Genomic DNA, 56,387 nt, shown 5'->3' with positions numbered 1-56,387 from the left:
ATAGGTGGTTTAAGGAGAGACTGTTTAATCTTTTGGTTATTCCAAAATGGCAATGAGTTTCCCCTGCTTCATTGCTCAAAACAAAACTAAGATCACCAAGACGGAGAAAAAAGAGCTAGTACTGAAAAAGTACCAGAAAAAAAATGCAAACAGCTAACATAAAGATTATTACAAATTAAATACAGCATTAAAAAGTACCTACAGGAGCGTACAATCGTCTTTAAAACAGCCAATTTTCGGGTATTACCCTACATTTTAGGCCCGGTCGATCACCGCAATCTGACACACAGCAGCTTCAAAAGCATCGCGGTTTCCCGCAGCCTTATTACGCACTTTTGTTCTATAATTATAAACTGTCCGAAGAGAATATCGAAGGAAACTTGCAATCTTCACAGAATCATCGATCCCTAATCGAATCAATGCGAAAATCCGAAGTTCAGTATTTAACAATTCAGTTTTTTTGGGATAGATTTTCTCGTCCTCCTGAAGTAAGGCATTGAATTCATCAACAAAGGTTGGATATAGATTTAAAAAGATACGGTCAAAATTAACATAGAGTTGCTGCACCTCTCTTTCTTCCATTTGCGTTGACTTTAACTGTTCGCGTAAGGCATCCCACTGCTGATTCGTCGCTTTTTTCAACAGTGCTTTTCTGATATCTTCCATTTTATCGATATAACTCGAACACATATCAAAGAATTGCGCAATATATTCTTCTTTAATATGATTGGATTCAGATAATTTAAGGTTAGTCTGGTTTATTTCATCATTCAATGATCGAAGTTGTTGGTTTGTAGCCGATAATTCCGATCGTATCCTTCTCAAATGTTGCACTTGTCTATAAATAATGACAAGTCCAATGATTACACCAATCAATAAAATACTGACGATAATGACCAAGCCTACCAGTTGCCGATTTTGGCTACTGATTTTCTGCTGATAGGCGGCATTGATTATAGGATAAGAAGAGGTACCTTCAATAATGCGATACCGCACTTTACATAACATCGCATCGTCTATGGCTTTTTCAATAAACTGAAAAGCGCGATCGAAATCCTGTTGGTCGTAATACGTTAGCGCCAGATCATGAAAAGATGCGTTGTCGCGATTAGCCATTTCAATATCTGCACTGGCTGATATGGAAAGATAGTAAATTTGACTTTTTGTATCCTTTTCATATTTGTAAATGAGCCCCATAAAATAGGCTATCAGCGCGCGCTGCTCAATATCCTTTTTGTTCTCATTCCAGAGGACCAACAATTGCTTTTTAGCATCCTCACGATTACCATTAAAAAGTGTTTTTATAGCAATGGTTGTACGATACTCCAAGGAAGACTTTGGTAGTACAGTTAACAGAGAATCACGATACTTTTCACTTGCCTGGTAATATTCCGATCGATTATTGCTCTGACCGTAATGACTATAAAAGGAGCTGTAGGTATCGTAATATTTCGCCAAGAGATCCCGGCCAAGATGAGCGGGCTCAACTTGCTTTAACAATTGTGAAGCTTCTATATACCGTCCAATGGTGGAATACACCCAGGCCAAATCGAGATGAATAACCGCCTGTAAGGAGTCATTATTCGGTGGAGCGAGCTTTTGACACAGTAAAATATAAGTAAGTGCTGCGTCAGAATCAAACTTCTTATAATTTTCAAAGATTTCGTAGTTCTTCTTCAAAAATTGAACAGGATTACTTTCTAATGCTTTGGCCTCCTGTTTTAATTTCTCCAATTTATCTTCACGGTTCTTGATGTAAATTTTCTGATTTTCCATCAAATATTCCAATCGTTGCAAAACCCGGGTACTATCGGAATCTACTTGCGCAGATAGGTAAAGACTAAAATGAGCAAAAAGAATAAAAAGAAAAATGCGCTGCAACATAATAAACTCGGTTCAACATCGTGTAGACTAAACTACATAAAAATAACAACAAAAAAGAGGACGTCTCCCGACGGCCTCTTCCCCCGACCCAGTTAAGGGTCCAAGAATTAACAAGTTAATTCTTTATCGCATGAAAAATAGTTTTCTTTTTAATGTATGGCAACCTATTGCCAACCTCCTCCCAAGGCTTTGTATAGTAGAATCTGGTTTAACGTGTTTTCTTTCTCCAATTCTACTTTTCCGATTTGGGCTTCCAGCGACTCCTTCTGGGCTGTAACGACGTCCAAAGAGGTCACCCGTCCAGCAATAAATAGTTCCTGTGCGGCCTCGATAGAGAGCTTTAATGCTTGAACATGCTCATCGACAAAACCACGTCGTCTGCCTATTGCCTCTTGCGTCATAATCACATTAGAAACCTCATTATAAGCATTCAGAACCATTTTTTCATAATCCAAAAAAGCAATCCCATAGTCCGCTTTTGCAATCTCGTACTGCGTTTTCAGTTGCCTTTGGTTAAATATCGGAAGCGTAATACCGCCAAATAAGTTATAAGCAATAGATTTATCCAAATTAAATAACTTGTTAAAGCTAAAGCTCTGCAATCCGATAAATGGACTTATTGCTACAGAAGGCAGAAAAGCCAAACGTGATGCTTCCTGATTATTCGAAGAGGCAATCACTTTCAAATAAGCAGCCTTGATATCGGGACGTTGGTTGACAAGATCATCCGGTGTACCAAAATGCATTGCATGATATAAATCCGCATTTTCAGCATATGTACTTCGTACAATAGGTTGATAAAAACGTCCTAATAAACCGTTTATATGGTGTTCCCAAAGTGCTATCTCTTGGATCAATTGTTCTTTAGCAGCTTTAGAATTGGCCAAAAGCGCTTTAAACTGTTGTACAGAAAGCTCAGTCGCATAACCAGCATCTTTTTTTACTTCAACAACTTCCAGTGCATTCTTATGCAATTCAATATTCCGATTATATACTTTTATCTTTTGATCCAAAGCAATTAGTTCATAATAAGCTGTTGCAATATTAGAGACTAATTCCGTTTCCAAGAGACGCTTTCCCTCCTGCTCTGCTAGGAAGCTAAAATAAGCAGCTTGTTTTTGGCTCTTTAACTTTCCCCAAAGATCAATCTCCCAAGATGAACGAAGTCCGATAAAATAATCTGGGATAAATGGTTCGGGTAATTTTTCATCATTTTTCAAATTCTCCGAGAAATTTGAATCGTAATTACCGATCCCTGACTCAGTATAGTGGCCATACTTCCGTATTCCTCCTTCTACTGTGGCCTCGACCCTAGGACCTAAAGCGGCTTTCCGTTGCTTAAAATAAGCTTGCGCAGATTCCAAACGTAGGATGGATTGACGAATATCCAAATTGTTCTGCAACGCCGAATCAATTAAGGAAACCAACTGCGAATCTTTAAAAATTTCCTTCCAAGGCCGGCTTCCCACATTTAAACTATCTGGCGAAAGATGTTTAGAAAAGGAATTCGGTACGTTTACTTTCTCCGGTTGGAGAGCTTTTTTGGGAACCGAACAACTTCCAAATAAAATAAGTGCGGCAATAACCAAAGAGGCTTGTTTCACAACTTGTTTCTTATTCTCTTTTTTTGAAAATAAGATCACTAAGCCTGGGATGACAATTACCCCCAGTATGGTTCCAATGAGCATTCCACCCACAGCAGCAGTACCGATACTTCGATTACCCAATGCTCCCGCTCCACTGGCCATCATCAAGGGTATCAAACCTGCAATAAAAGCAAAGGAAGTCATTAATATCGGGCGTAAGCGGGCAACTGCTCCTTCGATCGAAGCTGTCACGATATCCATTCCTTGCTTATATTTCAAATTGGCATATTCCACAATCAGAATCGCATTTTTACCTAACAAACCAATCAGCATGACCAATGCGACCTGCGCGTAGATATTGTTTTCCAATCCAAAGACCTTCAAGAAAATGAAAGCACCAAAGATCCCCGCCGGAAGACAGAGCAGAACTGGTAACGGCAATAAGAAGCTTTCGTACTGTGCACATAACAACAGATAAACAAACAGAAGACAAAGTGCGAAAATATACAAAGCCTGATTTCCAGAGATTTTCTGTTCCCGAGTCATACCAGACCATTCGATACTATAACCTTGAGGAAGAGATGACGCTATTTTTTCCACTTCTTCGATCGCTTGTCCAGAACTAAAGCCTGCTGAGGATTGTCCTGTAATCATGGCCGAACTAAACATATTGTAACGGGTAATTTGTTCAGGACCATAAATTCTTTCCATCGAAATAAAGGCATTGTATGGTACCATCTCACCCGTCTCATTCTTCACATATAAACGTAATACATCTTCTGGTCTTTGGCGATATTCGGGACCAGCCTGTACCATGACCTTATACATCTGTCCGTAACGGATGAAATTTGTCGCATAAAGACTTCCCATTAAGGTCTGCAGCGTATTCATGGCATTCTCCACCGATATTCCTTTTTTTGCAGCCATATCGTAGTCCACCTTCAGCATATACTGTGGAAAGTTCACATCAAAACTGGAGTTGATATCCTGAAGAACATCACTTTTTTCCATATCGTCCATAAACTTCTGCAGCACTTCGGCCGTCTTATTGAGATCTTCATTACCACTACGGTCCAATAGACGTAGTTCAAAACCTGATGAGTTACCAAAGCCTGGAACTGTTGGTGGAGGAAAGAAATCAATTTCCGCATCGGCAAAGTCCTTGGTTCTCTCGCGTAAATCTTTAATGACATCATCTACTGTCTGATCTCGCTCTTTCCAGGGCTTCAGATTGATCATCCCCATCCCGTAGGAAGCGCCGGACACTTCGGTAATAATACTATATCCCGATAATGTAGAAACGGTTTCCACAATATCAAGCTGACGTGATACAGAGTCAATTTTATCCAAAACACGTTCGGTACGGTCCACCGTTGCTCCAGGAGGTGTGGTTACAGCGACATAAATCATTCCCTGATCCTCGGTTGGAATAAAGCCCGAAGGTAAGATCGCGCTACTTCCCCAGGTGGCGACAAAGAAAACGCCAAGTAAAAGCAAGGTCAATCCGCGCCGTGCACTTGTTTTTACCAAAATCCCCTTGTAACCAAAGGCTGTCTTATCATAAACTGCGTTGAATTTTTTAAAGAAACGATCGAGCCAATTATTCGATGGTTTGCGATCGTGAGGCGATTTCAAGAAAAGCGCACATAAAGCGGGTGTCAATGTCAACGCGTTGATACCTGAAATAACAATGGCAGCCGCGAGCGTCAATGAAAATTGACGATAAAAAATCCCTACTGGCCCCGATAGAAAGGCAACCGGAACAAATACCGCAGACATGACAAGTGTAATAGCCACAACAGCGCCACCGACTTCTTTCATTGCTTCCAATGTAGCTTCCATAGGCTGCAAATGTTCTTCTTCCATCTTTGCGTATACAGCTTCGACGACCACAATACCATTATCGACCACAATACCTATTGCCAGTACCAGTGCAAATAAGGTCAGTAAGTTGATCGAGAAACCGAGCATCTGCATAAAAAATAAAGCCCCAATTAAACAGACCGGGACAGCCAAAATAGGAATAATAGTCGCCCTAAAATCCTGTAAAAAGATAAATACAACAATAAAAACCAAAAGAAAGGCTTCCAGTAAGGTCTTGATAACGGAAGAAATCGAAGCATCTAAGAAACGTGATACGTCATAGCCCATTGTATAGGTCATTCCGCTTGGAAATTGTGTCTGTTTCAATTCTGCCATGCGATCTTTCACACGTTGAATAACCTCCTGTGCATTTGACCCTGGTAATTGCTTCAACATAATGGAAGCTGAAGGCCGACCATCGGTTTTGGAAACCATTTCATAGTCCAACGAGCCAAATTCGACATCTGCAACGTCTTTAATACGGATAATGGAACCATTGGAATTCGCCCGAATAGGAATATTAGCATATTCCTCTATTTCGGTGAATTTACCAGGATAACGTAACACATATTGTTGCATATTGCGCATCTTATCCGAGCTAATCCCTGTTTGCCCCGGTGCAGCCTCAATATTCTGCTTTCGCAATGCTGCCACCACATCTTCGGTGGAAATATTATACGCTGCCATACGATCAGGTTTAACCCAAACACGCATTGCATAGTCGCGCATACCCATAATCTGAGCGAGACCGACACCTTCGATCCGTTTCAGTTCCTTTAGAATGTTGATATCTGCGAAATTGTAAATGAATCTTTCATCCGCAGTTTCATCATCGGTAAAAACATTCAGATACATCAGCATGGAGTTGACCTCTTTTTCGGTGGTTACCCCTGCTTTGATGACCTCTTCAGGGAGTTCATCCAATACCGTTGTTACCCTATTCTGTACGTTTACAGCCGCAATATCTGGATCTGTACCAACTTCAAAAAAGATTTGAATAACCGTGCTGCCGTTATTGGTAGACACTGAATTCATGTAAGTCATCCCAGCTACACCGTTGATTGCTTTTTCCAAAGGAATAGCGACAGCATTTGTACTCACCTCAGCATTGGCACCTGTATAATTGGCATTGACGACGACCGAAGGTGGTACAATGTCCGGAAATTGCGTGATGGGCAATGTAAATAAGGCCAACAACCCTAAAAGTGTAATAAACACCGAAATAACCAACGACAATATGGGTCGTTTTATAAATGTTTCAAACATAATTTATCCTCCCCTACAGTTTCCTCATTTTTGGATTAATCTTCATTCCACTCCGCAGTCCCTGTACTCCCTCATAGACAATCTTGGCGTTGGGATCTAAACCTCCATCCACAATGTAATAATGCCCCACACGTGGGCCCGCTGTAAAAGGTGTCATTTTTACGGTACTATCTGCCTGTACAGTATAAACGTATGTTTTGTCCTGAATTTCAAATACTGATTTTTGGTGTACAAAGGTATGTTGCCCTGTCTGCATTGGCACTGCAATCTTACCTGTTGCACCATGCTTTAGGATATGCTCGGCATTGGGAAATTGAACCCGAAGGGCAATGGATCCAGTATTGGCTTCAAATTCACTTTCTACCAAATGGGCAATTCCCTCGTGTGGATACAGTTCACCATTAGCCAAAATTAACTTGACCGATTTTTGCGTCTCCTTACCGTCCAACTTATCACGCATAAGTGTCAGATACTCCCTTTCAGAAATATCAAAATAAACGTTCACTTTACTTAAATCGGAGATCGTCGTAATTAAGCTACCCTCGGTCAATAAAGAGCCTTCTCTCAATAAGATACGGTCTATACGACCGTCAAAAGGAGCCTGTATAACAGTATAGTCCAATCTTGTCTGTGCCTGATTTACCAAAGCTCGGGCTTCTTCGATTTTAGAATTGGCCGCTTTTAATTGAATTTTCAATAAATTATATTCGGAAGAGCTCACAATATTCTTGTCAACCAATTTTTGAGTTCGTTCCATTTCCAGCTTGATCTTTTGTGCTTCCGCAATGGCATTATCATACTGTGCTTTGGCCTTGGCTAATTCCGAACGATATTCCTCATTATTATATTTAAATAAAATCTGTCCTTTCTTTACCCAAGCACCTTCATCGACATAAATTTTATCCAGAAAACCATTTAATTTCGAGCGAATCTCGACGTTTTTCAAGGCCTGGATATCTGCAATATATTCTTGATAAACAGTTGTGTCCATCACCATCAAAGAGGCGACGGGTATATTTTTGAGTTCTTCTTTTTGGTCAGCATTAGCATTTGTGGAGCGGCATGAGGCCAACATCCCGACCGCGCCAAGCAAAAGGCACAGTATTCGTAATTTGTTCATATGGGAATAATCTTTTTTTAAAGGTCATATGGAATACCCAGTTGTTTTTCATCCACGTTGGTGTTTGCCAAACATTGGTATTTCATAAACGATAAAAAATGTAAAATGTTAAACCCTCCTACGGCATTTTAAAGTCAGTCGTTAGGAGAATGTATTAGATAGGAGCTACAGCAATTGTATAGGGCAAAGAGCGGCCTAAGGCCTTCCAAACCATAGATAGAAATAAAATAAAACTATTGCAGCCTCCGATAGAAAATTATTGGAGGTAACTAGAATGGCCTAAAGCGGGATAGGAATCGATAATACCCTGGTAAGCATAGGGTTTTAGATCGATAAAAAGGATGTTCATCATCTTTTGCAAAACATAATGCCGTAAAGACGATTCCAAAAACAAAAATAAAAATTGGTAGTACTTGACTATTGAGCGAAAATATACGATAATCATCTTGCAATAGTACTTTTTCTTCTTGGGAAGAATGAATGGGTTCCAAATCCAATACGTCATCCAAAAAATACTCCACAATGGTCTCACCTGCATGCAACACCTGTCCAGTTGCCGAGGAGAAAGACTCATAGGTCAACAGATTAAGGTATGCAAAGAGTGTTAAAAAATGAAATATTTTGCCTAACATATCGAAATTTCGAATCACAAAGGTATGACTTTAAATAGCTAAGATTATTTTATTCATGTAAAAAAACCATGACAGCCTAAAAAATTAGCTGTCATGTCCTTAAATATCTCTAGTTTATTAGATTAAAGTCGATAAATTTCAAATGTTACAATTTGATTTTCACCACTAATGGAAAATGATCCGATGGTAATCTTGTCTCGTACTGTTTAAAAGAAAGTTCTTTAGGGAAATCCCCCTTTTTAACCTCTTCACTATTTTCTTTAGCACTACGATAAGATTCTGTTAAAACAGCATAATGCTTTACTTTAATCCGAGGAGTTACGAATACATGATCTATACGGCTGTCTGTCCAAAGATTATTATCGAAAGCATTAAATGTACCGTTCCATGTAAATTTAGTCGGAGCAAGCTCAAAACTATCTTCTATAAAATCGGATTCTTGTAGGATGTTATAAATTTCATTATTTTGATCGACATTGAAATCACCGGTCAATATAGCTAGTTCCCCTTTTACAAACTCTTTCATTTTTTTGACAACCAACCGACTACTTTTTTCCCGGGCTTTGACACCAACATGATCCATATGCAAATTAAAGTACCAAAATTTCTTCCCAGAATTAATTTCCTGCAACTGCACCCAAGTACAAATACGAGGTAAGGCAGCATCCCAACCTTTTGAAGGGCGATCTGGCGTCTCAGAAAGCCAGAAGACGCCACTTTTTAATTTCTTAAATTTCTTCTTTTTGAAAAATATAGGCGCAAACTCTCCCGCAACTTTACCGTCATCCCGACCAACACCAACATAATCATAATCAGTAAGACGTTTTTTCAAATCTACCAATTGATTTACCAAAACCTCCTGTGCTCCAAAAACATCGTAATCCACAAAATCAATTAAAGAAGTGATTACTGGAAATCGCTGATCCCAACCGTTACCATTTTTACGATCTCCGTCATTGTCATAACGGATGTTGTAGCTTCCTACTGTAAGACCTATTGAATTTTGTGAAAAGGCATTTAAAACAAATAAATTGATTACAAAAATAAGACTTAGCGATATAATACGTAATTGCTTCATAATATATTATTTTATTTTTTCGTTACTAAAGGAATATGGAGCATCTTCTTTTTTTGTACCTCTATTTTTATTCGGTACTTCGCTCATTTTGAAATCAAGTTTGGCACCCTGCAATAAATCTTTATAACGGATATAATTATGACTATAAGGCTTTCCATTCCAAGTTAGTTGATCTACGTAGACCTGATTTGCTCCCTGTTGTTTAGCTTGGATATTCACTTTTTTCCCATTTTCGAGATTTAGAGTCACCTTATCGAATTGTGGTGAACCAATCACGTATTCGCCCGAGGCAGGAGAAACGGGATAAAATCCCAGCGAAGAGAAGACATACCAGGCTGAAGTCTGCCCATTATCTTCATCACCACAATAGCCATCTGGTGTAGGCAAATAAAGTTTATCCATTATTTTGCGTACCCAATATTGTGCTTTCCAAGGCTCTGCAGCATAATTATACAGATAGGGCATATGTTGGATAGGCTGATTTCCATGCGCATACTGCCCCATATTCATCACTTGCATTTCACGCATTTCATGGATCATTCCGCGACTTTTCATACCCTCATAACTCGGAATAACAAACACTGTATCCAACATGGAAACAAAAGATTGATTACCACCCATCAAATTAATTAAACCCTGAGGGTCATGGAACACACAAAAACTCCAATGCCAAGCATTTCCTTCCGTATATTCTCTTGACCAGGCACTTGGATCAAAATCTGAGACGAACGATCCGTCTGCTTTTTTTCCACGCATAAGTTTTGTACTTGGGTCAAACAGATTTTTATAGTTCATCGCGCGTGTTGCATAAATAGCTGTTTCAGCTTCCGGTTTACCCAGTGCTTTGCCAAATTCATAAATACACCAGTCATTGTATGCATATTCCAGTGAACGTGCTACATTTTGGTCTACTTTTACATCAGCAGGTATATAGCCCAATTTATTATAATATTCATAACCGAAGCGTCCCGTCGAAGAGTGTTTCGGATAAGCACTATTGGCCCCATGCTTGAGCGCTTCCCATAACAAGTCTTTATCATAGCCTTTCCGATCAGTCATCAAGGCATCTGCGACAATAGAAGCAGAATTGTTTCCAATCATCGATGCACGATGTCCTGGCGAAGCCCACTCCGGAAGGTAACCACTCTCTTTATACGCATTCACCAAACCTTCTTGCATGCGATCGTTCATGGATGGATATAATAAATTCAACAGCGGAAACAAACTTCTAAAGGTGTCCCAAAAACCTGTATCTGTAAACATCTCACCAGGTAGGACCTGCCCATTGTAGGGGCTATAATGCATACGCTTGCCTGTTCCATCAATTTCAGAAAAATCCCTTGGAAAAAGTGTTGAACGATAGAGGCTGGAATAAAATGTACGTAGTCGGTCAATATTGTGGTCTTCAACCTGGACACGTCCGAGGATTTCGTTCCACTGTGCTTTACCTTCGTCAACAACCTGTTGAAATGTTTTGGACTTCACTTCTTTTAAATTAAGTTCTGCCTGCTCAAAACTTATAAAGGAAGAAGCAATACGGGCGGTGACCTTTTCCCCTCTTTTCAAGGAAGAGAAACCAACGACTGCTCCGGCGTGATTGTCCTGAATTTCCAATTCGTCTTTACTTATCGCTCCACTTTTAACAGCAGCTTTGTAAGAAAATGGTCTATCGAAAGTAATGACGAAGTAATTCTTGAAATTCTCCGGAACACCACCGCTATTTTTTGTTGAATACCCGATAATCTTATTTTCCTGCGGAATTACTTTAATATAAGACCCTTTATCAAATGCATCAATAATAACATAAGCACTGTCTGTTTTGGGGAATGTGAACTGAAAGATTGCTGCCCGTTGTGATGGAGACAATTCTGTTGTCACATCGTGATCCGCAAGGTAGACGCTATAATAATAAGGTTTTGCAATTTCAGCTTTATGCGAAAACCAGCTCGCCCGTTTTTCTTGATCAAATTGCGGTATACCTGTTATTGGCATGATTGAAAACTGACCATAATCATTGTTCCAGGGGCTTGGCTGGTGGGTTTGCTTAAATCCTTTAATTTTATCTGCCGTGTAAGTATATACCCAGCCATCGCCCATATTTCCAGTCTGCGGGGTCCAAAAATTCATACCCCAAGGCCGAGCGATCGCAGGATAAGTATTGCCATTAGACAATTCATACTTCGATTCAGTACCGATCAACGGGTTAACGAAATCAACAGGCGAGGTTTGTTGCGCCATTCCAGCATGCGCCGCGAACAGAAAAAGAATACTGCCTGTTAGTTTTTTAATATTAAACATAAATGAAGCGTTTGGTTAAGCTTAAAATTATTAGCAAAAAAGCTAAAACGTATTAGTAAATATAGGTAAGAAATTTAAATATAGTCGATTGCCCAGGTCTTTTTCACAAGATGGTTACAAAAAAACCGCAATCAAATGATTGCGGTTTTTAATATCACGCAAAAACTACCACCCAGGATTCTGCCCTAACGAGGGAGATTTTTGGATCTCTGAGTTTAAAATAGGAAATAGGTAATGAGTTGGAGCAGTAAAAACTCTACTTTCAACAAAGAAACGTTCCATTTTATAACGTTTATCACCAATTTGGATTTTACCATTTACGTCTTCAACGGCTCTCATGCCATTAATCATATTCTGAAGTTTCGGATAAGCTGTATTACTATTCTTCCAGTAATTTATACTTCGCTCGTTATTTGTACTACCTGATGCAGTAAAGTTCTGATATTTAGTTTTCTCCACCGAACTACTAGGTTCTAGATACAGGCGACTATCAAAAGCTCTCTTATTCTCATAAAAGAATTCGACCCTTCGTTCACGATAAATGTACTCACGCATCAAATTTTTATCAGCAAGTGTTGTCAAAGGCATGGGCGCCATAAAAGACCTCGCTCTTACCTGATTAATTAAATCATAGATCTCTTGCGTCGGTCCATCAACTTCATTAACTGCCTCTGCATAAATGTAAATAAAGTCTGGTAAGCGCCATACTGGAGGGGCACTGATGATAACACTGCCATTCTTATTCCAAGCTTCCTGCAAAAATTTCCTCAGATAATATCCCGTGCGTGTTGCATTATTAGCGCCAATCTGATCGGCTCCGCTCGCAATATTTGTCTGGGATGGATTATTGTTTCCGCCGCGGAATGCTGCACCATGAAATATAATGTCGCGATAGAAACGTGGATCCCTTTTTACTGAAACGTAAGGATTCCCGTCATCATACCCGTCCTGTTTAGCCTTGGCACTATAAATCGGATAACCAAAACCATCTGGTGAAAGGTATTCATACTCATCGACTTGCTCCTGAACAGGCATCTGACGAGCTCCACCGCCTCTACTTGGCGGATATACATCACCAAACCACCCCTCTCCCTTATAGCGCGTAAAAAACAAAACATACTCATTTTTGAACGCCTCCATATCATAAAACATCTGCCAGAGACGTGTATAAACTGTTGAGTTGCTCGTGTTTTGCCCCCCGCTATCTCCAAAATCGGTATTTGAATATTTCTGATACAGGCTATAACGTTTTCCACCTGCAACCTTACTTTCAAGAACTGCCTTAGCAGCCTCTTTAGCTTTCACCCAACGCTGAGGATCATATGTAGCGTATTCGGACTCAAACTTACGTGTCCCATTATAACCTTTTGCGGCAGCTCCATTCCAAAGTGGTGTAGCGGCCATCCACCGTGCTTCTGCAATCAGCCCAAGGCATGCCCCTTTATCGATACGTCCAAAATTCTGCCCCTCCCATTTTTCCGGGACAGCATTATATGCTGTTGTTGCATCAGCAACAATTTTGTCAATAACTTTATGAACTGACTCACGTTCGAAGTTCATATTTTCCGTCGCCGTAATTACATGGTCTATATAAGGAATCTCACCATATATACGAACAGCCATTAAATGAAAGTAAGCTCTAAGAAAGTAGACCTCTCCAACGCGCATAGGAAGTGAGCCTGGCTCCAGGATATCATCTGGTGTACTATATTTTTTAATTCCTTCCAAAATGACATTGGTTCTACGGATCCCGTCAAACATACTACTCCAAAATTGCCCGTTGTCTCCTGGTAGTCCATTGATATTCCAATCGCCGGTATTATATCTATTCGTAATATTTCCCTCTACTGTAGAACCTTCGGCCTCATCGGTTATTGCAGCACTCGAAAAATGATAGAACCACGAGATAGGCTGATTGACACCCTTCGCTTTAGCATACACATCCGTAACGAGCTGATTTACTTTTTCATAACGAGTAAAAACCTCATCTTCCCGGATCTGATCGTCGGGTAATTTGTCCAAATATTTGTTGCAACTTGCGATCATAAAAGCAACCACACCTGCCATAAAAAAAAGTATTTTTTTCATCTTCAATACATTCATAAGATTAGAAATTAAGATTTATTCCAAAGTTGTAGACTTTGAGAATCGGGTACCAATAACCGCTCGTATTTCCCATCTCAGGATCTATACTTAAATCCTTTAAACCTGACCAGGTAAATAGGTTCATCCCTTGCGCATAAACGCGTAATTGGTTCAAACCAATTTTTTTAATAAGATCTTTCGGTAAATTATAACCAATCTCTATATTTTTGAGCCTTAAATATTTAGCATCATATAAAAACAAACTACTGTTGCTATTTTTATTATTCTCGGAATTGCCAATATGTAGAGCGGGGTAAGTTGCAGTTTCGGCCGTTTCCGGTGTCCAACGTCCCATATGAATTGGTCGAACGGAGCCGAGTTTATCTTGATCAAAAGTCGGGAAATCCCATACAGCCGCATCTTTCAATAAAATTGAAGAATTTAACGCTCCTTGAAACAAAAGACTAAAATCAAAACCCTTGTATTGCAGCGATATTGGTAAACCAAATTGAATCTCCGGGCTTCTAGGATTTCCCATCACTGTGCGATCCCCTAAATCTGTAATTTTACCATCACCGTTCAAATCCTTATATACGACATCGCCTGGTCCTACTGTTCCCCAAGGTTGAAAATTACTCTGATTTAATTTGTCCGCCTCGGCCTGATCTCTAACGAAGTGATCGAAAACATAGACAAAATTTTCATAAAGTCGTTTGCCCGTTGCTTGTCTGTATTCATATTGTCGTGGCACCTCTTGTCGGTAGATCAACTTATTTCTAGAAAAGGTGAAATTAGGTTTTAGAGAAAATCTGAAATTATCCCCAATCATGTCTGAATAACTCATCTCAATATCAATACCACGGTTGCGGACCTTTCCAATATTGATCAGCGGAGAGCCTTTACCAACTACGCCAGGAAAACCAATGTCATCCGCTCCTAGTTCGGTAATAATATCATAACGATAATCTTCAAAAACATCAATACTAAAGTTCATCTTATTCTTTAAAAAGCCCATATCAAGACCGATATTGGTTTTTCTAGATTTCTCCCATGTTATATTTTCGTTTGCCAGGCGTCCTTCACGAAGGCCACTTAGTCCATTGTTAAAATTCTGTTCCCCAAAACTATAACCATCTCCTCCCTGAAAAAATGCGAGATATCCGAATCGAGCGTCACCTGGCATTTTATCATTACCCACAAGCCCCATCGAGGCTCTAAGCTTTAAAAAGCTAAGCCAGTCTTTGGTATTCGACATAAATTTCTCCTTGCTAACCACCCAACCCAATGCTCCAGCCGGGAAAAATCCATAACGTTTTCCCTCTATAAAATTTTCGGATCCATTGTAACCAAAGTTAAATTCCGCCAAATATTTTTCTAGATAATTATAGGTAAACTGCCCTGTCATACCTTGATAACGGATATCAACACTGGCTCTTGAATTCGCCGCATCATAGACAGACTGGCTCGAGCGATTGAAAAGCAACATCCCAGTTACATTATGCTTATCGTTAAATAGACGATTGTAATTTATTTTTCCTTGAATGAAAGTTCTATTAAAAGGACTACTTTGTGTAAATGAATTTCCAACGGTTTGATCTACCGTATATTTGTTCCCATTTCTGTAAGTACCCTCATAGTATTGCGGATTCATAAAAAGATCGATACCATCTGTAGGCTGAAAAGTTGCATAATTGGGATATACCCTATATCCTTCACTATAGGTACCCAACTCGCGTCGGACCCATTGTTGCTCTCTAGCATCATAGGAAAATATTCCGTCAACAGAAAGTCCCTTGGTAATAAAATCCATATTCCAGCCGGCAGCAAAACTGCCTTCCAAATAGGTATTTTTTTCTGTATGATATCCTGATCTAGTCAACTCCCCAAGAACATTAAATCGGTAAATTTGATTACCAAACAACAAGCCCGAGGGATTATTCAGCAGATACCCCTGCGTAGAAGGTTGGCTATTGGGTTCAAGAATGATGGGTAAATACGGGGGCTGTGTCATTGCCAGAGTCATCAATCTACTTGCGGAAGTTCCAGGTGAAGTTCGATTGGTAATACGAGCACCTAAATTGAGTTTTACCCACAAGTTTTTAGTAATGTTGACATCAATATTGGACCTAAAATTATAGCGCTGAAATTTAGGAGAAACATTATATTTAGATAAATCAACATGGTCATAATTATTATCTTGTCCCATGTAACCGCCCATCACAAAATATTTCGCAATATCATTACCACCCCGTATTGATAGATTATATTCGTGCTGAGGTGCAGTTCTAAAAATATAATCGAAATAGTCCCAGTTATAACCTAACCCGTCCGAATTATCACCCTTTGCCCTTCGAAAATTGTCTATAGCATCCTGACTAAATAATTTCAAGTTATCGATATTTCCACCAGACAGCTTCGCATCATTCATTAACGCTTCATTGTAGAGAGTCGCGTAATCTGCAGATCCTAAAAGCTTCGGCAATTGTGCAGGTGTATTTAGTCCATAAGACGCTTTGAAGTCTACGGTTGCTTTATCGGCGGATTGTCCTCGTTTTGTGGTAACAACGATAACCCCATTCGCTCCACGAATTCCGTAGGGTGCCGTAGCTGCTGCATCCTTCAAAATGGAAACAGTCTCAATTTCGTCTGGAGCCAAATAGCTCATATCGCGTTCAATTCCATCCACAATTACAATGGGGGATTGATTACCATAAGTTGACTTACCACGAATAAACAATTCTGAACGATCTACTCCTGGCTCACCTCCAGCATATTGGTTGACAACCAGTCCTGGTAATCTTCCTGCAAGCATGTTATTAATATTTGCTGCAGGACTCTGTACAAGATCCTTAGTCGTAATCGTTGCGACGGCGCCCACAACATTTCTTTTCTTCTGTGTTGTGTATCCAACAACCACAACATCCTCTAGTGCTTTTACATCTTCTACTAGGCTAACCTGTAACGTTGACCTTCCGCCCGCCACAATTTGTTGAGGCTGAAAACCAATATACGAGAAGGTCAATACCGCATCCTTATAGGGAATTTCTATTCGATATCGACCTGATGCATCTGTTTTCGTTGATTTGCCACTCGCCTTAACCACAATGGTGACACCTTGCAAAACTTTCCCTGTCGAACTGTTTAAAACTGTTCCCTCTACAATAATACCCTCTTGTTGGAAACTGAAGTGGCTAGACGCAGCTTTCAATTCGGTCCACAAATTGAACGTGCTACACACCGAAAGGGTAAAAAATAATGGAATTACCTTTCTTTTCATAAATGATAATTAATGATTGGTTTACTAATACAACAATTGGTCATCAATTAGTTATTCCTTTGGAATGAACACCTCCAAAGAAATCAACCTTAAGCTGATAAACTAATTCGTTTTAGTAAAATTAAAAAGAAAGAAAAGAGAAAGTTGTTAATCGATTGTTAATGACAATTATTGAAATCGACCTCTAAAATAAATCCCACTTTGTAAACAGTTTTAATAGCAACATACCGCGATCTTTTCAGCATTTTTCTAATCTTGCATATAAAAACATCAAGACTTCGTCCCAAAAAATAATCGTTATCTCCCCAAAGAGCAAGTAAGATCTCTTCTCTTTTCAAAACAACATTCGGTTTATTTGCTAAGAATGTCCAAAGTTCGAATTCACGTGGTGATACTACCTGCCGAGATTTATCATTAAATTCTATTGCAAGTAAATTACGGTCAAGTTTAATGTCACCAATATTGAGTTGTAATTGACAAACAACAGGCTGCTTAACCATATAATTTTGAAGTTTCAGAGACAATTCTTCAACATCAAACGGCTTTGTTATATAATCATTGCCCCCTAGACGGAGGCCCTTTAATCGATCTGGTTTAGACAGTCTTGCTGTAAGAAAAAGCACAAACTGGTTTTTATTTAGCTGAGAAATATATTCAACGAATTGAAACCCATCCCAGTTGGGAAGTTGTATATCTACTACAAGGATATCATATTTATCAATCTTATAATAAGATATTCCCTCTTCAGCAGACATTGCATGACTAACATCAAATCCGAAATTTGACAGATAATCTATGAGCATTGTCGCTAAATCAAGATCATCTTCAATCAGCAATATATGTCCATATTTCGGTATCATCTATTTTATTATTGGTATTGAAATAGAAAATGTTGTTCCAGGTTGGCTATCTGATTTAACGTCAATTTTCCATCTATGAATCCGCATGACTTCCTTTACGAAAAAAAGCCCCAGGCCCAGCCCATTTGAAGAAGCTTCTTGTTTACCCCGATATCCCTTCGTGAAAATATACGGCAATTGGTTATGTGAAATACCTATTCCATTGTCTTGTACAGTCATCACCACCGTATCTCTAGCGCCAATACTCAAACGAATATGAATATGCTTTATTCGCTCTTTATTATACTTCAGGCCATTATCGACCAAATTGTTTACCGCGGTAACAAACATAAATGGGTTGACAAGCACCCTAGCCTCTTTAACGTTTTGATCCACTAAGATTTGAATCGTCGCACTTTCTGATACTAAAATCGCAAGATCTTGTTCTAATTGATCCATAAGTTCTGCCAAAAAGTGTTCCTCTAGACTCACCTCTTCTTGATTAAACACACTCAAATCAATCGCTTTGTTAACTAATCGATCCAAACGGTTTATCTGACGCATCAAGGTGTCCAAAGTTGTTGACATTTTTAACTTATCATCTTTCGAAACTTTTACCGCCAAATTGGTTAAACCAATTCGTATGGTTGTCAATGGTGTATTGAACTCATGTGTGACATTGTTAATAAAGTCAGAAGCCATTTCTGCCATTCTTTTTTGCTTTATCCAGCTACTATATGTCATCAAATACAACCAAACAATACCAATTATACAGCAGCCCGACAGCAATAATAATGGGAAAATGGATCTTAATACAGAAAAATTTGTATCAATATTTCCAACGTACAACGTAAAAGCCACACGATTTGACATCTTACTATTTGCAGTTATTGCAATCGACGATACGATATTGTCTTTGTCAATAAATCTAAATTCCCCTCCAATAGGAATATGCTGATCTTTCCCAAAGTCCAGGATTGGTATAAAGGTCTTCGCATCAAAAGTCACCGAAATATCTCTCAACACAATGGCATAACCAAAGCCTTCACCCAAATTGACTTCGGATCTGATGACCTGGAATAGGCTATCCATCGCAGGATGATTTCGAAGCCTCATTATCAAGGTCTTCGCGATACTATCTTTCAGACTATTGAAAGCATTTCTATCGTCTTGATAATAAGCTCTCAGACGAACTAAATGAGGCATTAAGGTTGAATCGACAAGTTTCTGTCCGCCCGGGAATATCTTATCGTTGGAAATATGCTTATCGTAAACAACCTTAATTTCCTTTTTTTCTTTTTGAAATAGTTCGCCTCTTTTGATCTCATATGATCTTGCAATCATGAGATACTGTAATATCAAAAACAAAACTAAGCAACAGATAGCTATCCATTTATATACACCTGACCGTCTCATTTTTGCAAACAGACTATTATTTGTTCGGTTTATTGCTCATTTCGAAGATTAATTCACCGCCATTTATAATGCTGCTATAGGGCAATAGAAAATCAGCCAATTTCCGCCCATTTAAAGAAACGGATTTAACGTAAACATTCTTCTCAGACTGGTTACGGGCAACTATAGAAAGACTGCGTCCGTTTTCAAGATTAATTTTTGCCGATTTTACCAAAGGACTGCCAATCCAATAGTTATCTTCCCCAGGTGCCACCGGATAGAAGCCTAATGCAGTAAATAAATACCAAGCAGACATTTGTCCACAGTCATCATTTCCCCCTAAACCCGCATGACCATTATGATACTGATTCCGTATGATTTGTCTTACACGCGCCTGAGTTTTCCAGGGACTCTTGGTTATATTGTACAAGTATGCCACATGATGGGAAGGTTCATTTCCGTGCACGTAATTTCCGATAATGCCATCTCGGGTAATATCCTCCGTATGTTCAAAATATTTATCCGGTAATTCCATTGTAAACAGAGAATCCAAATAAGACGCTAAACGTTTTTTGCCTCCCATTAATGCCATCATTTCAGTAGGTTGATGCGGTACATACAGGCTGTAATTCCATGAATTACCTTCAATAAATCCTTGCCCATGTGTATCCAAAACATCGAATTTCTCCTGAAATTTACCCGCTGAATTCTTCGGACGCATAAATCCAATAGCGGAATCATAGAGTGATTTCCAACTTTCAGCCCTTTTGGAAAAAGTCGTGTAAATATCCTCTTTTCCCAATTTTTTCGCTAATTGCGCGATACACCAATCGTCATACGCATATTCCAATGTATTAGAAACAGATGTTCCCGATACATCTGCAGGAACATATCCTTTATCTATGTAAGCCCCAATCCCCTCGTACTGACGTGTATTTGCTGTTTGTACACAAGCTGCTAATGCAGCCTCAGCATCACCTTTGTAAACGCCTTTGAGGATAGCATCAACAATGACCGATACGGAATGATAGCCACTCATGCACCAGTTATCATTTGCATAATGCGACCATATCGGCAACATCTTCAATACACTCTGGTTATAATGAGCCATCATGGATGCCACAATATCTGCATTCCGAGAAGGATTAATTAAATTCAACAGCGGATGAAAGGCCCTAAAGGTATCCCACAATGAAAATGAGGTGTAATTCGTAAACCCTTCAGCGCGGTGCACCTCCTGGTCCAACCCTTTATACTCACCATTGCTGTCCATATACACCGTCGGCATTAAGCTTGCATGGTACATAGCTGTATAAAAGTTGACAAGGTCTTCCTTGTTCAACATTTCAGCTTCTATCTTATGCAACTCCTTTTCCCAGGCGTTCTGCCCTTGCTTAACGTAACCGTCAAAATTCCAGTCCGGAGCCTCAGCCTCCATATTGGCCAATGCATTCTTCATGCTTACTGGACTTAACGCTACTTTCAGGAGGATGGCTTCTTGTGCTTTTGTATCAAAATCCAAGTGAAGCTTAATATTGTGTGCTGCAAGATCAGGGAAATTGTTCTGTTGATCAAACTTACGCCAGAAACCATTATAGACAGATTTTCCATCTTCATATTTGGCGCCGTAATTCTTAAACGCTTTTGATGTCTTTATCGCAAAGTATACGGTGCGGGTTCTTGACCAACCGTTTGTCTGGCGGTAGCCTACCAGGGTTGAATCGTTCAAGACCTTGACCACGGTCCAAACATTCTTGCCGTCATAATTATAGATCCCAGCAGTTAAGTCTACAATAAGATGTGAAGCATCCGATTCTTTGAACGTATAACGGTGCAGTCCTACACGTGTTGTTGTCGTTAATTCAGCTTTAATCTGATGTTTATCCAGTAAAACACTGTAATAGTTGGCCTCAGCCCGTTCGTTGGCATGCGAATATGGTGATCGATAACCATCTTGTGGTCGATCAGCTGTACCCGGGTTTAATTGGACTTTTCCTTGTGTCGGCATGATCTGTATATCACCAAGATCGGAGTGACCTGTACCGCTAAAATGCGTATGACTAAACCCAACAATCGTCGGATCATCATATTGATAACCAGCACAATATTTATAAACATCGCCGTTATACCGCCCATTGACAGCATACGATAATGTATCCGTATCAGGGCTTAATTGTACTGCGCCGAATGGAACTGTCGCCCCCGGAAAAGTATGTCCCATTTTCGCCGTACCGATGAGCGGTTTGACATACTTAACTAATTTCGTTTCTTGTGCCTTTAATAGATATGGGACACTAATTAATCCCAAAAAGATTAAACTTCTGATATTCATCGCTTATGAATTATAGTTTGGGGTTTTGGCTATAATCGGCCCACAGCTCATCAATAGTTTTACCCGTCTCCACTTTCCAAAAAGCATCACTATAGCTTTTGCTACGCATCGCCGCATCCAATTTTTTGACAAAATCCTTCTTTATATGTAGATTGATCCAATACAAAAAGCGCGCTGTAATACGATAAGAATCTGTGTATTTCTGCTTTTCGTTATATTCTGGCAGCTTCCAATTTGCTCCAGCATTATCTATTCCATCATCAAATCGCACAAAATCGGCTATCCCCTCGGTAATCCACCAAGGGCCCGCCCCGTCGGGGTATGCTTGGACAATATGCATTACCTCATGGGTAACCACATCAATATCGCCCGGATTTTTGGCAAACCAAGCTGGACTGTAACGGACAATCCCACCCGCTGTCGCTGCCACACCTTTATAGTCCGGATCAATAACGAAAGACACCTTTTTTATGGTCTTTTTATTATATTTCTTGGCTAGTTTAGGGTAGTTTGTAAAATATGCTGCCACCAATCTTTCTTTTAAAGGAGCACTAAAATCTTTGTCTTTATTTATCCAAATCAAGGTGTATCCACCTTTACTGATACTATCAACATCCACAGCCACCTTGCGGTCGTTTTCTGTATGTTTCCAGTTGTCCTGCGCGAAAAGTGAACAAGAGTATGCCAGGCCAAATACGGTAACAACTACTTTTAAGTTTTTAAAGTTTATCATAACCCAATGATTATTTCTTTTTGTTCGATTTCAACTTGATATTTGTTTGCAAATCCGTTGTCATTGAATAAGGCGCTGAATTTTTGGACGATCCCCTCGTATAATTGGGTTTTGCCGCCATGTCAAAATTAAGTGTGCCACCTTCATGCAATGCTTTGTGACTTAACCAGTTTTTACCATAATCCTTACCATTCATTTGCAATGTGTTTACATATACATTTTCAGCTGAGTTCTTTGGTGCGTCAATGGTCAATGTCTTACCATTTTCAAATGTTAAGGTCGCTTTTTTAAATAATGGAGCTCCGAGCACATATTCATCCGTCGCCGGACAAACCGGATAGAATCCAAGCGCTGAAAAAACATACCATGCAGAGGTTTGACCATTATCTTCATCACCGCAATAGCCATCAGGTGTAGGCTTATACATTCGGTCTATCACTTGACGCACCCAATATTGTGTTTTCCAAGGTTGGCCAGCATAATTGTACAAATATGGCATATGCTGAATTGGCTGATTACCATGTGCATATTGCCCCATATTCGCAACCTGCATTTCACGTATTTCATGGATAATACCACCATAATAGCTATCGTCGAAATCTGGAGACTGAACAAACACCGAATCCAACATGCTCACAAAAGTCTTTTCTCCTCCCATCAGATCGATCAGCCCCTGAACATCGTGAAATACGCTCCACGAATAATGCCAGCTATTGCCTTCTGTGAATGCGTCACCCCATTTCAATGGATTAAAAGGGGCCTGGAATTTTCCATCTTTATTCTTTCCACGCATAAGATTGGTCGATGGATCAAATAAATTCTTATAGTTCTGTGCACGCTTAGCATACAAATCAATTTCAGCCTTCGGACGGTTCAATGCTTTTGCCAATTGGTAGATCGTGAAATCGTCATAGGCATATTCCAATGTACGTGCTGCATTTTCATTGATTTTAACATCATATGGCACGTAACCCAAACTATTGTAATATTCAACGCCTTTTCTTCCTACCGCACTCATTGGTCCTTCGTTATTAGCACCGTGTTGTAAGGCTTCGTATAACTTATTGATATCATAACCGCGCAATCCCTTCACATAAGCATCCGAAACCACCGAAGCAGAGTTATTACCCACCATGATATCGGCATATCCCGGACTGCTCCATTCAGGAAGGAAGCCTCCTTCTAAATAGGCATTGAGAAGACCTTCCTGCATTTCCTTATTAATGGAAGGATACATAAAATTTAAGAATGGGTACAACGCCCTAAAAGTGTCCCAAAAACCTGTTCCTCCAAATAAATAACCAGGAAGTGTTTTTCCATTATATGGACTGTAATGTACAGCCTTTCCTTGCGCATCAATTTCATATAACTTGTTCGGGAAAAATAAAGTCCGATACATGGTCGAATAAAACGTGCGCAACTGATCGATATCATCACCTTCTACTTTAATTTTCCCTAAGGTCGAATTCCAGATCTGACGTCCGTCTTCTTTTATTTGATCAAAAGATTTGTTACCTAACTCATTTAAGTTTAATAAGGCTTGTTCGGCACTGATAAAGGAAGACGCCACTTTCACCTGCACTGGTTTCGTTTTGTCTTTTACCTTAAACCCGACGATTGCACCAGTGTGATCACCTTTGATCTGAAGTTGCCCATCCTTCTTCTCTTTGCCTTCCCAAGTAGCGACACTTGCAAAAGGTTGATCAAAAACCAAAACAAAATAATTCTTGAAATTAGCTGGCAGTGGACCGCGTGCATATTTCGAAGAATAGCCAATTATCATATTTTTTTCTGGAATAATCTGAACTTCAGACCCCTTTTCATAAGCATCCAAAACAATATAAGCGTCGTCTGTTTTATTAAACGAGATCCTAAACATGGCTGCGCGTTCTGTTGGTGTCATCTCTGCAGTCACATCGTGATCCGCTAGATAAACCGAATAATAATACGGTTTTACAATCTCCGCTTTATGCGAAAACCAGCTCGCACGCTCGTCTTGATCAAATACAGGCTTTCCAGTTACAGGCATGATAGAAAAAACACCGTAATCATTCATCCAGGGTGATGGCTGGTGAGTCTGTTTTAATCCACGAATCTTATCAGCGGTATATTGATACTGCCATCCGTCGCCATTTTTTCCTGTTTGTGGTGTCCACATATTCATTCCCCAAGGTCTCGCAATCGAGGGATAGGTGTTACCATTGGACAACTCAAATTTGGATTCGGTACCCATTAATGGATTAACAAGATCGACAGCTTCTAGCTGCTGTCCTCTAAATTTCTGAGCCAAAACCGGTTTTGCGTAAAACAAACCCAAAGACAATAACGACCCTAGAAAAACACTTAAAGATTTCTTCATTATTTAGGATATATAAAAATATTTCTACTAAAACGTATTAGTAAAGATATAAAAAAGAATATTAAATCAAAATAAAGACCTGGAATTGGACAAACACGTCTTATGATTTTTACAATTCAATTTCTATATATTCATTTGCTGTCCCATTTTAGCGTCGCATCAATTTTGTTGAGATGATATATTCTTTTGGTGTGGATATCCCTTGATCTATTTCCTTTAACAAAACTTTCACACAAGTCTTAGCCAGAGGTTCCAATGGTTGTTGTATACAGGAGATTTTAGGGTTTAAAAGATCAAACAACTCATGGTCATCAAAAGAAAACATCGGAAAATCGTAGTTATTTTCATCCGCTGACCGCAAGGCCTTCAAGCCGAGAATACAAAGGTAATTTGTTGTAAAAAAGAGACCATCTAATCCAACCTGCTTAGCTGCCCAATTTTTCAACGTACGTGAACCGTTCTGCTTCAGATGCTGATAAGGTAATTGCAGTATGCGAGGCTCCATTCCGTATGTGTCACAAAAATCTAAATAGGCATGTTTTCGCGCCAACATTTGTGGTTGATCCGAATCGATGGTTACCAGCCCAAAATTTCTGCAACCAATAGATTTTAAATGGTCACATGCATTCATCCCACTAACTTCATTGTCAATATGTACATAATGGGTTTCCACTGTTGGAGAATTTCTATCAAAAACGACCAACGGAACTTTATGCTCCAATATTTTGCGCTGGTATTCTTCCAAATCTACTGTCGGAGCCAAAATAATACCCTCTACTTTCTTTTCCAACATCGAATCAATGATATCGCGTGCATTTTGTGAATCGCCAAGCGTACTACTGTAGAGGACGTGATAATTTTTCTTTCGGAACAATTCCTCTACATATAAAGCAAATGGACCAAAAAAAGAATCTCCAATATTCTCTACAATTAGACCGATGGTATTTGACCGCCCCGTAGCTAAACTCTTAGCGAGAGCATTGGGCTTATAGCCTACTTTTTCAACGTATGCAAGTACACGGTTTTCCAATTCCTTGCTAATGCGTGCTCGCTCGGCTTTGTGGTTAATGACTAACGAAACAGTTGATTTAGACACATTGAGTTCCTGTGCTATTTCTTTAATTGATTTGGCCATAAGAGCATTTTCATAAAATTAGGGTGAAATTAGAAAATAAATATGAACATATCGGAGATTACAATTGATAGCACACAATAAATTATTACACAATCGTGTGCGCGGGAGTCAAAAAAGGATCAGATTGACAATGAAGACTGTTTAACTAACACTATTATACTTCTATGAATGAAGACCGATATGACCTAAAAGATATTTTTGCTTAGATTTAAACTTCATTCTTTATGAATAGCAAATGTCTATTACAAATAGATGTATAAAAAAGGAATACAAACCATTATTGATAACCATCAGAATTTCTTAAAAGATTAAGATGACCATTATCTAAATTAGTGGCCTATCCTAACCAACAAAGAGATTTGATTTGACGAATGAACTAGATGCAAATGAAAACATCTTTTATGTTATCTCTTCTTTTGACTCTAGCCTCTCTTGCTATAGCTCAAAAGAAAGACCAGAGACCGAATATTGTACTTATTATGGCAGATGATCTTGGTTATGGAGACCTTGGTGTATACGGTCAGCAAAAAATTGCAACGAGGCATATCGATTCATTGGCTGCCAAAGGGATGAAATTTGACAACTTCTACGCTGGTACATCGGTGTGCGCTCCCTCGCGATCATCTTTAATGACAGGACAGCATACTGGCCACACCTATGTAAGGGGTAACAAAGAAATTGAGCCCGAAGGACAACAACCGCTAGCCGACTCTGTACAAACTTTTGCTATGCTTCTACAACAGGCAGGATATACAACCGGTGCGTTTGGAAAATGGGGACTTGGCATGGTCCATACAACAGGTGCTCCTGATCAAAAAGGATTCGATGAATTCTATGGCTATAACTGCCAACGTCAATCCCATCGCTACTACCCAACTCACCTCTGGCATAATAACGAAAGGATAGAACTCCATGGCAATGGTTTAATGGCCAAAAGGCAGTATGCACCAGCATTAATCCAAGAAAAGACCCTGGAATTTATCGATGAAAATAAGGAGAAACCTTTTTTCCTTTATGTACCTACCGTTCTTCCACACGCCGAATTATCAGGTCCGGATGACAAATATTACCAATTATATGCAGACCGGTTTGATGAAAAACCGCATAAAGGAAATGACTATGGACCACAAGCAACTGTTCCCGGTTACACTTCGGTTGAAAAACCACATGCGATGTATGCGAGTATGGTAAGCCGTATGGATGCTTATGTCGGTCAAATTGTTGATCGGCTACGTGAAAACAAGCTATTGGACAATACAATTATCATTTTTACGAGCGACAACGGATCGCACAAGGAAGGCGGAGCTGACCCCAATTTTTTCAATAGCTCCGGTGGGTTGCGTGGCAACAAACGCGACCTCTATGAAGGTGGCATCAAGACCCCTTTCATTGTGTACTGGCATGGTAAAGTTGCCGAAGGGAAAACTTCAAACTACCTAGGCGCCTTTTGGGATATTATGCCTACGATGGTTGAGCTTGCCGGAGCAAACAAACCGCATTATACAGACGGTATTTCATTTGTGCCAACGCTACTAGGTAAAAACAAGCAACAAAAAAAGCACCAATACCTGTACTGGGAATTTCACGAAGATGGGGGACGTCAAGCCCTGCGCCAGGGAGATTGGAAACTTATCTTACAAAAAGTTACAAGTAGCCAACCTACAGCCGAACTCTATAATCTCAAACAAGATCCCAAAGAACAACACAATATTGCCCCGGGAAATCCAACGAAAGTAAAAGAATTACGTCGGCTGATTGAAAAAGCGCATGTCGAAAGTGGTATTTTCCCATTGACAAGTGTAAACACGCACAAAAAATAAAACTAGGGTTTGGAGAGTAGCTAACTGCGTGTTATTTCCCAAAAAACGATTAAAGTCACTGAAAATATAGAAATGTAGTAAGAACGCTAAAAAATAGAGGTTATCTTTCCTGTAACAAGAAATCATATTTTTTTCGCTAAGTTTACTAACTACCCCAAGTGGATGCTCATACCTATGCAAAAAGATCCCAGTCAAAATAAAAACTGGGATCTCTCACCCTAGTCAGTAATATATTAATTATATACCCTTTGGTCAATTATGTAGGAACGGATTATTATCCCAATTGTGGATCAGTTTTCGAATGATTGCCCGTTTCCACACGACCCGCAAACTGGCGCACAAATTTGGTATTCTCAGCATGTACCGTAATATCATACCACCCATGGATTTTATGAGATTCCACAATCCACTTCGTAGCTTTCCCGGCAGCAAGTACAATGGATTTCTTCCATGTACTATAAGCATTATCCTCCGCATGTAGACGGAATGATTTTTTACCATGATTTTGAATCTCCAAAACAAGATTACCCGTTAAGTGCCCTTTCCTCCCGATTTCATAAGTTGCACGAACAGTCAATGGTTCCTCATGTCCTTTAAATCCCCGCATAAACCCATTTGGGCCATATACGGTTAGATCGTAATGCCCATCTTTAAAGTCAGCCAGATTCCAGTCAAAGCTCAGATTACGACCAGCAACAACTGCAAAAGGCCAAAATTTAACCCCTTCTTTATAACTTGGTCCACTATAGACATTAAAAGGGCTACTGAGCGATTTATCACCAAACACCTTATTGCCCGCTTCTAATGTTAAATGAATTCGGTTGCCTTCATTAGAAAAGGATTCTTGAACATAGAGCTCATAGGCCAACGCGCTAGAATTTTTCTGACCTTTCTCCTGTCTCGCCAGTAAAGTGGAATGCCCCTTAGACCGTAATGCTGCGGCATCCTCTTTCGACCAAACGTGAAAATTATTGGGTAGTGGTTTCGATTTGGCCTGATCAATCGCATAGATCTGCTGATTCCGATCAAGGAAAGGCAAATCAACAGCATTCGATCCCTCAGCTTTCCGAAATATCGATGTCAAGTCACCTGTAATAGCTCGACGCCAGGAGCTTATATTTTCCTCTTTTACCTGCTTACCCAACTTTTTCTCGAAAAAATACTCCATAAATTGAATCGTCGACGTGATATCACAGATCTCCGAATTGACCCAACCGCCTTTTGACCAAGGGGAAGCCACAATCAAAGGGACGCGGTAACCAAGCCCCACTGGACCTTCCGTTGCATTATCTTTTTCTTCACCATCGGCAAGCTCCTGTGCTAAACTCACATATTCACCACTATAATCTAATTCCGGCGAAGTTTTTCCAGAACGGCTGTCTGCGGGGTTAGGTGCTACAAAAGGAGGAATATGATCAAAGTAACCATCATTCTCATCATAGTTCAGAATAAAAATGGTCTTCTTCCAGATTTCCGGATTTTCTGTCAAAATATTCAATAGCTCCGATACATACCAAGCGCCATACATAGGTGCACTCGGATGATCTGAAAAGCTTTGTGGTGCTACAAGCCACGACACTGCTGGCAGTTTCCCTGACTTCACATCATGTCTAAATTGGTGGAGTACATCGCCCTTAGGAACGGTAATTTTTTCACCCTCATGTGTCACAACGCTTGTCTCCCGATAGAAGGAGTCCCCCTCATTCGTTTGAAACGCACGTTCATGCAAAGCACGCTGCTCTTCAGGAAGCTGATGAAAAGCATGCTCCGTAAGGCGTGCCAAATGTTTTTGGTAGCGATTCAGCTGTTCCTGCTTCTGCTTGAGTTTATTCTGTGTTTTCTGGACACTCTCGGAGCTATTATTAGCTAATGCTTTCTCAAGTTCTTGAATCTCCGCCGGTAATTCCGCGACACGTTTCCGCATAAAATCAAGATGGCTTTTCTTGAATTCAATATGATATTGCGCAAACCATTCCAAATTGTTGTCCGTGAAATTTCCCAACAGATCCTCACCCTCTAAGCCACTTTCTATGCTGACCTCATTTTGGTAGACTTTCCAGGAGATCCCCGTTTCTTCCAGGCGTTCAGGAAAAGTCTTCCAATGTGCCCAACGGTTAAAATAGATATCGGAATTCCGCACCAATGGCTTCGCCCCTTTATGTGGCACACAGGTTCCAGTCCAGAAGAAATGCCTATTGGTTGTTGTACCTGTGATAGACGAACAGAAGTGCTGATCGCAGATCGTAAAGGCATCAGCCAATGCATAATAAAAAGGGATATCTTCGCGTGTATAATAACCCATTGTTAGCGGAATCTCTTTCAGAACCTTTCCTCCTGGCCGTTTTGCTTCGATCCAATTATCGTGTTTTCCCTCATTACGGGCTGCCATCTGGTTTTCCCAGGAATGTGGTAAATTTCCGGTCCACGCAGCACTGGAGTTTTTGATATCCAGTCGAAACGGCGAATAGGTCTTACCTGCAGCCGACGACTGCAACCATACGGGATTACCGCTAGGCAATTTAATCGCCCGTGGATCATTGAATCCCCGAACCCCACGAAGTGTTCCAAAACTATGATCAAAAGAACGATTCTCTTGCATTAATAAGACAATATGTTCGGCATCTAAAAAGGTACTTCCTGTTATAGGTTCAATTGCCAATGCGCGATGTATGGCATCTGGCATAGCACTCTGTAAGCCAAAAACACCAGCTAACAACGAAGCCTTCTTAATAAAATCTCTTCTGCTATCCATAAATAAATTTGTTATCTCTCTGCTAAATTCAATGGTCTAAAGCGAATATATCCATTCGCTGTCGTTTTTAATGTAACGTTTTTAACAAAAATCCCCGCAAACGATTGATCTCATCCTTCCCCCCATATTGGCGGGCGAGCGCTTCATCCAAATTTTGTCCGTTATAAGTGTACTCACTGGCTGGATAGCGCCAACGAACAGGTATTTTGGTTAGATCATCCGCATTTAAACTGAATGCGGGGTTGATTTTCCATTTTGGGTAACCTGTTGACGAGTTTTCTCCATTTTGTTAAGTCTCCGCCATACAAGGGATCACCCGCAAATTTTGCTCCGCTTGCAAAGAGCTGATCTGCTTTTTCTAATTCATCAAGAATACCCTTTTTAACGTATAATGCATCTGCAGAATAAACGGGATCAAGCTTGTGGAAGAATGCCAAGTTTTGCGACATATTTAAAATAATATCCCATTGGAAATTTTCCTTTTTTATAGCAGCTGTACCCAATGTAATTCCATGACATCTGGTCATTTTCTCCTCATGCGTATTAATCAAACGCGAAGTAAAGCCTGACGACCCCGATATGGTTAAGTTTCCCCCAATCAGAAACCTTATAATTCAAGGTCAAGGCAGCGTTCATCTTATTAATCAGCTCAGGGGTAACCTTCTCATAAGCCGTCAAATACGGATTGTCATACCAGGCTTTATACATTCAATTTTGAGATTGGTCGTTAATCTACCAATAATCTTTGTAATCCTGTAAATTATACTCAGGCCCAGTCCACACGAGAATATTGGAAATATACCCCTGATCATTATATCCTGCGCCAAAATTACTTCTTGCTGAACGACGATTATAGGCAAGGCGTGTTTCTATATCAACTTTTTCGCTAATCTTAGTCTGCCCAGCGACAGACATGTTTGTCATATTCATCTTTTTGGTTTGGATACTGTCCTTTTTTATAAATATGATTTATCGATGTTCTAATACTTCCATGTTCACCCTGGTTGGTAAAACGAACGGAGTTATTGGATATAAATCCCCGCTCAAGAAAATTCTTAAAACTGTCCTTGCCAAGGGAAAGCAATTCCATCTCTTCCAGTTGTTTTGTCAGTGGATTCCATTGCTTGGCTGAACGCCCAATATCCGGTTTATCCCCCCCCCCCACATAGTCATCATTATTAAACTTTCCCCTTTCACCTGACGGGTATCCATGTTGTACTTCGGGCAAAGCTAGATAACCCGAAAAAAACATGTTATTGCTATGACTGAGATCTCCGTTCCTTATTCCGCAAGTCCCTTTTTTGTCGTAATCATAATGGCCACACCAGCCCCCATACTACCGTACAATGCCGCTGCGGTTGCTCCCTTCAGCACATTCATATCTTCGATATTATCTAATGGCACATCACGTAGGGTAAGATTTTCATAGGCAACTCCAACCATCACCAAAATAGGTATTAGTCCCCTTACTTAGATTTGGTGTGTACTGTTAAACTCCGTACTGTTCAAAACTCGGATACCATAAATGCGTGGGATATGCGACATGTAGACCCAGATTCACAAGTGATAACAATTTAATTATAATCAATTTATATTAAATTAACACCAATTTCATGGGATATTCGATCAACAAAATAATGTCTAAAGGACCACACCATCTTATACAGCAAAGGATAGCCTGACGTAGATGCATAAAAAAGTTCCATTGCAGGTAGGCAATGGAACTTTTATGTATTTCTGTATTTCTACAGTCGATACACGAGTTATTTTAATAATGGAAATGGTCCCAAGAAGTAAGTTCCTCGTTTATAGAAACGGAGAAAGAAATCAAGGACCTCATCGTTCACCGGAAAAAAGAACTGTTTGTCCACTTCCGCCTTGAATAGATTAACATAGTACTTAGGCAACTCACTTGGGAAAAAATCTTCGACCAAAAGATTCAAAAAGTAGCGTGCATAAGGCACCTCAATTTCACCATCTTTCTCCGCGAAGTCGTTATTCTTTAATGGGAAAAATTCCGCTATACCGCCAAAAACTTCTAAACCCGTTTTCGGATTAAAGAACACGGTGACTTTAGCATCTTCCGTAAGGTCCAAATTTGATTCTGGAAGTGGAGACTCTTCTTTACTCGGGTATTTTTGCTGATATTTCTTAAAGAAATCCGTTGCAAATTCCTTCACTTCCTTTCCTTCCATAAACGCCACTGCAGCCTTATGCTCCGACTGGAACAATTTACCCATATCTTTCAGCTGCTTTTCCGTTTTCTTCAAGCTCTTATCCTTACCATTTAAGGCTTCAATGCGATAAGTCATCTCATACTGCTCAGGTAAATCAAAATTCACTTCATCGGCATTCACAACAGTCATAATTCCCGACAGGTTCCAGGCATCTTTCCAAGGCACAATTTCCATATAGAAAGATAGGGGTTCTGTTGGTTCAACAAATTGCTGTATAGAGTCCTTAAAGATTTTAAATGCAGTTTTTGTTCCGATATGTTTTACATGTACATAAAGCTCATCCGTTTTAACGAATTCGAAAAAGCTATTAATGCGATTACCTAATGTCTTGACAATATCATATAGCGCATGTTCTTTGCCAACCACCTCAGCTACAAACTCAGATGCCTTCAACGCAAACACATGTAGTCTATAATTATTGAAATGGTTGTCTCGAACCCGATAGATCATCTGTTGCAACTGATTTTGATCGTGCTGATATCGCCCTATTTCCGCAACTTGCATCAAATGATTAAGATTGGTGTTATATTCACCCGCTGTCAGGTAATTTGTAGCGACAAGCTTTTCAATAAAATTACGGACTTCAAAATAGTTCGCTCCTTCGTCCAAAACATATTCTAGTTTTAACTTTTCATTTTCAGGAGCAACTTCATAATGTTCTTCCAAGATCGAATAGGCCAAATCTGTAACCAATTGGATCAAACGACCACGGGGATCAATAAATAAATGTGGGTTGCGTTCACTGAAAAACAACCAGGTCAATACAGCAATATCTTCGCTATTAATATCCTCAGCATAATAATCCGTCAGGTCATTATCATTATAAAAAGGCAAAAGTTGATTGTATAGTTCTGTATGGATCGTTCTAAAAGCAGCAAAAATTCCTGTTTTCGCAATAACGTCTTCTAAGTAACACGTTAGATAGATACTCAATGTCTTTAAAGCATCGGTATGGATGAGATCATTTGTCTCTTGCTCCTCAAACCATAGTGTCGATAAACTATCATTGATTTCATTTGCAACGCGTAAGTAATAACTATCTATTTCGTTTGTTTTTTGATAAGTATGGTGTGCTATCCAATCTTGAATAAAAATTCTGTTTCCTCTCATATGAAAAATGCTAAAACCAAAAGTAGCCAAATTTTCGAAATATCCATACGGGCAAAATACAAGATACCAGAAATAGGATTCACCTATTCGCCAGTTTTCTTAACAACAAAATATATTAAGACGAACTAGACTAATTATTTTAGGAATAATAACTTCAAAACTACTAACCAGCAACGTTCACACTATCAAGTGTTAAGTGATCTTGAAGCGACGAGTTAATTATATTACAAGTTTTAAGTAAATCTCTAACAGGATATTTTGCAACGACTTCTTCCAATGCAGCTAGATGGCGTTGGTGATGAGTATCTGTTCCGACAAAATCATACATACCCGATTTGATCATGGTTAATGCAGCAGACTTAACTTCAACACCATAATAACGACTTATCGATAATAAATTTAATTGTAGCATACATCCTGCGTCCTTAATCTGCTTATACATATTAAAATTATAATGATAATAGTTATAACGCTCCGGGTGAGCTAAAATTGGTTTATATCCCAAATTCTGAATATCAAGGATAGTTTTAAATAACGCTCTAGACTCTTGAAGATATGACATTTCAATAAGCACATAACCGCCCGGCATTACACACAACTCATTTGAACCGATTAATTTCTCAATCCCATCATCTACCATATGTTCAGCAGCATGAAATATCTCTGGAGAATTTGGTATCTTTTTCAATTCTTTGACCAACAAATCCTTTGATTTTTCGATTGTACTCAAAGTGTTAGGATGAACACCTTCTATTATATGCGGCGTACAGATAAATTTATCAAATCCCATTCTGTTTAAGCCTTTAATTAACTCTATCGACTGATCAACAGATTGACTTCCATCATCAATTCCTGGTAAAATATGGTTATGCATATCGACCTCTAGAAAGGCCAATTTTCCTACAACCTTTATCTTAGAATCCTTTTTCTTGCCCGCAAACAATTTTGACAATATCCCCATATACTAATCAAATAATTTTAAAGTAGTTTAATAGAAACTACAAATATAACGGAAAACATAAACAAAACGCTACAGTTAAACATAATTTATTTAAAAAACCAATTCCTTTCTATAGAAAAAACTAATTTAATAGTTGTAACTAATTTTTATAAAAGCTCAAAATATTACACTATAACCTTTTATTTACATTTTATGCAGAAATGGTTTGAAACTGCTTTTCAAAAAAACTCAAAATTCATACAGCAAAAAGAGTACCAACAAAAAAGCACCAACATTAAATATTGATGCCTTTTAATAATTGATATAATATTGGTAACTAGCTACTTTTTAGCAGATTTAAATAAATTTTGAAGAAAGTTGAATCTTCTACTACTCTTATCATCTCTCTCACCATAACCATAACCGTAGCCATAGCCATAGCCATAGCCTCTGGCAAAATCGACATCATTAATTACAAAAGCCATATTTTTCAATTTACTTTGTTGATAAAGCTCTTTAGGCACTTGTAACAATCTTTTATCGAGATAATTTGCTCGTGACACATAAATAGTTAAGTCGGCATTATGGGCAATTAATACAGTATCAGTCACTAAGCTCACGGGAGCTGTATCCACCAAAACATAGTCATAATTTCTACGTCCGTATTCAATAACGTCGTCAAAATGACCGTTCATTAAAAGTTCCGCTGGATTAGGAGCGACATAACCCGAATAAATAATATCAAAATTGTAATTCCCAGGTTTTTTTATCACGATATTATCAAGATCCATGTCGGGATTAATCATATACTGCGTGATACCTATATTCGTGTGTTGAAGGTGTGCAAGTCCCAAATAATCCAAAACTTTAGGACTTCGGATATCTGCACCGATCAGAAGTACCTTTTTCGCAGACATGGCAAGAATTTTCGCTAGATTAGTTGACACAAACGACTTCCCTTCTCCAGAAGTTGTTGAAGTAATAAAAATAACTTTCGAATCATTTTTATTAGGTCCCAACATGAAGGACATATTTGTACGGAGTATCCGAAAAGCCTCAGCTAATGAAGAACGATCATTCTCCTGGATGATAGGATGCTCACTTGTAGGAATCTCTCCTAATATAGGAGCTTTTATAAGATCTTCAATATCCTTCCTAGACTGAATTTTGTTATCCAATAAAAACTTTAAATATAATATACCAAATGGCAAGATCACCCCAACAATTAAAGCTCCTAACAACACAATACTTTTCTTAGGAGATACTGGAATATTCGAGCCAAAGGCTTCATCAATAATCTTTAAATTGTCCGGTGTTGCGGCGGCCTTGATCTCATTCTCTTCTCTTTTTTGTAATAAAAAAAGATAAAGAGATTCGACAATCTGCTGCTCTCTTGAAATATCTTTAAATCCACGTTCTTGTTTGGGAAGATTACTCAATTTACCTTGTAACTCCGATTTCTTAGCTTGGGCAGAATTTAGGGCTAATTGTGTAACGTTTCGGTAATTATTTAATGACTTTATCACATTGTTATTCAAGACTCTAATATTATCATTGATATTTTTAATGACAGGATTATCAATAGTAGAAGACTTCAATAAATCATCTCTTTCTAATACCATCTTATTATACTCAACAATTGTCTTTTCAATTGAAAGATCCTGAAGGCCGATATTTGTAGGCAAAAGTTCGGTATTGTTGGATTGCACATATTGCTTCATATAATCAACCAACTGAAGCTGAGTCCGCTGTTCCACAACTTTCTTATCTGATTCTGAAGCATTTTCAAGAAAAAGCTTCGCTTCAGATTCAACATCAATTAGACGATTCCCTTCTTTAAAACTTTCAGCTTTACTATCGACATGAGACAAGTCCCCGGAAATTTTATCGAGTCGCTCGTTAATAAATTTAGACGTAGCCTTAGTAAGTTTATCTTTATCTTGAGTAAGATCTAAATTATATTGATTAATTAATTCATTAATAATTTTAGAAGCCTGGAGGACCGAGGCAGAAGTAGTTGAAAAATTAATAATATAGGATTGCTTTTCTTGATTAGGAGTCACATTTATATCCTTCACTAGATTCTCTAATGCATTCAACCTAGGAAGAACTGTAATGTTTATACTTTTATTAATAAAAGACTGAATAATTGGAGTTTGAGGCAAAAGAATAATCTCACCTAAACTTGACTTAACTTTTGTTCCAAGAAGAATCTCTTTTGTATTCTTTCCAAATTCATCTTCGAGAATTACTTTTGTGGGAGAGAGTATATCAACACGAAATCGTCCTTTTATTGTATCTTGGTAAGATATATTTGAATTTACCAAAAAGAGGCGAATTGGGGATTCTTGTTGTGCTAACATTTCTTTCTTAAATCTACCTTCAGAATAAGAAATGTTCAAATTCAGCGTATCGACAACTTTTCCCGCCAATCTTCTAGATTTAAGAACATCAATCTGATCCATTACTTTAGCCGTATTACCAGTACTACCAGTGATAGATGCGAGATCCGCTAGGCCAGCCAACTCACCTTTACCTTCATTTTCATTTGGCAGCAGTATTTTAGCATCTACTTTATATTGCTTAGTTGCAAATTTAAGATAAAGAAATGCACTAAATAATACGATTGAAATAGACAAAACAAACCATTTCCAATAGTAAAAATATTGCTCAAAAAGGGCTTTTATATTTATTTGCTGGTCTTCTTGTGAATCAGAACTCAATTGAGATAAATTATCAGGCATAATAAAATTTGTAAATTTTTAACGTACAATAACAGAAATAACAGTGATAATCAAACCAACTACTGAGATCAACACATTCGTATTCTGACCATAATTAGCATTTCGAATTTGAGATTTATTTGGTTCAACATACACAACATCATTTTGTGCTAAATAATAAAAAGGGGAATTTAAAGCACCTTGTTTAGAAAGATCCACTCGATTAACCGTTTTTTGTCCATTTACCTCTCGTATGACCAAGACGTTATTTCTTACCCCTTTCATCGTCATATCTCCAGCCATACCTAAGGCCTCAAGCAATGTTATACGCTCATTTTGTAATGGAAATGAGCCCGGACGAGCCACCTCCCCAATCACCGTCACTTTGAAATTATTGAATGACATATTAACCCCTGGATCAACAATATATTTCTTTAATTCTCCCCGCAATTTATCCATCGCTTCCATTCTTGTCAAACCCTCCAAACGAATCTTACCTATTACAGGGAAATCAATCATACCCATTTGGTCGACGGTGTAAGTTGGCTTCATTGCCAAATCGGTACTAGTAGCACTATTCATTTGATAGGGGCTAACTTGATTAAATGGCATAGCAGCTTTCAAATCAGCAGCAGAAACAGTTATTGATAAAATATCATTAGGTTGTATACGTGGAATGTATTTTTCGTAATCATTAACAATATTTGTCGAGTCGGATTGGAGGTATATTATACTTTTTCGAGAGCCACATGATGTTAGCCCTAAAACTATGCTTGTTAGCAATAATAATTGAAAATAATGTTTAAACTTAAAATAAGTATGCATGAATAAAGTATTATTTGTATAATTCGTGGTAAAAATATCATTTTTTTATTGAATAATCATCTCAAGATTACAATTAGGTTGCTACTTGAACCCCATCACTATCAAAATCCAATACACTAAAATCTGAATTTTGGGATTTAAATTCTGGAACAATCTCTTTTAAAACTTTTACCAAGGACATTGCGTCCATTTTTTGCAATGAGGTCATAGTAACAAGTTCTTTCAATTTTTCACATTTAAATGCTAGATTTTCATGATTAATTTTTGCAATCATAATTTTAGGATGGTGAGTTTCCAAGGTATTTTCACCATTTGCTAACAGCTCTTCAAAGATTTTTTCACCAGGTCTAAGTCCCACTATTTTGATATCAATATCATCAGGATACCGATATCCTTTTAAACGAATCATCCGTTTTGCCAAATCCATAATTTTGACAGAGCTACCCATATCAAAAACAAAAATCTCCCCGCCTTGGCCCATAACGGCAGCTTCCTGAACTAATTGACATGCCTCCGGAATAGTCATAAAATAACGTGTAATATCAGGATGCGTAAGGGTAAGTGGACCTCCTTCAGACATTTGCTTCTCAAACAAAGGAATAACTGAACCATTTGAGCCTAATACATTTCCAAACCGTGTAATAACAAACGATGTATTACCCTTACCATAACAACTGCTGACATAAATCTCAGCAGCTCTCTTCGTTGCTCCCATCACATTTGTAGGATTTATCGCCTTATCAGTAGAAATCATAACAAATTTTTTGGCATTATACTTTAAGGCAAGGTCTGCAAGATTCTTAGAGCCAACAACATTTGTCCAAATAGCTTCATAAGGGTTATCTTCCATTAGAGGAACATGTTTGTAAGCAGCAGCGTGAAAAACGATATCAAAATTATACTGATTAAATAAATGATCTAAAAATACAATATCCCTAACATCGCCAACAACACACTTTACTTTATCAGAATTATTCAGGTTTAATGATTGCTGCAAATCATATAGTGGGGATTCAGCCTGGTCTAATAAAATTAATTTTTTATATTTTTGTTTTGCAATTTGACGAGAAAGTTCCCCTCCGATAGATCCTGCAGCACCAGTTATCAGGATTACTTTATTTTCAGTCTCTGCTATTATTTCGGGATTGTTCAATTTTATATTTTTCCTACCTAATAAATCTTCTACTTTAAGTGGCCTAATTTCTCTTTTGATACCAGAATTTAACAACAAATGAGCTGGAGGCATAATTTTCAGTTCTATTTTCAACTGTTGAAATGCATCAGTTATTTTTGCTAATCTTTCGGGATCGTCGTTTTCAACGGCTATAACAACATCCGAGATATCATTTGCCCGAACAAAATCCATAGTGATGGCAGAAATATCCATGATACGAAGTCCCCCGATACGCTTGCCTACACGAGAAACTTTATCTTCGACAAATGCTACAACTTGATATTTTGTCCTCTGATCCTCTTTCAATAGAGAGAAAGCAACCAATCCCGGTCTTGAGGCGCCAAAAATCAGCACTTGTTTCATTTTTCTATTCCTCAGAAATAAACTTTCATAAATTGTACGATAGAAAACCCTAGAAGCCACCAAAGAAACCATTGTAAAAAAAGTATGCATTAAAAGAACACCATAAGATACCCTAAGAAACCCCAGTACATTGTGATCTTCTCCTGATGACAAGCGCACAATCGCACTTAATATCGCTAGAATCATAAACGCAAGCCAAGATGTTTTAAATATCTTAATTGCATCACTTAGTCCAGTTTGCCTTACAATCCCTTTGTATGTTTGCATGATCACAAAACAGCTCAGATAGATGATCAATACAATAGGAGCTTTCCACACCATATCAAGTACATCTAGACTTCCTTTAAAGCTATTAACAATAAAGTTTGAAAAGACATAGCAAAACAAAACTATACCCAAATCAAATAATAATACAACCCATCGTGGATTTTCTTTGCGAAGCCTTCTTCTTAAATATGAGAAATTCATAAAAACCAAATATTTCATGGGTTACAAAACCGCCTCAGAATTATCAAAAAACAAACCAAAAAAGAAGGTTATCAATATTTTCTTTGAACCGAAAGCACTTTTCATAAAACGAACAAATATACACCAAATTTAGAATTTGATGTATACTAAAAACGACACTTCGTAACTAATTATAGAATTTCATATACCTTTTATACTTTCATAACACATTTTTATCACAACAAAATAAATAATCCACTTTGGGGAGCCGCTACATTTTATTTAATTCCGCCAAAATTTGATCGAGTAAATAACTGATCGCACCATCACTGGTCTGCGGCAATCTTGTCGACATTTCAACCTCAGCACGGTTACCAACCACACCTTTGGAAGTAATTGCGGTACTGCCATATTGATTGAGCTGTGCCAGTGTTGTTTCCCATTGTTTATCCGGTGTAACCCCCATTTCCTTTAACATTGTCGGTAGCTTTTGTAGGTCAATAGCTGCTGACATCTTGTTTTGCTTCATCAGTTTTACAAAGTCTTTATTTCCGGGAGCATTCATCTTTTTCTGACGGATATCATTTAGGGACAATGAGTCATTACTAACCATTACCAAATCTTCTTTCAAGAGAACATACATTGGAAAATCCTTGGCTTTCTGTTTTGAAAACGCATAAATGCCATCATAGACCTGCCCAACTTGCTTTGAAACAGCCATGTCCAAGCCTTTTTTTATCAGACGTTGATCCTTTGATGTGAACATCCAAATAAATACTGGAAGTGTCTCTTCCTTGGTCTTTTTCACTTCGATTGCATTGTAATCATCGTCGTAGGTGTAATCGATATAATCTTTTTTGAACTTACGAAGACCGTTAACAACCACGAGGTGGTCTCCTGGCATTACCTGGGCAATGGCCTTTTCATCTAGTGCTATTTCAAGAGCCATCAGTCCCCATTCGACAAGGTCCTGTTGAGGCCCCAATAAACCGCTATAATATTTTGCCATATAGGCAGGCATTTCTCTCAGATAAGCCTCCGAATTAATATTCACATTAAAAAAACCTAAGGTTTTATCCGTTAAATATTTACTGAACTTCGAATTAGGTTTTCGCGCATACATTCTTTTGGTCATCTCAGCAAGGGCCTTATCTAAACCCACAGATCCCTTTAATTTCAGCACATTCCCCTCTTGCACTAAATCCAATAGACCGTCTTGATAACCCGTCTTGAACTTATCCAGTTTAATTCCCATATAATAATAAGGAAGAGAGGTGGTATAAGGCAATAGACCACGATATAGATCCTCTACATGAGGAACATACAATCGAATAAGTCCCAGATTTTTTAGAACTTTCTCCTGATCTGAAATTGACAGGGACTTATGATTTCCTGAAAGCAAACGGGTAACCTCATTCAACAACCATTTATCGCGTAAGCCGTTACGAATAGAATCGTTTTTCCGATTTTGATCTTCATAGGCCGTATAAAGTGAATCATAATAACTAGGATCATGTATTTCTGCCGCTTCATCCATCGCAATATCAGCAACAGGTGGCAGTACTTCCGTAGCACCTACTATCGTATCAGGCTCCACAGCTATCGCAACCGGTGGGGATACCGGTACAGCTAGATTTTCATCCGCATCCCAGACTACGGCAACCGAATCCACAGCGGCTACAGTTGTATCTGCCCAAGCATCTTCGTCGTCGGCTGGACGTGCAACGTAATCCACCTTTTTGATTCCATAACGACTAGCGATCGAATCATTATCCAAAAAGGTGGTATTTGTCGTCGCCGAAATAAATCGAGCAATCCGATCGTTATACACCAACATACTGCCGGCTTTGAGACCTATGCTCGTATAACCATTGGCAAATGCCTGGGGTTCTCCCGCCTCATGAAGCAGTTTCTCAAATTGCCCCTTGTTGTTCAAGGAAAATATAAATTCCGTAAAACTGATACTATCGGTCTTTCTGGTATAAAAATAGGCCGTCTGGGATAGGTCTACTCCTAAATTTTTAATATCATTGCTCGCTGAAATTCCTGATTTTTCAAAAAAACCTGCTTTCTGAAGCAACTCGTTCAGCTTATTTGCATTAGCCTTCTGTACAATATCTTTTACGTTAAAGGCCGCAATCATTTCTGCATCTTCAGGGATCTGTTTGATCAAGTCCTGCGCCTTTACAATTGTCCCAAAAGACAAACAGGCTAATCCTACCAGTATAATTTTTGATTTCATCTTATAAATAATTTTTCAGCTACACCCACCGTACTCTATAGAAGCACTTTCAGCAACTAAATATGGTCCTGGGTTCACCAATGTTATTAGGTTATTTTGTTAATGTGATTTTATTTGCCAAACTCGATTTACCATATACCAAATCCATAAAAGGTAGCTTTAGCAAGACCCCTTTCTTATTTCCGGCAACCTTTGCCAGGCCGTTTGCCTGAGAAGCTATCGGTTTTTCAAAACGAATAATCTGCGTGTAGAATGCATCTGCAAACTGGGTCGTATTATCGCTTCCCAACTGATTGAATTTTGTCTTCCAGTCAGCAGAAGCCACAAATTTGCGTTCAAACACATTACTTTGCGCGTTATAATAATAGCGGTTTGAATTCGATATCTTCGTTTTAAATCGATTTGCCAATATATCTGAAAAGGCATTCAACGATTCTATCTGACTAAAGTCACATGAAATATTAACGATATAATTGGTAAAATCTGTGCTGTACTGTACATTAGAAATACCTTTAGTCTGCTTGAGCAGCTGAACAGCAGATCGAATCTCTTTCTCCATATCGGCTTGAGAAGGGATCTGGATTCCCTTGATACTTTTCATCTTCATTAAAGAAGCTACCTTGATCTTGCTTTTACTTAAATTCAATGTCGCTGCAATATGCCCAGAACCATTCGTTTTTAAGTCGATCTGCTCAACAAAATCAAAACAGCTCGATAATGTCAACGCCATTACAACGGCACAGATCATCGTATAAAATCTTTTCAATTTTCCTTTCACTTTAAGTACTTCTTCCATTACAACGTTGTAACGATTAATAATTTGTCGAATCAATATATGTTTTGACATGAACAGCAAACATTGTGCTATTTTTTTCCTATTGACAAATTTATTAAAAACGAGAATGCAGTTTACTACCTGATTTCAGGGAAAAATTATGCAAAACAATGCAATGCTATTACTCCTTCACAAAGGAATTAAAACTGCTATCCTTAGCCCGACGCATCACGAGGACAAAAGCAATATTATTGTCTTAACAACTGTTTAAAAATGCTAAATATACATCCAATGAGATGCTAAAAAACCTGAATAGTCCCTAAAATATCTATCTCAAGATCAATTGAATACAAATCTTACAACCAGTAGCACTGAAAATATAGCTATAATGTATAGTCAACTTGCCTATTTTTGCCGTCACTTTATCAATATATACGAACTATTCATATGACGAACAAGAACACAGCAATCCCGGATCAAAATATATTCTGGATAGCTTACTTTATAATTGCATTGCTTACTTTTAGTTCTTGTCAGAAAACCGAATCTAGAATTGATCGAGCAGCGGTACAATTTACCTCCACCATTGTAGGCCAAATCAATACAAAAACGACAGGGACTTCTTGGGATAAAAATGATCAAATTGGTGTTTATATGTACAGAGCCGGCCAGTCTTTGGTAGCAAAGTCGCTTATCAACCAAATCCAAAATCACCCCTTCACGTTTAACGGTTCGCTTTTTCAAAGTAGTAGCCCAGTCTTTCTACCCAATGAAAAAGTAGACTTTATCGCCTATTATCCTTACAAATCACTAGTAGACTTTCAATACCCCATCAATGTAAGTGATCAGTCCAATGTTGCAGCTTTAGACCTGATGTATGCAAGCAATGCCAAAAATATCGATAAAAGCAACAGCACAATACCCCTTATTTTTGTACGACAGTTGAGCAAAATCAACATTAATCTATCCATTACCAATACAGCCGCATTGGAGACCAATCAGATTATAGTAAAAATGCCAGCGATAAGCATCCAAGGAGGATTCGATTTGACAACAGGAAAATTGGATGTTAATTCTACCGAGAAAAAGGATGTGCAAAAAAACGTATCTGTAAATGCTAATAAAACCACTCGCATAGAGTTTGTGCTACTGCCCGGAGAAGATATCACAGGAAAAGCGATTAAATTTATTGCCACTAATGGTGAAACCTATACCTGGACAGCACCCCATAATCAGCAGTTAAAGAATTTAGTAGCGGGTGGCCAGTATAGTTTTAATATCAACATTGACAATGGAAAACTGATGGGAGAAATTGGTGATTCACAAGCTTATCTAGAAATACCCAAAATGAGTAATCTCAGTAGTGATGAGATATTTATACAACATTTTATGCCAGACGCAAGCGATAGTAGGAATTATGCAATGCTATATGATAAAAAGCTAAAAATGGCGTATTGGGTTGCATATCCCTTGTACAACAGCATTTTAGGCTCAGGCAACCGTACGGATGCCTGGGGTTACGACCCTGCTGTATCAACAGCATTTCAAGCCAATCTATTTAAGGGATTTCAACCAACAGGGTACGACAGAGGGCACCAGTTGCCAAGTGCTGACAGGAATTTCAATATCGCTCAAAATAAAACAACATTTTATTTTACCAACATGACAGCACAGGTTTCACGCCTTAACCAAGGGATTTGGGCAAACCTGGAAACGAAAGTCAGAACCTGGACCGCACAGTGTGACACGATGTATGTCGTAACCGGCGCAATACCTAAGACAAGCACAGATAACAGCCTCGATTTTGCGCAGGACAACGACGGAAAAGATATTGCGAAACCAAAATACTATTTCAAAGCCTTGGCAATGAAAAAAGGAAACGAATATTATACCATTGGTTATAAAATAGACAATGTCATTCCACCCGCAGGAAGCACATTCGAAAATTATAGGTTAACCGTAAGCGAGCTGGAAAAAATAACTGGATTCACTTTTTTCCCTGATCTAAATGATACGCAGAAAGGAAATATAAATACCTCCATTTGGAAATAATTAGGTTCCTTTTAATCTCATCATTCCACTATGGTTCTATCTCAATTTTTACTAGATTTAGCAGATGAAGCTTATACTATTTGATCTGGACGGAACACTGCTAGACACATTACAGGACCTCGGGGACAGCTGCAATGCTATTCTTGAACAATATGGATATCCAACCCATCCCCTTGTTGCTTATAAGAAATTTGTCGGCAACGGTGTCCAAAAACTTATCGAACGCGCATTACCGAAAGAAGCACGGACAGAAAATATCATCTCAACTTTACTCCGTGCCTTTAAAGTGTATTATGAACAAAAACCTGTATCGCATACACGACCCTACACAGGGATCATACCGCTACTACAAGAACTGAAATCATTAGGCTATCTCATCTCGGTAGCATCAAATAAATACCATGAAGCGGTGATACCTTTGATGGCCGAATACTTTCCCGATATTTCATTTGATCTCGTCCTGGGGCATCGAACAGGTCGCCCCGCCAAGCCTGATCCCGATATTGTCTTCGACAGTATCCAAACACTCGGTGTTAGCAAACAAGATTGCTTTTATGTAGGCGATTCATCCGTGGATATGGATACCGCCAATAATGCAGGGGTAACAGCTATTGGTGTTACTTGGGGCTTTCGGGAAGAGAGCGAGTTAAGACAACACGGTGCACAGCATATTATCCACCATCCACAGGAACTGTTGGAAATTCTATAAAAGAAAAGCGGGACCTAAATCAACACTGATTTAAGTCCCGCTTTTTTCTCGTTCACTCCCAATGGTCTCGAGTAGCGCTCATATACATTTGAAATGCCGATGAGATCGCGAAAAACTTCGCGCGAATGCCACGAATTACATTTTCGCATCCATGAGTTGATCACTCTGACCTTTTGGCTTACCAAGCTTCATTTTTACAACAAAAGCTTTATCTGTACTAAACGTTGCCGGAAGAACAACATCATAATATGTATTCTTATCAAGATCCAAACCAATGTCGGAACGTTTAAGAGCTAATGATTGACCATTTTGCAATAACACAGCCTCTACCGGAACCTCAGCTGAATTTTTCGGTACAGCAATGCGTACAATATTATTGACCGGTCGATTAAAGACTGTAAGATAAAGGTTGTCCTCTTTTCTTGTAAAATAACCCAATTTAGATGGAGCAAGTCCTGCATGTCTCACACCATAAACAGCTTCACCATTGATTTTGATCCAGTCACCAATCTCTTTCGCCAATTTATCCTCTCCTGGATGCATCCGACCATTTCCATCCGGACCAAAATTCAACACGAAATTCCCGTTCATCGACACACAATTCATCAACATATCGATCAAATCGTCGGATGTCTTTGTATAAATACCCGACCAATCTTTCATGTAACCCCAACCGTTAGGCGGGATGGTCATCACACAATCCCAGTCACGCCCCTCTAGCCATTCAAATTCTTTCGGCATCTTACGCTCCCAGCCTTGCTCATAATCTCCCAACATATCTCCATTCGAGTCGAAATGCCGCTTTCCAAATTCATCGTTTCGAAAACGACTACCAATGATTAGGCCCGGATGTTTCTCGCGGAGTTCCTTTTCCAGTTTATAGGTAAAGTCATACGACTGAATCCAGGACTGATCCCAGGTACCATCGAACCAAAACCCTTTTATCTGCGGATAGTTTTGAAGCAACTCCAACAATTGGTTACGGGTATACTCCAAAAACTTATTGAATTTTGCCTTTTCTTCCGGTGTAGACGGCGCCTTACCCATATAGTTTGAATTATTCCATTCTAAGATCGAAAAATACAAAAACACATCTATCCCTTCAGCGGTGTAAGCGTCTACAACCTGCTTGACGATGTCTTTTTTATAAGGGCTTTTCTTAATGGTATAGTCTGTATACTTCGAAGGCCATAAGGCAAATCCATCGTGATGTTTGGTGGTAAAAATCAGGTATTTTGCCCCCATTTCTTTAGCCTGCTTAGCCCATAGCTTTGCATCAAATCCTTTGGGATTAAATTGCTTGTATAAATTATCATAGGTGTTTTTCCAGTCCTTTGGTGCAGTAGGTCCACTCCAGGTACGAATCCATTCGGAAGCGGCCGCACCTTTACGAGCGCTTACTCCTTCCCATTCATTTCCTGGGATAGCATAAAGGCCCCAATGGATAAACTGTCCTAAACCATATGTCCGAAAACGCTCCATCGCTTCATCGGTTCGATGTGCCGGTGTTAAAGGCCCGTATTTTACGTCAATTCTTTGCTCCACCTTTTTGCGTGGCCCAGTCCATTGGGCAGAAACTGTTTTCCCGGCCAATAGCGCACCAGCCAACAGCAAGGGCATCATCAATCTGTTATAGCTTATCATATTTTATCTAATTGTTTATTACCACGATTCTATATAGTCCAACTTATTCAAAGACAAAAACGCAACTAGTCGGGACGATCAATATACTGTTTCTGTACATTCTTCATGACTACCGGTTCAGGGTTATTGTCCTGAAATGGATCAAAGTAATAGAGTCCCTGTTCCCGATACAATGCTAAATGTTTCTTTAACACTTCAGTAAATTGGTCGAAATTACGTTGCTTGCCAGATTTCCATGCTGCTTCCGCCAATGCCGCAATTCTCGGAAAGACGAGATAATCCAATCGATTGGTATTTGTCACGGTTTCAGTCCATAGATTGGCCTGGATACCCAATATCTGTTTTCTTCGACCACCTAAACTATCCAACTGTTCGCCTGCAAAATTGTAGACATCTTGAATAGGGTTAAACCCTTTGCCCCATTTCCGTCCATACCGATGGTTTTCCTGCTGCACAAAATCAAAATATAAAGGTAAACGCGGTGTAAGAATTGCCTGATATCCTTTATCCAAAATTTTGTTGAGCTGTTCGGCTTTATCATGGCGCCACCACATCATCACAGTCTGCGCTTTATTCAGTTTTGCGTCTACCATCTCATCCCAAACAATGATTTTTCCATTTATTCGGGCAACGGAATCTGCCATACGTCGAATAAAATACTCTTCCACTTCCTTATTGGATTTCAGCCCTTCTGCCTTTTTTAACTCCTGCACCTTTAGATCATTATTCCAGGCATCACTACCGAAAGCAACCTCATCTCCGCCCAAATGAATGTAGGTCGAAGGAAAAAGCGCTTTTACTTCGCGCAATACATGGCTTAAAAATGAATATGTCGTATTTTTTGCTGGGTGAAAAGTAAAATCAGGGTGTTTTTCATTACCCCCGCCCGATAAAAACGGATACGCGCGATTTGCCGCTGTTGCTTGTCCAGGCATATCAATCTCAGGAATGACCTCAATATTACGTTCATCAGCATAAGCAATAATCTCACTGATATCATTTTGCGTATAATACTGTACTCCAGCATAGGGATCTAAATAATTGCCTATCCCACCTATTTGAGCCAGCCAGGGATAACGTTGTATACTAAGGCGCCATGCAGGCTCATCCGTCAAATGCCAATGAAACTTGTTCAATTTATAAAAAGCCATCCAATCCAACAATGACTTTACTTTTTCCTTCCCGAAGAAGTGTCTCGACTCATCTAACATAAAACCGCGCCATGTAAATTGTGCTTTATCTGTAATTTCAACAGCATCCAACTCACGCTGATCACCGCTTTGGGTTGCAAGAGACAACAATTGGTCTAAACTTGCAATTCCATTGACAAGTCCTGATTTATCTGAAGCGTAAATTCGAATATGAGTAGGATCTATCTGCAAACGATAGGCTTCATGTTCAAGTGTTTTATCCCAACTTACCATAACTTGGGCTTCGTCGACCTTGGTCGCAACATAGGCCGAAATCCCGAAACGCCCAAGCAGTAGCTTCTTGAAATACAATATCGTGGGATCAAAATAAGGATCGCTTATAATGCCTATATTTCTACCTAGGATAAGTTTCCCCTTCCGCGCTTCCTGCTGTTGCGGACGTGGTATAATAGCAACCTGTGCCTCCACAAACTGTATCGTCAAGAATACCAAAAGAAATGTTCCTATTAATCTATGTTTCATCCGTTCTATAGTTATTTTCAACTGATCAGATTAAATCTGCTTGTGTAAACTATTTGTTTCTAACGAGGTTCGATCCTACATTATTCAAACCTAGTTTGTGCTATAATCGGCACACCACAGCCAGCACGCGATGTAAAAGGAATATGAAAATCCATCGTATGAACTGTTTATATCGGTTCTGCCCACAGTGTATCTTGTAATACAATGGTAAAGAATTTATTATGTATTACTGTAGTCCAAGTATAGTCAATCGTTTGCGCAAATCTCGAAAACGTTGTAGTGAATGGACGCAACAAAGCGAATAAAGAAAAAACAATTATTAATAGCGATATTTTGATCACTATTAATTAAAAACAAGATCGGATAGCAGTTCTACCGAGGCTAGTCCAATTAGTCATTATCATTTTGTTAGCTATATTTGAAGACACAAATACAACACCCTAAGTTAAAACCGTATGATAAAAAAGATCTTTTATACCTTAATCTTTATTGGAATACTGCTATTGAACGTACAAGCACGAACCGTAGTTCCATTTAATACCAGCTGGACTTTCAAAAAGGGACCTTTTTCTACTTCGACATTAGACTATAATCAACTGTTTGAAGGGAAATGGCAGCTTGTCAATTTACCGCACACCTGGAATGCAAACGATATGCAGGCCAAAGAGATTAAGTCTGGTAGTTTAGGAAAAAATGAGCGTTTTTATACCGGCGATGCTTATTACCGGAAATCATTTGTTCCCGAAACAGCTTGGAAAGGCAAACGCATTTTCATTCGATTTGAAGGGGTCAATACCAACACAGAAGTATACGTAAACAATCAGCCCCTTCCTACCAAAGAAGGCAAAAATGATATTACCTACGACAATACGAAACGCAATGGAAATTATAACTTCGTGGGCAGACATCAGGGTGGTTATTCTGCATTTGTATTCGAACTGACCACTATGCTCCAATTTGGAAAAGAAAACGAGATTTTGGTGAAGGTAAACAATGAAGCTACACCACAGGTCATTCCTGTTAACCATACCCTTTTCCCCATGTACGGCGGTATTTATAGACCTGTCGAGCTTATTGTAACCGACGACATCCATATTGCGGTGAATGATTTTGCAGCTAAAGGAATCTATATCACGCAAAAAAATGTCTCCAAGAAAACTGCCGATGTTGCTGTAAAAATAAAAATAGACAACAAATCCGGGAAAAAACAACCAATTGAGTTATTGACAACCGTTTTAGAAAAAGACGGATCGATTAAAGCCAAACAAAGCACACAGTACACGTTGTTACCGCAAGGTCGTCAAACCGTTACGCAACAGATCCTAGTCAAAAGTCCACATTTATGGCAAGGTTTAGATGATCCCTATCTCTATAAGGTGGTCACACAAATCAAAAAGAACAACCAGGTAATTGATGAGGTAACAGCACCTCTTGGTCTTCGTAAATTTGAATTACGAACCGGTGAAGGATTTTTCCTAAATGATATCAAATATCCACTATATGGTGTTTGTCGCCATCAGGATCGACTAGGTAAAGGATCTGCCCTAAGCAATGCAGACCACGACGAAGACCTGGCAATCATCAAAGAAATGGGAGCAACATCGATCCGATTGGCACATTACCAACAGTCTGAGTACTTCTATTCAAAATGCGATAGCATGGGTCTCGTTATCTGGGCCGAAATCCCGTTTGTCAATCGGGTAACCACCTTGGAAGAAAACAACGCACAACAACAACTGAAAGAACTGATCCGCCAAAATTTCAACCATCCTTCCATCTATATATGGGGTATGCACAATGAGGTATACGCTCCTTCAGCCTATACCGTCGAGCTAACGACCAAATTAAATGACCTCGCTAAATCCGAAGATCCTGATCGCTATACCGTTTCTGTCAGCGGTTACAATGTTATCGACCATCCAGTTAACAATAATGCAGATGTTCAAGGCATTAACCATTACTTCGGCTGGTATAATGGTGAATTAGAGGATAAATCAGATAAAGAGGATGATGTCGCCTCCTGGGCAAAACGTATCAGTGAAGAATTCAAAGATTACCGGATTATCTTTTCGGAATATGGTGCAGAAGCCATTCCCGAAGATCAAGCAGAAGAGGTTGGAAATTTTGGAAATCAATGGAGCAATCCATCGTTTTTCCCTGAAGAATATGCAACCAAATTTCATGAAGTACATTGGGGCGTGATATCCAAAAGCCCAATTTTCCTAGGTTCTTACGTCTGGAACACATTCGATTTTGCCACGCCCATTACTGCGCTGAATGTTAACCCACGGAATTATAAAGGACTGGTTTCCTTTGACCGTAAACTGAAGAAGGATGGCTTTTATTGGTACAAAGCCAATTGGAGCAAAGAACCCGTTTTATATATTACACAGCGTCGTATGATCAACAGAGGTAATGAAATCACGCCTATTACGGTTTATTCGAACCGAGGTGAGCCAACATTGATCATCAATGGGCAAACGATCAAAGGGGCCAAAATTGGTCAGACCAACGTACACTACATCTTCGAAAACGTGAAGCTAAAACTGGGGAAGAATACTGTAGAAGCAAAAGTAATCCAAAAAGACGGTAAGGTATTAACCGACACGATTGAATGGAACTATGACCCAGCGTTTAAACAAGGACCATCGGGACCAACAAAATCGAAAACAGAGCACGTAGGTCTATAATCACGCTAGCAAAATAATAGACAAAAAACAGAGGTAGCCTAAAAAGCTACCCCTGTTTTTTGTTTAAGAATGTATCCCCCCTCAGCTATAGTGATCATCATATCACTTTCCCTAATTTCAAAAAAGTATTAACCGATAAAAGCGGGTCGTTTACCGAGATTGTCTCGAGACTGGCCTAATGCCCCTCTTCAGGGCCATATTTGCTTCCTATCTTTGAGTCATCAAATAAGAAATAAAAAAATTAAAAAATAAACATCATGGCAACTAAAACAACATTCAGCATCAACAGTAAAACAATTACTAAAGTTTTTCAAGATCTTTTTGATTCCTTCAAAAGCTCCCGTTTAAAAGTTTCCTCCAAGAATGGACAAGAATACTTAAATATCTCCCTGCTATTAGCTGTAATCATCGGAATTATTTTCCCTGTAGCTTTCATTGCATTGATTATTCTAAGCCTGATTGCACCTATTGAAATTGCAATCCTTCAAGAAGTAAAAGAAGAGAATGCAAATCAAAAGATGATCGAACTCAAATAAGTAAAAAATAAAGGGTAATACCCTTTATTTTTTTTCTATCTTATCAAAAGGCCTATTCGGAGACAAATTAAATGTAAAATTTCCTTTTGAATCCACACCGCCAGCGCCTCTGACGCGGGCTTTGATTTCGTATTTCGATTGGGGATTATAATTCGTCACTGTAAAATTGTAGTAAAAAGGTTTGATCTTGTTGGTTCCCCTAAATTTATCCGCAAGCGCATGATGTCCGTCCTCTGCAATGACCTGCCCGTCCTGTAGCAATTGTACGGCATCAATTTCCAGAAAATTCTTCCCCTCCACAAAGAAAAATCCAGCTTGCGCTCGTCCATTATCGTAAATCTTCCTGCTCACGTCAAAAGTTAGAAAACTATACGTTTCCTTGATATCATTAGGTCCCCATGATCCCGCAATATATCCCCCGGGACGATAATAATCAATACGCATGGAATCTAATCTTGGAAGATTGGCATCCAATCGATGGCTGAACGCTGAATAATCTTTTGCTGACTTAGCAGCCCATCCAATTTCAGCAACCGCAAGCAATCGCGGAAAATTCTGCACATTCAGGTCTTTAATATCCTGGGCCAACGCTGTCCACATATTTCCCTGAACACCAAGGACAAGCTGATCCTCAGCCGGACTAAGTCCTGCAGAAGGATCAAATTCATACACTCTTTTCAGCGAGTTTATCTGCGGATAGGCCAGGTCAGTCATGGTACCATCATTCCGATCGGCCTGTGTAATATCAAAATAGAGATGCGATGCCGGTGTGGCTACGGCCTTAAATCCATGTTTGGTCGCTTCCTTGATCGCTTCCTCACCAAGCCAGCTCATGATTGCTGTACTCTTCGGCAAGTTTTCAGCATCAGCTAAGATATCATTCCACCCGATCGGTTTTTTCCCTTTCTGAACGATGATATCAGAAACGCGTTGAACGAAATAGCTCTGCAGTGCTTTGACATCCTTAATCTGGTGCTGCTTCATAAAATCCTGCACATGTGCCTCTTTTTCCCACAAATCATGACGAACCTCATCCCCTCCAAAATGAATATAACTACCTGGGAAGAGATTAGCGATTTCAGTGAACACATTATTCAAGAATTCATACGTAAACTCTTTTGTCGGATCCAATGTATTGGGGGTAAATTGATTTCCCCAATAGCCCCAAGATGACACAAAAGGAAAGATGTGATTCGGGTAGGAATTTTTGTTTACCCCAAGTTCAGGATAGGCTAATATGGTTGGCCATGAATGTCCAGGAACATCAATCTCGGGCACAATCGTAATATTGCGTTCTCGAGCATATTGAACAACTTCCTTGATCTGCTCCTGTGTATAAAATCCACTGCGTTCTGCAGGTTGTTTTTCTGTTCGATGAAATACCGTCGCATTTTCCATGGTCAATTTCGGATATTTCTTTATTTCGATCCTCCAGCCCTGGTCATCCGTCAAATGCCAATGGAAAGTATTCATTTTGTATAATGCCATGACATCCAAATACTTTTTCACGGTTTTCACATCGAAGAATGTCCGGCTCACATCTTTCATATAACCGCGCCAATGATAGCGGGGATAATCTTTAATTTTCACAGCCGGAATATTCCAGCTTATTTCTTTGGTTGGGTTACTACCCTCGAAAGCTGTCGGTAAAAGTTGCCGCAGTGATTGCGTTGCATTGAAAAGCCCATGGGAGCTTTTTGCTGTCACGACCACTCCCCGATTGGAAACCTCAAGCTGATAGCCTTCATCATTAGGTATTGTCAATTTAGGGTCTAGTCTAAATTCAATACTATTGCTCGCCTGTTTCCTCACGTTCAGGGGATAATGCGTTACTTTTCTCAGCTGCTCAACAAACAAAGACACATCTTTCACATCGCAGTTCTTAAAACTTAAGGTAGTTTGTGGATTTAACAGAAACTGGCCTGCTCCCCTATTGATTTCCTGAGGCTTGGGGATAATATCAATCCCAGACTGCGCATGGAGCCCTTGCGCAAATAAAAGGGATAACGCTACTGAACAGAGGAGTGTTTTCATTAAAATTTAAGTTTTTATTTTTAAATAAACAGACAAAAAAAAGACCGTTTATTGGTTTCGTTATGCAAAATAAAAAATAAAAAATGATCCTTCTACTCCAACTTTCAATCAAACGATTGTGTAAGATTTTCAAAAAGTAGCTCGTTGGCTACAGGCACACCAAGAGGATATCATTTTTTAGTATTAAATTTGACTTCCAGACAAAACAAAATAGGCTATAGTTAACTTATTGGGGTGAAAGAACAATAACGTGAAAAACAGTAAAAAATTATTTATTATCAGGACAGTTTTAATTGCTTTTCTAATTCTTTCCTTGGTTTATATCGGTTCGATATTTACCTATCAATATATTGAGTACCAAAAGACCGAAGCCCGTTTAAATAAAGCATATAGTTCTAAAAATCAATTGACGAATCTTTTCTACGAAGCTTATTAGTTATATTGATATTGATCCCAACATCTCAATCAAAAGCGGAACATATCGTGTACGTCAGATTGTTTCCAATCTGCTGAGCAATGCGATTAAATATACAAATAAAGGTCAGATCGAGGTGAAAGCATTTATCAGCAGCGATCAGAGCTCCAAATTACATATAGTAGTTAAGGATACAGGAAAAGGTATCTCTGCAAAAGATCAAGGACATATTTTCGAACAATATTATATGACCGATCAAAAATCCAAGCATAGTTTCGGATTGGGCTTACATATATCTAAGCTTATGACCGAGCAACTAAACGGAACCTTAAGTGTTAGAAGCCAACAGGGTAAGGGATCCATATTTACATTAGTCGTTCCATTAACCGAAGAAATTAAATACATGAAACAAATAACGAGCTTAGACAAACTTTCAAAAAACTTACGTTTTGTTGTTGTTGATGATAACCCAATTAATAACTTATTTGTTAAACAGGCATTACTACATTTCTATGATGTAAAGATTTTCGAAGATTCCTCCGCTGCAATCGCATACCTCGAAAAGAATAACGCTGACATTATCATTACTGATCTCAAAATGTTTGGCCCTACCGGTTGGGACATTTTGAATACTGTCAAAGACAGTAATCTTAAACAGGAATGGAACAGCAAGGTTATCGCCCTCACTTCAGACGAGTCACAAGTAACCGTACAAATTCCCGAGGGGCAGCTACATCAATTTGATGGCGTCATGACCAAGCCTCTGGACAAGGCTATCCTTGCTCAGCTTATAGCAAAGATTTTGTAAGCGTGCTAGTCAAAAAAATTACCTGCCGTATCAAGATTCTTTACGGAATTGGATAGCCTTCCTATTCTTGCTTAACTCCATTTTTACAAACAAGGACCATATAATCCACCGCTAGCATAGGCAAAAGCTACAAACCTATTACGAAGCTGTTTATAGACAACATAAATAGCAATAAAGGCCCGATGCCAACAGTACTAATTCAAAATTTCGCCATATTGTAGCTATCTCCCGCAAAGGGATGAAAAGAGTTTCTGAGGAATATCCGGTTATTCGGGAAGTAATGCTGCAGCTTGCAGGTTTAAAGAAAAGGGCATTGGGTTTAAGTGAGATAGGAGCAATGTACCATTACCACTGAGCACAGTAACAGTTGTGGTTGCAGGACTGCTACCGTTTGCGGAACAGCTGCCGATGCGCAGGGCTCACCGACGATCCTATGCTGCGAAAACCGATAGGCGGAGGATATGCAATAGCATTGTACGGGGAAATACGGAAGTACTTAAACGAAAGAAACCCTTGACTGTTTCCAGCAAGGGCTT

The 56,387-nt window shown here is 39.0% G+C and carries 36 protein-coding genes; 6 read left to right on the top strand and 30 right to left on the bottom strand.

Translation table 11 applies throughout. The features are described 5' to 3' along the window. Positions 1-255 precede the first annotated feature (255 nt). The 14 genes from B4Z90_RS09820 to B4Z90_RS09755 all read right to left on the bottom strand — a co-directional run bounded on the left by B4Z90_RS09820 (position 256) and on the right by B4Z90_RS09755 (position 25,882). Positions 256-1,884: a DUF6377 domain-containing protein gene (locus B4Z90_RS09820; RefSeq protein WP_070561736.1), complete on the bottom strand. Its 1,629-nt coding sequence runs from the start codon at positions 1,882-1,884 to the stop codon at positions 256-258. Between the two features lie 164 nt (positions 1,885-2,048). Further along, complete coding sequence (locus B4Z90_RS09815; protein WP_115046909.1) at positions 2,049-6,599, bottom strand: efflux RND transporter permease subunit; 4,551 nt, start codon at positions 6,597-6,599, stop codon at positions 2,049-2,051. A 13-nt stretch (positions 6,600-6,612) separates the two neighbouring features. Beyond that, complete coding sequence (locus tag B4Z90_RS09810; RefSeq protein WP_201639782.1) at positions 6,613-7,719, bottom strand: efflux RND transporter periplasmic adaptor subunit; 1,107 nt, start codon at positions 7,717-7,719, stop codon at positions 6,613-6,615. Between the two features lie 269 nt (positions 7,720-7,988). Then, positions 7,989-8,351 carry a hypothetical protein gene (locus tag B4Z90_RS09805; RefSeq protein WP_070561742.1) on the bottom strand — a complete coding sequence of 121 codons (363 nt, stop codon included), beginning with the start codon at positions 8,349-8,351 and terminating at the stop codon, positions 7,989-7,991. A gap of 145 nt (positions 8,352-8,496) precedes the next feature. Next, complete coding sequence (locus B4Z90_RS09800; protein WP_070561744.1) at positions 8,497-9,429, bottom strand: endonuclease/exonuclease/phosphatase family protein; 933 nt, start codon at positions 9,427-9,429, stop codon at positions 8,497-8,499. Between the two features lie 6 nt (positions 9,430-9,435). Then, a complete protein-coding gene (locus tag B4Z90_RS09795; protein WP_286802096.1) occupies positions 9,436-11,727 on the bottom strand; it encodes a GH92 family glycosyl hydrolase in 2,292 nt (763 codons plus the stop codon). A 165-nt stretch (positions 11,728-11,892) separates the two neighbouring features. Then, on the bottom strand, positions 11,893-13,815 hold the full coding sequence (locus B4Z90_RS09790) for a RagB/SusD family nutrient uptake outer membrane protein (RefSeq protein WP_088163421.1): 1,923 nt from the start codon (positions 13,813-13,815) through the stop codon (positions 11,893-11,895). Positions 13,816-13,834: 19 nt separating this feature from the next. Further along, positions 13,835-17,089 (bottom strand): SusC/RagA family TonB-linked outer membrane protein, encoded by a 3,255-nt coding sequence (locus tag B4Z90_RS09785; RefSeq protein WP_088159975.1) that lies wholly within the window; start codon positions 17,087-17,089, stop codon positions 13,835-13,837. Positions 17,090-17,247: 158 nt separating this feature from the next. Then, positions 17,248-17,949 (bottom strand): response regulator transcription factor, encoded by a 702-nt coding sequence (locus B4Z90_RS09780; protein WP_088159974.1) that lies wholly within the window; start codon positions 17,947-17,949, stop codon positions 17,248-17,250. After that, positions 17,950-19,272 carry a sensor histidine kinase gene (locus B4Z90_RS09775; protein WP_198386022.1) on the bottom strand — a complete coding sequence of 441 codons (1,323 nt, stop codon included), beginning with the start codon at positions 19,270-19,272 and terminating at the stop codon, positions 17,950-17,952. Positions 19,273-19,360: 88 nt separating this feature from the next. Next, the gene (locus B4Z90_RS09770; RefSeq protein WP_286802092.1) at positions 19,361-21,655 is read right to left on the bottom strand and encodes a GH92 family glycosyl hydrolase; all 2,295 of its coding nucleotides are present in this window, start codon (positions 21,653-21,655) and stop codon (positions 19,361-19,363) included. A 10-nt stretch (positions 21,656-21,665) separates the two neighbouring features. Continuing rightward, complete coding sequence (locus B4Z90_RS09765; RefSeq protein WP_201666722.1) at positions 21,666-22,388, bottom strand: basic secretory protein-like protein; 723 nt, start codon at positions 22,386-22,388, stop codon at positions 21,666-21,668. 10 nt (positions 22,389-22,398) lie between these two features. Further along, a complete protein-coding gene (locus tag B4Z90_RS09760) occupies positions 22,399-24,747 on the bottom strand; it encodes a GH92 family glycosyl hydrolase (protein ID WP_286802090.1) in 2,349 nt (782 codons plus the stop codon). A gap of 148 nt (positions 24,748-24,895) precedes the next feature. Then, positions 24,896-25,882 (bottom strand): LacI family DNA-binding transcriptional regulator, encoded by a 987-nt coding sequence (locus B4Z90_RS09755; protein WP_286802088.1) that lies wholly within the window; start codon positions 25,880-25,882, stop codon positions 24,896-24,898. Positions 25,883-26,268: 386 nt separating this feature from the next. Between B4Z90_RS09755 and B4Z90_RS09750 the strand changes: the two genes are divergently transcribed. Then, complete coding sequence (locus B4Z90_RS09750) at positions 26,269-27,702, top strand: arylsulfatase (RefSeq protein ID WP_286802087.1); 1,434 nt, start codon at positions 26,269-26,271, stop codon at positions 27,700-27,702. Between the two features lie 274 nt (positions 27,703-27,976). Here the strand turns inward: B4Z90_RS09750 and B4Z90_RS09745 are convergent, their stop codons facing one another. The 13 genes from B4Z90_RS09745 to B4Z90_RS09685 form a co-directional block, all read right to left on the bottom strand. Further along, complete coding sequence (locus tag B4Z90_RS09745) at positions 27,977-30,454, bottom strand: phosphocholine-specific phospholipase C (protein WP_286802085.1); 2,478 nt, start codon at positions 30,452-30,454, stop codon at positions 27,977-27,979. A gap of 215 nt (positions 30,455-30,669) precedes the next feature. Next, positions 30,670-30,903, bottom strand: coding sequence for a SusD/RagB family nutrient-binding outer membrane lipoprotein (locus B4Z90_RS09740; protein ID WP_286767427.1), 234 nt, complete (start codon positions 30,901-30,903; stop codon positions 30,670-30,672). Positions 30,904-30,997: 94 nt separating this feature from the next. Then, entirely contained in the window at positions 30,998-31,162 is a 165-nt protein-coding gene (locus tag B4Z90_RS09735) for a hypothetical protein (RefSeq protein WP_286767428.1), read from the bottom strand. A gap of 24 nt (positions 31,163-31,186) precedes the next feature. Continuing rightward, complete coding sequence (locus B4Z90_RS09730; RefSeq protein ID WP_286767429.1) at positions 31,187-31,384, bottom strand: hypothetical protein; 198 nt, start codon at positions 31,382-31,384, stop codon at positions 31,187-31,189. Next, positions 31,347-31,706, bottom strand: a complete 360-nt coding sequence (locus B4Z90_RS09725) for a hypothetical protein (protein WP_286802084.1) — start codon at positions 31,704-31,706, stop codon at positions 31,347-31,349. Before B4Z90_RS09725 ends, B4Z90_RS09730 begins: the two co-directional genes overlap by 38 nt. 29 nt (positions 31,707-31,735) lie before the next feature. Beyond that, complete coding sequence (locus B4Z90_RS09720) at positions 31,736-31,897, bottom strand: hypothetical protein (RefSeq protein ID WP_286774673.1); 162 nt, start codon at positions 31,895-31,897, stop codon at positions 31,736-31,738. A gap of 320 nt (positions 31,898-32,217) precedes the next feature. Next, on the bottom strand, positions 32,218-33,801 hold the full coding sequence (locus B4Z90_RS09715) for a DUF3843 family protein (protein WP_286754717.1): 1,584 nt from the start codon (positions 33,799-33,801) through the stop codon (positions 32,218-32,220). A 163-nt stretch (positions 33,802-33,964) separates the two neighbouring features. Further along, the gene (locus B4Z90_RS09710) at positions 33,965-34,762 is read right to left on the bottom strand and encodes a tyrosine-protein phosphatase (protein WP_286802082.1); all 798 of its coding nucleotides are present in this window, start codon (positions 34,760-34,762) and stop codon (positions 33,965-33,967) included. Positions 34,763-35,082: 320 nt separating this feature from the next. Next, on the bottom strand, positions 35,083-37,485 hold the full coding sequence (locus B4Z90_RS09705) for a GumC family protein (protein WP_286802080.1): 2,403 nt from the start codon (positions 37,483-37,485) through the stop codon (positions 35,083-35,085). 18 nt (positions 37,486-37,503) lie between these two features. Then, entirely contained in the window at positions 37,504-38,289 is a 786-nt protein-coding gene (locus B4Z90_RS09700) for a polysaccharide biosynthesis/export family protein (protein WP_112374016.1), read from the bottom strand. Between the two features lie 73 nt (positions 38,290-38,362). Further along, the gene (locus tag B4Z90_RS09695) at positions 38,363-40,294 is read right to left on the bottom strand and encodes a polysaccharide biosynthesis protein (RefSeq protein ID WP_286802079.1); all 1,932 of its coding nucleotides are present in this window, start codon (positions 40,292-40,294) and stop codon (positions 38,363-38,365) included. A 250-nt stretch (positions 40,295-40,544) separates the two neighbouring features. Next, positions 40,545-42,515 carry a DUF4836 family protein gene (locus tag B4Z90_RS09690; protein WP_286802078.1) on the bottom strand — a complete coding sequence of 657 codons (1,971 nt, stop codon included), beginning with the start codon at positions 42,513-42,515 and terminating at the stop codon, positions 40,545-40,547. Positions 42,516-42,606: 91 nt separating this feature from the next. Next, positions 42,607-43,362 carry a hypothetical protein gene (locus B4Z90_RS09685; RefSeq protein ID WP_286802076.1) on the bottom strand — a complete coding sequence of 252 codons (756 nt, stop codon included), beginning with the start codon at positions 43,360-43,362 and terminating at the stop codon, positions 42,607-42,609. Positions 43,363-43,737: 375 nt separating this feature from the next. Between B4Z90_RS09685 and B4Z90_RS09680 the strand changes: the two genes are divergently transcribed. Beyond that, positions 43,738-45,342: a DNA/RNA non-specific endonuclease gene (locus B4Z90_RS09680; RefSeq protein WP_286802075.1), complete on the top strand. Its 1,605-nt coding sequence runs from the start codon at positions 43,738-43,740 to the stop codon at positions 45,340-45,342. A 64-nt stretch (positions 45,343-45,406) separates the two neighbouring features. After that, entirely contained in the window at positions 45,407-46,051 is a 645-nt protein-coding gene (locus B4Z90_RS09675; RefSeq protein ID WP_070561777.1) for an HAD family hydrolase, read from the top strand. A 135-nt stretch (positions 46,052-46,186) separates the two neighbouring features. Here B4Z90_RS09675 and B4Z90_RS09670 read toward each other — a convergent pair whose 3' ends face one another. Continuing rightward, the gene (locus B4Z90_RS09670; RefSeq protein ID WP_286802074.1) at positions 46,187-47,695 is read right to left on the bottom strand and encodes an alpha-L-fucosidase; all 1,509 of its coding nucleotides are present in this window, start codon (positions 47,693-47,695) and stop codon (positions 46,187-46,189) included. Between the two features lie 65 nt (positions 47,696-47,760). Continuing rightward, positions 47,761-49,368 carry a beta-N-acetylhexosaminidase gene (locus tag B4Z90_RS09665; RefSeq protein WP_286802073.1) on the bottom strand — a complete coding sequence of 536 codons (1,608 nt, stop codon included), beginning with the start codon at positions 49,366-49,368 and terminating at the stop codon, positions 47,761-47,763. Positions 49,369-49,823: 455 nt separating this feature from the next. Between B4Z90_RS09665 and B4Z90_RS09660 the strand changes: the two genes are divergently transcribed. Continuing rightward, positions 49,824-52,058, top strand: a complete 2,235-nt coding sequence (locus tag B4Z90_RS09660) for a glycoside hydrolase family 2 protein (RefSeq protein ID WP_286802071.1) — start codon at positions 49,824-49,826, stop codon at positions 52,056-52,058. A gap of 257 nt (positions 52,059-52,315) precedes the next feature. Then, positions 52,316-52,594, top strand: a complete 279-nt coding sequence (locus tag B4Z90_RS09655) for a DUF4342 domain-containing protein (protein WP_075990719.1) — start codon at positions 52,316-52,318, stop codon at positions 52,592-52,594. Between the two features lie 24 nt (positions 52,595-52,618). Here B4Z90_RS09655 and B4Z90_RS09650 read toward each other — a convergent pair whose 3' ends face one another. Further along, positions 52,619-54,628, bottom strand: a complete 2,010-nt coding sequence (locus B4Z90_RS09650) for a beta-N-acetylhexosaminidase (RefSeq protein ID WP_286802070.1) — start codon at positions 54,626-54,628, stop codon at positions 52,619-52,621. 413 nt (positions 54,629-55,041) lie between these two features. Here B4Z90_RS09650 and B4Z90_RS09645 point away from each other — a divergent pair, with 413 nt between their 5' ends. Next, on the top strand, positions 55,042-55,851 hold the full coding sequence (locus B4Z90_RS09645; protein WP_312208734.1) for a hybrid sensor histidine kinase/response regulator: 810 nt from the start codon (positions 55,042-55,044) through the stop codon (positions 55,849-55,851). The last annotated feature ends 536 nt before the right edge of the window (positions 55,852-56,387 follow it).

Source organism: Sphingobacterium sp. UBA5639 (assembly GCF_002421245.1).
Taxonomy (GTDB): Bacteria; Bacteroidota; Bacteroidia; order Sphingobacteriales; family Sphingobacteriaceae; genus Sphingobacterium; species Sphingobacterium multivorum.
This window is presented reverse-complemented; position numbering and strand designations above follow the sequence as displayed.

Coding starts and splice junctions, on each gene's coding strand:
- B4Z90_RS09660 (WP_286802071.1), top strand. CDS start 49,824: ATGATAAAAAAGATCTTTTATACCTTAATCTTTATTGGAATACTGCTA.
- B4Z90_RS09805 (WP_070561742.1), bottom strand. CDS start 8,351: ATGTTAGGCAAAATATTTCATTTTTTAACACTCTTTGCATACCTTAAT.
- B4Z90_RS09810 (WP_201639782.1), bottom strand. CDS start 7,719: ATGAACAAATTACGAATACTGTGCCTTTTGCTTGGCGCGGTCGGGATG.
- B4Z90_RS09715 (WP_286754717.1), bottom strand. CDS start 33,801: ATGAGAGGAAACAGAATTTTTATTCAAGATTGGATAGCACACCATACT.
- B4Z90_RS09740 (WP_286767427.1), bottom strand. CDS start 30,903: ATGTCGCAAAACTTGGCATTCTTCCACAAGCTTGATCCCGTTTATTCT.
- B4Z90_RS09765 (WP_201666722.1), bottom strand. CDS start 22,388: ATGATAAACTTTAAAAACTTAAAAGTAGTTGTTACCGTATTTGGCCTG.
- B4Z90_RS09720 (WP_286774673.1), bottom strand. CDS start 31,897: ATGGTTGGAGTTGCCTATGAAAATCTTACCCTACGTGATGTGCCATTA.
- B4Z90_RS09760 (WP_286802090.1), bottom strand. CDS start 24,747: ATGAAGAAATCTTTAAGTGTTTTTCTAGGGTCGTTATTGTCTTTGGGT.
- B4Z90_RS09745 (WP_286802085.1), bottom strand. CDS start 30,454: ATGGATAGCAGAAGAGATTTTATTAAGAAGGCTTCGTTGTTAGCTGGT.
- B4Z90_RS09670 (WP_286802074.1), bottom strand. CDS start 47,695: ATGATAAGCTATAACAGATTGATGATGCCCTTGCTGTTGGCTGGTGCG.
- B4Z90_RS09735 (WP_286767428.1), bottom strand. CDS start 31,162: ATGTATAAAGCCTGGTATGACAATCCGTATTTGACGGCTTATGAGAAG.
- B4Z90_RS09710 (WP_286802082.1), bottom strand. CDS start 34,762: ATGGGGATATTGTCAAAATTGTTTGCGGGCAAGAAAAAGGATTCTAAG.
- B4Z90_RS09695 (WP_286802079.1), bottom strand. CDS start 40,294: ATGAATTTCTCATATTTAAGAAGAAGGCTTCGCAAAGAAAATCCACGA.
- B4Z90_RS09730 (WP_286767429.1), bottom strand. CDS start 31,384: ATGAATATGACAAACATGTCTGTCGCTGGGCAGACTAAGATTAGCGAA.
- B4Z90_RS09655 (WP_075990719.1), top strand. CDS start 52,316: ATGGCAACTAAAACAACATTCAGCATCAACAGTAAAACAATTACTAAA.
- B4Z90_RS09700 (WP_112374016.1), bottom strand. CDS start 38,289: ATGCATACTTATTTTAAGTTTAAACATTATTTTCAATTATTATTGCTA.
- B4Z90_RS09785 (WP_088159975.1), bottom strand. CDS start 17,089: ATGAAAAGAAAGGTAATTCCATTATTTTTTACCCTTTCGGTGTGTAGC.
- B4Z90_RS09780 (WP_088159974.1), bottom strand. CDS start 17,949: ATGATACCGAAATATGGACATATATTGCTGATTGAAGATGATCTTGAT.
- B4Z90_RS09795 (WP_286802096.1), bottom strand. CDS start 11,727: ATGTTTAATATTAAAAAACTAACAGGCAGTATTCTTTTTCTGTTCGCG.
- B4Z90_RS09690 (WP_286802078.1), bottom strand. CDS start 42,515: ATGAAATCAAAAATTATACTGGTAGGATTAGCCTGTTTGTCTTTTGGG.
- B4Z90_RS09725 (WP_286802084.1), bottom strand. CDS start 31,706: ATGTTTTTTTCGGGTTATCTAGCTTTGCCCGAAGTACAACATGGATAC.
- B4Z90_RS09755 (WP_286802088.1), bottom strand. CDS start 25,882: ATGGCCAAATCAATTAAAGAAATAGCACAGGAACTCAATGTGTCTAAA.
- B4Z90_RS09675 (WP_070561777.1), top strand. CDS start 45,407: ATGAAGCTTATACTATTTGATCTGGACGGAACACTGCTAGACACATTA.
- B4Z90_RS09800 (WP_070561744.1), bottom strand. CDS start 9,429: ATGAAGCAATTACGTATTATATCGCTAAGTCTTATTTTTGTAATCAAT.
- B4Z90_RS09680 (WP_286802075.1), top strand. CDS start 43,738: ATGACGAACAAGAACACAGCAATCCCGGATCAAAATATATTCTGGATA.
- B4Z90_RS09820 (WP_070561736.1), bottom strand. CDS start 1,884: ATGTTGCAGCGCATTTTTCTTTTTATTCTTTTTGCTCATTTTAGTCTT.
- B4Z90_RS09775 (WP_198386022.1), bottom strand. CDS start 19,272: ATGATTGCAAGATCATATGAGATCAAAAGAGGCGAACTATTTCAAAAA.
- B4Z90_RS09705 (WP_286802080.1), bottom strand. CDS start 37,485: ATGCCTGATAATTTATCTCAATTGAGTTCTGATTCACAAGAAGACCAG.
- B4Z90_RS09815 (WP_115046909.1), bottom strand. CDS start 6,599: ATGTTTGAAACATTTATAAAACGACCCATATTGTCGTTGGTTATTTCG.
- B4Z90_RS09665 (WP_286802073.1), bottom strand. CDS start 49,368: ATGAAACATAGATTAATAGGAACATTTCTTTTGGTATTCTTGACGATA.
- B4Z90_RS09650 (WP_286802070.1), bottom strand. CDS start 54,628: ATGAAAACACTCCTCTGTTCAGTAGCGTTATCCCTTTTATTTGCGCAA.
- B4Z90_RS09685 (WP_286802076.1), bottom strand. CDS start 43,362: ATGTCAAAACATATATTGATTCGACAAATTATTAATCGTTACAACGTT.
- B4Z90_RS09770 (WP_286802092.1), bottom strand. CDS start 21,655: ATGAATATCAGAAGTTTAATCTTTTTGGGATTAATTAGTGTCCCATAT.
- B4Z90_RS09750 (WP_286802087.1), top strand. CDS start 26,269: ATGAAAACATCTTTTATGTTATCTCTTCTTTTGACTCTAGCCTCTCTT.
- B4Z90_RS09790 (WP_088163421.1), bottom strand. CDS start 13,815: ATGAAAAAAATACTTTTTTTTATGGCAGGTGTGGTTGCTTTTATGATC.